The organism is Streptomyces sp. 840.1, from assembly GCF_003751445.1.
GTDB lineage: Bacteria > Actinomycetota > Actinomycetes > Streptomycetales > Streptomycetaceae > Streptomyces.
In genome coordinates, this window is record NZ_RJUU01000001.1 from 5,352,711 (window position 1) to 5,409,613 (window position 56,903).

Consider the following 56,903-nt stretch of genomic DNA (forward strand, 5'->3'; position numbering starts at 1 on the left):
GTGCCGGATCGTGGGCGCGGCTCCCCATCTCGTGAGCGTCGGTGACCGGGTCCGGCCCGTCGACGGTACGACCTCCGAGGCGGGTGAGGTGGTCCTCGAACTGTGCGACCCGCCCCTCACTGCAGGCTGGTACTGAGACGGCCCGGGGCCGGGCCGGGGGGCGGGAACACCGAATCCGCCCGCCGGCGCCGCGAACCCTGAGCCGGTGGCGCCGGCTCGAGCGCCGACCGCGTCATGGCGGCGTGCCGTGCCCGGGACGACGGCCGCGGTCAGCTCAACGGCGCGGGTACACCGCCACGCTGTACCTGTCGTCGTCCTCGCTCAGATAGACCGCCTCGTTCTTGAGGACCATCGTGGGGATCTCCGTACCGGACGGCTGCGCGCTGATCTTGCCGGTGCCGATGGCGACATCGACCGGCGCCGAGACGTCATCCCCGTCCGCAGTCACGGTGTGCCCGTAGGCGGTCCCGTCATCGCCGACGGAGGTGAGTACGACCCCCTTGTCGGTGCCCGTTGCGCCCAGGCAGATCCCCTCGGCCGTGGTGAGATCGAAGGCCAGTACTCCGTGAACGAGATAGCGATGGTCCGCCGAGAGGGCGGGGTCCACGTCCGTCGGACTGGATCCGCCCGCGCTGTCGCCGGCGGCGCAGGTCGCCGATGCCTTCACTTCCCCGGTGGACTTGTCGTGCACTGCCCACATGCGGGTGTCGCCGTCACTGCTGTGCGTCCCCTTCGCGGGCCAGCCGGCGATGATCCAGTCGTCGATCACTGTGAGGCTCTCCGACATCTCTCCGTACCCGCCCGGACCCTGGGCGCCCGGGGGGACATGGGAGGGGCTGTACCACGCTCCGGGGACCCAGAAATCGTTTCCGCCGCCCTGGATCAGCGGACCGCGCGAGGTGACGCCCGCGCTGGAGTTTCCGGGACCGCACAGCCTGCACGCCTTGGAGGAAGGGGACTTGCCCACATCGTCGGTGGAGTACGACGTGGTCTTCCCGTTCGTCACGTCTATGGCGGTCACCTCCTGGTGGTCGCCGAAATAGGCCAGCAGGGAGCCCTGGGCGGTCGGCAGATCGCTGCTTTCCCGGGCCGGGATGTCGACGGTGCGCGCCGGGGCCACGGCGCTGCCCGTGGCGTCTGCCGGATAGACCGCGGTGCGGACGGTCGGAGTTCCGTCGGACAGTGTGTCCTCGCCGGGATCTCCGCTGATGGAAAGGGCGACGTAATCCTTCCCGCCGGCCGTGACGATCTCCGGTCCGGGAAGCTCGCCGCGGACGGAATCGAACGGCCACCAGGGCGCTGTCGACCAGCGGACCCGGCCGGTGCCCAGGTCTTTGGCCGTCAGTACGTAGCCGTCCGATGCCTTGGTCACGGTCACCACCAGGCCGGCGTTGGGAGCGACGGCGACAGGGGACCGGGAACCGGCCGGTTGCGTCCACCCCTTGGTTCCGTCGAACGCCGATGGAACCGGCAGCCGGAGCCGGGTCGCTGCCGCGTCCGGTTTCCGGGACGGGGACGAGGACTGGGCGCCCGGAGGCTTGTCGGTCCCCGAGTCCCCGCCCCCGCAGGCGCCGAGCGCGCTCACTAACAGGATCAGGGACGCTGCTTTGACTGCCTCGCGCATCGTGATGCCCTTCGTCACGCAGTGGGAGGTTCAGCGTAGAGGTCGGACCCGGACAGGAAAGTGTGAAGCGCGGAGCCGACGGCCCGGGGCCCGGATTCCGGCCGGTCCTACCCCCTGGGGTGTGTGGCCGCGGCCGATCCGGCCGGACCACCGCCGGCCGGTCCCGCGATCCGTATGACGTGCTTTCCGCGTACGCCGCCGTCATCGAGGGCCCGGTGGGCGGCCGCCACCTCCGCCAGGGGGTGGACCGTGTCCACGACGGGGCGGATCCCGCCCTCCTCCGCGTACCGCGCCACCCGGGTGAGCAGCTCGGTGTGCGGGTTGCCGCTGAAGAAGCGCACCCGCCGGGAGCCGTGGACGGCCGAGGCCAGCAGGTAGGAGACGGAGGGGACGAGGCGGTCGATGTCGAAGGCCACGGCCACCATGCGTCCGCCCGGGGCCAGGAGGCGCCGGTAGGCGCGGTGCTGGGTACCGACGGTGTCCAGGACGACGTCGAAGGTGCCCAGTTCGGCAGGGCCGGTCGTCCGGTAGTCGAAGGCCTCGTCCGCGCCCAGCCCCCGCACGAAGTCGAGGTTCTTCGCGCCCGCGAGCGCGGTGACGTGGGCGCCGAGCACCTTGCCGAGCTGCACCGCGACGCTGCCGACCCCGCCGCTCCCGCCGCGCACCAGAAGCCGCTCGCCGCGCCCGAGGCCGGACTTGGCGGTCAGCGCGGTCAGGCTCGTGGTGCCTCCGGCCAGCAGGGAGACGCTTTCCTCGGGCGTCAGGTTCGCCGGGGCGGGCGAGATGTTCCGGGGCGGGACGGCGACGTACTCGGCCGCGCTGCCGAGGCGTCGCGGCAGCACACCCCACACCCGCTCACCCACCCGCACCCCGGACACCGACGGGCCCACCTCGGCGATCTCGCCCGCGAAGTCGATCCCGGTGCGCTGGGGGAACCGGCGCCCCGTCACGAGACGCACCTTCCCGGCCCGGCCGAACAGCTCACCGCCGTTGACCCCGACCGCGTGGACGCGGACCAGCACGTCGTCGGGCCGCACGTCCGGCACGGGAACCGTGCCCACGTACAGCACCTCCGGGGGGCCGAACCGGTCGTAGAGGGCCGCGCGCATCTCGTCCACGTATCTCGTCCTGCTCTGTCTCGGGAACCGTAAGCGGAATGGTGTTTCCGCTTCCTCCTACTCAAGCTAACAGCCTAAGTGGATGGCACCTTCCACTTACCGTAAAGTGAGAGACATGCCTGCTCAGCCCTCTCGGAAGCGCCCCGCCACAGCCGCTGAACCCCCCGCGTCCGCCGCCCCGGCCGGGCTGCGCGCCGACGCCCGGCACAACCGTGACCGCATTCTCGAAGCCGCCCGTGAGGCCTACGCGGCCCACGGCATCGACGTGCCCGTCACCACGATCGCCCGCCGGGCCGGCGTCGGCGTCGCCACCCTCTACCGGCGCTTCCCCACCCGCGCCGACCTCGTCGCGGAGGCCTTCTCCGAGCAGCTCGCCGTGTGCGTCGCGGCTCTCGACGACGCGCTGGGCGACCCCGACCCCTGGCACGGCTTCTGCACCCTCGTCGAGAAGGTGTGCGCGATGCAGGCCGAAGACCGGGGCTGCACCGCCGCGTTCCTCTCCCGGTTCTTTGACGCCGTCGACTTCGAGGGCCAACGCGCCCGCGCCGAGGAGGGCATCGCCCGGCTGGTACGGCGCGCCCAGGACTCGGGGCAGCTCCGCGCCGACTTCGACCCCAGCGACGTCACGCTCCTGCTGCTGGCGAACAACGGTGTCACCGGGGGCTCCCCGGCCGTGTCGGCGGCCGCGTCCCGGCGGCTCACCGGCTACCTGCTCCAGTCCTTCCGGGCCGAGCGCTCCGCGCCCCTCCCGCCGCCGGCCCCGCTGGAGTTGCGCCGCCTCCACCAGCTCCCGCCCGGATCGTGAGGCCTCCTCGTTCAGTGGGAGGTGCGGCCACTGCCCGGCGGCGGTGTCGGTGTGGCCCCGGCCCAACGCCTCCGTGAGCGCCCTGCGCGGGCCACGAGGGGGCGGGTGAACACGGGCTTACTGGCCCCGTACAGGTTCGTCGGCCATACTGCCCGCCGTGGAGCAGCGCATAGATCCGAACACTCAGCCCGCGTACGCCGCAGGGACAGACCCGGCGTACATCCCTGGTCTCACGGCCCCCCGAGCCACCGGAAAGGCGGACGACGAGGAGCCGGAGCGGACCGGGGAGCCCGCACCCGAGGACGCAGTGCCCCAGGGTGCCGCGCCCGACGATGCCGTAGCGGAGGCCGTGTCCGAGGACGCGGAACCCGACGGCGAGGCCGTCGCGGAGGCGGCGGACGACGAGGAGGACGAGGACGACGAGAAGGCGGACAAGGGCGAGGACAGCCCCTCGTTCGAGGTGAGCGACCGCCGCGGGTCGATCACCGCGGACCGTGAGGGCATCCGGTTCACGCTGGACGACCAGGAGGCCGACTTCCGCTGGGACGAGATCGGCGCGGTGGAGCTCAAGCCGGCGCGGTTCGGCCGCCGGTTCACGATCACCGTCCACATGTCGAGCATGCGGTGGTTCAACGCCGAGGTCGAGGCGGCGGCCAGGAGCAGCCTCAAGGAGTGGACGGAAGGCTTCGACGCGGTCCTGGACGCCTACTTCGAGGAGTCCTGACCCGCGGTTGACGCGGCCGTGCCGGCGCCGCTGTCCCCGTCTCTGCCGTTGCCTCTGTCCGGGGGCGGGCCGAGGAGCGCGCGGCGGATGTGCGGCCAGGCGGCCGCCCCCAGCGCCGCGTCGGCCGTCGGCGAGCCCCCGTACCGGAAGGCGGCCGACGCGGGCGCGGCGCTCTCGCCGGGCAGCCGGGGCCGGTGTCCCGCGTCGGCGCGGGTGACCAGCCGGACGGGGAGGCCGGCCGCCCGGCGCCGGGCGGCCAGCTCCTCGGCGTAGCGGAGCGAGGGCCACATCAGGTCGTCGCCGCCCGCGACCAGTACGAGTTCGGCGCCGGACCGCTCCACCGGGACGGCCGCGTCGGGGACCCGGTCCGGGCAGGCCCGCAGGCTCTGTTCGTACCAGCCGAGGACCGAGACCGGGGCGCCGGCCGGCTCGGAAGCGGTCCAGCCGGGGGCGTAGGGGACGAACGGCAGCGGCTGTCCCCGCCAGGTCCAGGAGGACCGGTGGGGCTCCGTCGAGCCGTCCCGGCCGGGGCCGATGTTCGCCCAGGTCAGTGAGGTGGGGGAGAGCGCCACCACCGCGTCGACGCGGGGTTCGGCGACCGACAGGTGCAGTGCGGCCTCGGCGCCCTTGGAGACCCCCAGTACACCGATGCGCCGGGCGCCCCCGGCGCGGAGCCGGTCGAGCGCGGACACGAAGGTCTCCAGGGGGACTTCACAGATTCCCGGTGGCTGACCGGGGCCGCCGAACCAGCGGATCGAGAGGGCGGCCATGCCCTCCCGCGCCAGCAGCCGGCACCGCTCCTCCTCGATCCGCCCGCTGGACCCGGAGAGCACGAGCACCCCGGCCTCGCTGCCTCGGGCGGGCACGGCACGGAAACCTGTCCAGGGATCCGCGCCGTGCCCGCCCGGGGCACGCACACTGCTCTCGACGATGTCCGCCACGGGCTCAGGCGTCGGCCAGCACCACGGAACGGGTCAGGTGGCGCGGGCTGTCCGGGTCGAGACCGCGGGCGGCGGCGCGGGCGATGGCCAGGCGCTGGACGCGGACGAGCTCGGCGAGCGGGTCCAGCCCGCTCTCCACCCAGCGGGCGCCGGTTCCCTCGACCTGCTCGCGCAGGCCGTCGGGGGCGGTGCCGAACATCCAGGTCGCGGTGCCGGTGGTGGCGATGCTGATGGGACCGTGGCGGTACTCCATCGCGGCGTACGCCTCCGTCCAGGACAGCGAGGCCTCCTTCATCTTCAGTGCGGCCTCGTTGGCGAGACCGGCCGTCCAGCCCCGGCCGAGGAAGGTGAACTGGGTGCAGTCCAGGAGTCCTTCGGGCAGCGGCTCGGCCAGCGCGGTCTCCGCGTCGCGGACCACGGCGTCGGTGTGCAGACCGAGGTGGGCGCGGAGCAGGGTCAGCAGCGTGGTCGCGAAGCGGGTCTGCACGACGGACTGCTCGTCCGCGAAGTCGAGCACGACGACCGCGTCCGCCGACGTCATCACCGGGGTCTGCGGGTCGGCGGTGATGGCCACCGTCGGGGTGACGCCGCGCAGCCGGTCGAGGAGTTCGAGCACCTCGGTCGTGGTGCCGGAGCGGGTGAGCGCCACGACCCGGTCGTAGCGGCGGCCGAACGGGAACTCCGAGGCGGCGAAGGCATCGGACTCGCCCTGGCCGGACTCCTCACGGAGCGAGGCGTATGCCTGAGCCATGTAGAACGAGGTGCCGCAGCCGACCACGGCGATGCGCTCACCCGTCGCGGGCAGTGCGGCCGCCTGGCTCTGCGCCAGATCTGCGGCGCGACGCCAGCAGTCCGGTTGACTGGCTGTCTCGATCTCGACAAATGACACTTTTGCACTCCGTACTGGTGATGGGATGCTCGTTAACGCACGATATACGGGACGTGCAAGCATTATCAAGCATTTTCCTTGCAGGCGACTTGACTCGCGAGGCCCTTGTGCGACGCTTGCGCGAGTCCGGTGATCGCGCCCAAGGGGATGGGTGTTCACGGCCGGACCTGTGAGGAGAGTGCACGTGTCCAGGGATTCCCGGTGGAACTCACTGCTGGAGCTCGTCGGTAAGCATGGCCGGGTGGACGTCGAGGACGCCGCGAAGGTGCTGGATGTCTCGGCCGCGACCATCCGCCGAGATCTGGACCAGCTCGCTGAGCAGCAACTGCTCACCCGTACGCGGGGCGGCGCGGTCGCCCACGGTGTCAGTTACGAGCTGGCGCTGCGCTACAAGACGGGGCGCAACGCCCCGGAGAAGCAGGCCATCGGCCGCGCCGTGGCCGAACTGGTCGCGGTCGGCGAAGTGGTGGGGCTGACCGGCGGCACCACCATCACCGAGGTGGCCCGCGCGCTCGCCGTGCGCTCCGACCTGGTGGGGGACGCCGCCGCGGGCGCGGCCGGCCAGCCGACCCTCACCGTGGTCACCAACGCACTCAACATCGCCAACGAGCTGGTGATCCGGCCGCAGATAAAGATCGTGGTGACCGGCGGGGTGGCCCGGCCGCAGTCGTACGAGCTGACGGGCCCGCTGGCCAGTGGCGTGCTGGGCGAGATCACGCTGGATGTCGCGGTGCTGGGTGTCAACGCCATCGACACCGAACGCGGCGCCTACGTCCACCACGAGGGCGAGGCCAGCATCAACCGGCTGCTCGCGCAGCAGGCCCAGCGGGTGGTGGTGGCGGCCGACTCCTCGAAGATCGGCAAGCGGGCCTTCGCCCGGGTCTTCGACCTCGGGATGATCGACTTCCTGGTCACCGACAAGGGGATCACGGCTGAGGTGACGGCCCGTTTCACCGAGGCCGGTGTCACGGTCATCGCTGTCTGAGGCGGTCCGTCCCGATCCGTCTGCTTCATCTGATGCGGTCGAACCTCCCCGTATCGTCCAAACCATCCGAACCTGCCTGAACCTGCCCGAACGGCGGGCCGTTCCACCCGAAGGGTGCGGCGGTCCGCCGTTCGGCGTGCTCTCGGCCCTGTCCCGGCGGTGTGCTGGAACATGCGCTTGATCGTGCATGATCGATCACAACAGTGCATCCAGTAACCGGTTCTGACGGTTCGGTAGCGATGCGGGCGGGCGCTTCGAGGTCACCTTGTGGCTCTTCTGTGCATATTTCGATCCCTGCGGTGTGCTGACGTGCTGCGTGTTGTGGTTTTTGGATGTCAATAGATGTTCGTTACCTCTGTGAAATGAACAACTCTTGCCATTCGGGTGCGCTGTCGTGAACTATGTGCCTGTCGCCGTGAAGGAGCTGCGGCCGCACCCCTCCCGGGACGCGGCCTGCCTCCACGTATGCGGGACGTTTTCTCGCTCCATCAGCCCTGGAGGTGCCTGTGACGATGGCAGATGTGCCGGTCACAGCAGCGCGGCAGTCCGTGCCGCAGCCCCGCGACCCGGACGGCGCCGACCTGCCCGCCGGGAAGAAGCGCAGGAAGAACCGAATACGCCAGCCGCTCCGGCACCGCCTGAAACGGGACAGGGCGCTCCTGCTCCTCTGCCTGCCGGGTGTGCTGTTCTTCGCGCTGTTCTTCTACCTGCCGCTCGCGGGCAACGTCATCGCCTTCCAGGACTACCAGCCGTTCCTGGGGTTCAAGGAGAGTCCGTTCGTCGGCCTCGCGAACTTCACCGCGCTGGTCGCCGAACCCGACTTCTGGAGCGCGGTCTCCAACACGCTCCAGATCACCGCGATCCAGCTGGTCCTGTACTTCCCCGCGCCGATCGCCCTGGCGCTGCTGCTCAACTCGCTCATCAGCGAGAAGATCAAGCGGTTCATCCAGACCGTGGTGTACCTCCCGCACTTCCTGTCCTGGGTCGTCGTGGTGGCCATGTTCAAGCAGGTGCTGGGCGGCGCGGGTTCGGTCACCACGCTGCTGATGGAGCACGGCGTCAACATCGGCAACGTGATGACGGACCCCGGCACCTTCAAGCTGCTCATCACCGCCCAGGCCATCTGGAAGGACACCGGCTGGGGCACGATCATCTTCCTGGCGTCCATCGCCTCGATCGACATGGCCCAGTACGAGTCCGCCGCGATGGACGGCGCCGGCTGGCTCCGCCGGATCTGGCACATCACCCTGCCGGGCATCCGGCCGGTGATCCTGATGCTGCTGATCCTGCGGCTCGGCGACATCCTCTCGGTCGGCTTCGAGCAGATCATCCTGCAGCGTGACGCCGTCGGCCCGGACGCCTCCGAGGTCATGGACACCTACGTCTACTTCCACGGAGTCGTGGACGGCGACTGGGGCATGAGCACCGCCGCCGGTCTGATGAAGGGCGTCATCGGATTCGCCCTCATCCTCGCCGCCAACAAGCTGGCCCACCGCTTCGGCGAGCAGGGAGTCTACCGATGAGTCAGCAGTCCGTCGCGACCCGGCTGCGCACCGCCAGGTTCGGCCCGAAGACCGGTGGGGGCCTGCGCGCCTCCAACGGCAGGCCGCCGTGGATGGAGCGCCCCCACTGGTACGGACAGGGTGCCAAGGGCCTGGCCCTGGCCGCCCTCACCGTGATCGTGCTCTACCCGTTCGTCCTCGCCATCGGCACCAGCCTGGCGGGCCGCGAGGAGCTGAACGCCAACGGCGGCTACGTACTTCTGCCGCACCACCCGACCCTGGAGGCCTACCGGGTCATCCTCTCCGGCGGGGTCGTCACGCAGGCCGCGCTGGTCTCCATCGGGATCACGCTGGTCGGCACCGCGCTCAGCCTGGCCTGCACGGTCATGATCGCGTACGGCACCTCGCGGCCGGGCACGGTCCTCGCCAAGCCGATCCTGCTGCTGGTGCTCGGGACCTTCCTCTTCGCCCCCGGCATCATCCCGACGTACCTGGCCGTCCAGCAGTTCAAGATGCTGGACACCTACGCCGCGCTGATCCTTCCGGTCCTGCTCAACGCGTTCAACATCGTGGTCGTCCGCTCCTTCTTCCAGAGCATCCCCGAGGAGCTGTACGACGCGGCGCGGATCGACGGCGCCGGTGAGATCACGGTCCTCTTCCGGATCGTCCTCCCGCTGTCCAAGGCGGTCCTCGCCGTGGTCGGACTCTTCTACGCGGTCGGGTACTGGAACAGCTTCTTCAACGCGGTGCTGTACCTCAACGACTCCAGCAAGTTCCCCATCCAGGTGATCCTGCGCAGTTACGTGCTCAACGGGCAGAGCATCAACGCGTCGGCCATGGGCGTCCACGCGGTGCCGCCGGCGACCTCCTTGCAGATGGCCGTGCTGATCATCGCCATCGTGCCCATCTTCTGTGTCTACCCCTTCCTGCAGAAGTTCTTCGTCAAGGGCGTCCTCACCGGGGCGATCAAGGGCTGATCCGCCCGTCCCCTGCATCGCCGCCACGCACTTCACACCCTCCAAGGAGCCCCATGTCCACCAACTTGTCCCGGCGCGGTTTCATGGGCGCCGCGGGAATCGCCGGCCTCACCGTGGCCGGGCTGTCGACCCTGAGCGCCTGCGGCAGCGGTGCCTCGGTCAGCAAGGGCGGTTCCAAGGCGTCGGCCAAGCTCAAGCTGCCGTCGTACGTGCCCGCGAAGACCGCCCCCGCCGACCTGGCGGGCAACGCGGCCGGGCTCGACGCCGCGTATCTGCGCTACCCCAAGGCCCTCACCAAGTCGGTGGCCAAGGCGCCCGGCGACGGCAGCCGCATCACGGCCCTCACCGAGACGTTCACCACCCCCGCACCGCCGCAGGGCAAGAACGCCTACTGGCAGGAGCTGAACAAGCGCCTCGGGGCCCGGTTCGACATGACGATCGTGGTGGACCAGGGCGTCGACGCCTACCTGCAGAAGTTCAACGCCATGATGGCCGGCGGCGACATACCCGACCTGGTGTGGTTCCCGCCGAACCAGGGCATCCAGCGCGTGCCCGAGCTGCTCGACGCCAAGTTCCACGACCTCACCCCGCACCTCTCGGGCGACGCGGTGAAGGACTACCCGAACCTGGCGAACCTGCCGACCACCTCCTGGAAGACCGCCGTGGTCAACGGCAAGATCCGCGGCGTCACCGTCGCCTACGGCTCCATGGGCCAGGTCTACGTCGTCAACCAGGACTTCTGGAAGCCGGTCGGCGGCGCCGAGTTCACCAGCGCCGAGGACTTCCTCGCCAAGGGCAAGGAGCTCGCGGACCCCAAGCGCAACAAGTACGTCCTGGAGCCGGCGTACGTGAACCACATCGGCCAGTTCGCCCAGTGGTTCGGCGCGCCCAGCGGCTGGCGGCTGGAGGGTGGAAAGCTGACCCACATGTACGAGACGGAGGAGTACCAGGAGGCCGTGGCGTTCGCCGTCAAGGTGGCCAAGGCCGGTCTCTTCTGGCCGGACCCCAACCTCTCCACCACGATGGAGAAGATGGCGCAGGGCTCGCTCGGCGCCTACGTGCAGTCCTTCCCCAGCTTCCTGGTGGACGCCAAGACGTACGACTTCCCGTTCGGCGTCATCGTGCCCTTCGCCGCCAAGTCCGGTGCGAAGCCGAGGTACAGCATGGGCTACGGCTCGGTCGGCTACACCGCCATCAGCAAGAAGGCCGATGACAAGCGCGTGAAGATGCTGCTGGGCGTCATGGACTACCTGGCCGCCCCGTTCGGTACCGAGGAGCGCCTCTTCCTCGACAACGGCATCGAGGGCAAGCACTTCACCCGTACGGCCAAGGGCGACATCAAGCTCACGCCCAAGGGGAGCTCGGAGGCCGTGACCACGGCCATGCCGCTGGCCTTCCTCGCCGCCGGACCCGAGTACATCTACCTGCCGGGCCAGCCCGAACTGGCCGGCCACATCCACGGCTGGCAGCAGGACCTCCTCAAGATCAGCCAGTCCAACCCGACGAGCGGACACTTCTCCGACACCTCCACCAGCAAGAGCCCCTCGCTCACCACCGCGATGAGCGACTGCCAGCTGGACATCGTCGCGGGCCGCAAGCCGGTCTCCGCGTTCAAGGAGCAGCTGGCGAAGTGGCGCTCCGGCGGCGGTGACAAGATGCGCGCCGAGTTCGAGGCCTCGCTCGCCGGCAAGTAGCCGAGGGCCGGGACGCCGGCCCTCATCCGCACCACCCGCATCACCCGTACAGACAGAGAAGGGACCCCCGTGTCAGACCTGCGACTCGGCGTCATCGGACTCGGCCTGCGCCGTTCCATCGCGATGTCCGCCCACCACCCCGGACAGGGTTCGGCGATCACCGCCGTCTGCGACCTCGACCCCGAGGTGCGCAGCCGCGAGGCCGAGCGCTTCGGTACGGACGTCGCGGTCGAGGACTACAAGCTGCTCCTCGGCCGGGACGACATCGACGCGGTCATCGTCGCGACGCCCGACGACACCCACGAGGCCATCGCGATCGACGCGCTGCGGGCCGGTAAGGCCGTCTTCGTCGAGAAGCCGCTCGGGATCACCGTCGAGAGCTGCGACAACGTCCTGCGCGCCGCGTACGAGACCGGGACCCGGCTCTACGTCGGCCACAACATGCGGCACATGGGCGTCGTGCGGCTGATGCGCGACATCATCGCCCGGGGCGACATCGGCGAGCCCAAGGCCGTCTGGGTGCGGCACTTCGTCGGCTACGGCGGCGACTACTACTTCAAGGACTGGCACGCCGACCGGACCCGGACCACGGGTCTGCTGCTCCAGAAGGCCGCGCACGACATCGACGTACTGCACTGGCTGGCCGGCGGCTACACCCGGCGCGTCAACGCGCTCGGCGACCTGCTGGTCTACGGCGACCTGCCGCGGCGCGAGCCGGACACCCCGCGTCCCGACAACTGGCTGCGCGAGTTCGACTGGCCGCCGACCGCCCGCAAGGACCTGCACCACATCGTGGACGTCGAGGACGTCTCCGTGATGAACATGCAGCTCGACAACGGCGTCGTCGCCGCCTACCAGCAGTGCCACTTCACCCCGGACTACTGGCGCAACTACACCGTCATCGGCACCGAGGGGCGGCTGGAGAACTTCGGTGACAGTCCCGGCGACGAGGTCAAGGTCTGGAACACCGGCCCCAGCGGCTACCGCGCCGACGCCGACATCACCTACCGGGTCCCGGAGGCGGGCGGCTCGCACGGCGGCGGGGACACCCGGATCATGGCGGAGTTCTGCCGGTTCGTGCGCGACGGAGGCGTCACCGACACCTCGCCGGTCGCCGCCCGGATGAGCGTCGCGGCCGGTGTGCTCGCGACGCGGTCGCTGCGTGAGGGCGGTGCGCCGTACGACGTGCCGGCGCTCGACCCCGGGCTGGTCGCGTACTTCGAACGCGGTCAGGTCCGCGCCTGAGGTCCTGACCGGCGGGTTTCCCCGGTCAGGAGGTGTGCGGGGGGCGCGCGGGAGGCGCACCGGGCCGGCACACGTGACGGCAATGGTCCCCGGGCCCCCGGCAGGCCGCTTCGAGCGGTCCTGCCGGGGGCTTTGTGGCGTCTGTTTTGAGTCATGCTCGGTGGGTAATCGGCCTCTTCCGGTTTGACGGGCGCTCACTGCGCAACGGCGAAGAGGCGAGGATCGCGCGGGGGATATTGACGAGAACATCCGGATAATCCCGTAAGGCGGGCGGCTCCGCTGCTCTCTTACGGTCACCGCCCGACTGTTCCGGACGAGGTGAAACAGCGATTTCAAGCCAGTTGAAGGTCGCGGTGTCCGATTTCGAACGCGCGACCGGAAACCGGTCGGCATAATCGCGTCCATGTCGATCACGGGTGGAGACGTCGTTGACCTGGGGCGGGGCCTGCACGCATGGCTCCCGCCGAAGCGGGGCTGGGGGCTGGCCAACTGCGGCCTTCTCGTCTCGCCCCGCGGCGCGCTCTGGATCGACACCCCGTACGACCCGGTACTCGCGGGGCAGTTCCTGGCCGAGAGCACGAAGCTGCTGCCCGCCGGTGTCTCCATCGACCGGGTGATCGTCACGCACGCCAACGGCGACCACTTCTGGGGCGCGGGCGTGCTCCCGGACGCGGAGATCATCGCGACCCGCGAGGCCCGGGAGCACATCCACTACGAGCCCACCCCCAAGCAGCAGCACGCGCTGGTCAACGGAGGCGACCCGGCCGGACCGCTCGGCGACTACCTCGGTCGCCACTTCGGCCTGTTCGACTGGTCGCAGACCGAACCGGTCAAGCCGACCACCTACTTCACCGGGGAGCTCGAACTGACCCTGGGGGAGTACCCCGTCCGGATCACCGCCCTGCCGCCCGCCCACACCGCCGGTGACCTGATGGTCCACCTGCCCGCCCAGAGCGCCGTGTTCAGCGGCGACATCATCTTCTCCTCGACACCCGGGCAGCCCGGCGACCACCCGATCCACTGGGCGGGCCCGCTGAGCAACGTGATCGCGGCCTGCGAACAGGTGCTGGCCACCGGTGCCGAGACCGTCGTGCCGGGCCACGGACCCGTCCTCGACCGGGCCGGGGTACGCGAACACATCGCCTATCTGGAGTACGTACGGGAACGGGCCCATACCCTCCACGCCGCCGGGGTGCCCGCGCCGGAAGCGGCCCGCCGGGTGATCGCCGAAGGCCGCTACCCCGGGCTCGGGCTCCCCGAGCGGCTGGTGGTGACGATCGGCAGCGAGTACCGGCAGCTGGACGGCTCCGAGATGCCGGGGGTCCTCCAGGTGATGACCGAGGTGGCCGTGCTGGCACGCGAAGTGGAACACGCCCGTGAACCCGCGGGCGCGGTGGAGTGAGCACCCGGCCCGCCGCACCGGCAGGGCCACCGCCCGCCGCAGTGGCCGGGCCGACCGTCCGGCACACAGGCCGGGCCGACCGTCCGGTTCCTCGCCGCCGCCCCGGCCGGAGAACCGGCCCGACGACAGAAACGCGGTAACGGCATGGGATGGATCGTGGCGGTGATCGCCGTCGTGGCCGCCGTGGCGGCGACGACGCGCTCGTACGGGTCCGCCCGCTCGGAACAGCTCGCCGTGGCCCACGCCGAGCTGACCGAACGGCAGCTCAAGGCCGCCGAGGCCCGTACCGCCGTGCTCGTCGACGAGATCAGGCAGCTCGCCCAGAAGCGGATACCGGCCGCCGCCGTCGCCCTCTCGCACCCCACCGCCCAGGTCCCCGGACTGCGCGAGGCCGCCGAGGTCGACGGCGAGGCCGCCCGGCTGCTCACCGAAGCCGTGCAGGCCGCCAGGACCGCCGTCATCGAGGAACGGCAGCGCGTCGACGCCGCAGCCCGCGCGGCGATGCGCGGCACCTCGGCCAAGATCCAGTCGCTGCTCAACCAGTCCCAGCAGCTGCTGCACGAACTCCAGCACGAGTACGACGACCCGCGCATCCTGCAACTGGACTTCCGCAACGAACTGGCCCTGCGCCGAACCCAGTCCACCGCCGTTCTCTGCGACGCCTGGCCCGGCCTCGCCCGGCAGAACTCCCCGCTCGTCGAGATCGTGCTCGGGGCCCAGTCCCGCGTCGCGGGCTACGAGCGGATCAAGGTGGCCAACCACCTGCGCGAGGAGCGGCTCGCGCTCGCGGCCAGGGCCGCCGAACCCCTCGCGATCGCCCTCGCCGAACTGCTCGCCAACGCCACCGCCTACTCGCACCCCGACACCGATGTGACGGTGACGCTCCAGCAGAGCGGCGGCCGGGGCGCGTTCCTGGTCGTCGACGACGCGGGCATCGGCATGGACGAGGACGCGCTCGACCGGGCACGCGCACTGCTGGCGGGCCGCACCGAGGTGCTGCTGACCGAGCTGGGCGACCCGCCCCAGACCGGCTTCGCGGTCGTCGGCCGGCTCGTGACGCAGTACGGCTTCCACTGCCACATCGAGGCCTCGCCGTTCGGCGGCATGCGGACCATCCTGCGCGTCCCCGCACATCTGCTGACCGTGCTGAAGGAGGACCGGACGCTCTCCGCCCTGGCCCCGACGCCCGTGTCCGGGCACGCCGCCCCGGCCGAGGAGCCCGCCCCGGCCACCTCCGCCGCGCCCGCCGCCCCCGCCGCCCCCGCCGCCCCCGTGCAGGAACCCCCGCAGACCGCCCCCGCCGAGGCCCCGGCCGGCCTGCCCAGCAGGCGCCGGCGCTCACCCCGGGCGGTCGCGGCCCAAGCCCAGGTCCCCGCCCCGGCCGCCGGACAGGTGCCCCGTACACCGGAGCAGGCGGAGTCTTCCTGGGCGGCCCTCCAGCAGGGCACCCTCAACGGCAGGAGCGTCGCCGGGCGGGCCCCCGCACCGGATTCGGACGGCCACGACCACCTGGGCGACCAGGACGACCAAGGAGACGACGAGACGTGAGCGCCCCCAGCCCCACCACCGGTGACCTCGCATGGGTGCTGACCCCGCTGCTGGAGCTGCCCGGAGTCCAGCATGCCGTGGTCGCCACCGGTGACGGCCTCATCGAGGGCGCCTCACCCGGTCTCGACCGGGCGTCCGGCGAACGGGTCGCCGCGATGACGGCCACGCTGCACGCCGCCGCGCGCGCCTTCACCACGGCGTTCACCGACGCGGAGGGCCCGAAACTGGCCCAGACGGTCGTCGAATCCGATCTGGGCTTCGCCGTCGTCGTACCGGCGGGGAACAACACCACGCTCGCCCTGTTCGCCGAACCCGGCGCCAAACTCGGTGACATCGCCTACCAGATGCAGGTCCAGGTGACCGCGCTGACCCGGGCGATGCACGCACCGGCCCGCCAACCGGACACCGCCACCCGGCCATGAGCTCCGGACCGGGACGCCGTCTGATCCCCGCCTACCTGGTCACCGGCGGCCGGTCCCGGCCCGCCGGCCCGGCGCTCGACCGGCTCGCCGTGCTCGTACGCACCGACACGGCCCCGCCCCCCGGGACCGGCTCGGAACAGCGCAGCCTGTGCGAACTGCTGGAACCCGGCGCCCTCACCGTCGTCGAGTGCGCGGCCCACCTGGACCTGCCGGTCAGCGCCACCGTATTCCTGGCCACGGACCTCGCGGCCGCCGGACTTCTGCTCACCCGACCGCCGATACCCAGTGCCGGGGAGATCGACCGGTCGCTCGTCGAGAGGCTGCTCGTTGGACTCCGCTCCCTCCACTGACCGGAGCGGCGTCGGCTATTTGCCGGCCGCCGCCCGGACCCTGATGAAGCTCGTCGTCACGGGTCCCTTCGGCGTGGGCAAGACAACCCTGATCCGTACGCTCTCGGAAATAGCCACCCTCCATACGGAGGAGGCGATGACCCAGTCCAGCACCCTGCTCGACGACACCGCCGGGCTCCCCGACAAGACCACCACCACGGTCGCCATCGACTTCGGACGGCTCACCGTCCTGGACGACCTGGTGCTCTACATGTTCGGCACACCCGGCCAGGAGCGGTTCCTGCCGCTGTGGGAGGACATCGCGCGCGGCGCGCTGGGCGCACTCGTCCTGGTGGACACCCGGCGGCTCGGTGACTCCTTCGCCGTCATGGACATGGTGGAGGAACAGGGTCTTCCGTACGCCGTCGCCGTCAACCGCTTCCCCGACGCGCCCGCCCACAGCGACGACGTCCTGCGCAAGCACCTCGACCTCGCCCCCGGGACCCCGCTCATCCAGTGCGACGCGCGGGAGCGCCGCGGCAGCATCGACGCCCTGATCGCGCTGGCCGAACACGTGCTGACCCGCCTGCCGCGACCCGAGGACCCGTCATGACCCCGTACGCACCGCCGCCCCAGCCCCTCGCGCTGTACGGTCCCGACTTCGCGGCCGACCCGCACGGCCACTACCGCAGGCTGCGCGAACACGGCCCGCTGACACCGGTCCGCATCGCCCCCGGCGTCGAGGCGATGCTGGTCACGGACTACCAGGCGGCCGTCGACCTGCTGCGCGACACCCACACCTTCAGCAAGGACCCCCGCGACTGGCAGGCGACGATTCCGCCGGACTCGCCGGTGCTGCCCGTGCTCGGCCACCGTCCCACCGCCCTGTTCAGCGACGGCGACGCGCACGCCCGCTACCGCGACGCCATCAACGACAGCCTCGCGCTGATCGAACCGCACATCCTGCGGGCGGAGGTGGCCAGGGCCGCCCAGCAGCTCATCGGGGAGTTCGCCGCCACCGGCACCGGCGACCTCATCGCCCAGTACGCCAGGCGGCTCCCGCTGCACGTCTTCGTCACCTGGTTCGGCGTCGACCCCGAGGACGGCGAACGGATCGTCGACGGCATCGGCGGCATGATGAACTCGGCGCAGGGCGCCGCCGCCGCGTACGCCGACTTCGTCGATGTCGTCACCCGGCTCGTCGCCGACCGGCGCGCCCGCCCGCGCCGCGATCTGACGTCGTACCTGCTCACGCATCCGGCCCGCCTCGACGACGACGAGACGGTACGTCAGATCACCCTGGTGATGAGCGCGGGCCACGACCCCACGACCAACCTGATCGGCAACTCCATCCTGCACATGCTCACCGACGAGCGGTACGCGGGCTCGCTGCACGGAGGAGCGATGACCGCGCACGAGGCGATCAACGAGGTCCTGTGGCAGGAACCGCCGCTGGCCAACCTGGCCGCGCACTACCCGCGCCGGGACACCGAGTTCCACGGGGTACGGCTGCGCGCCGGACAGCTGGTCCTGGTCTCGTTCGGCGCCGCCAACACCCAGTCCGCGACGCTCACGCCGCAGGAAGGCGGCCGTTCCGGGGCCAGCGCCCACCTCGCCTGGTCGGCGGGCCCGCACCGGTGCCCCGCGAAGCAGCCCGCGCTGCTCATCGCGATGACCGCGATCGAGCAGTTCACCAGCCAGCTGTGCGACGCCGAACTCGCCGTTCCGGTGAACGAACTGCTCTGGCGGCCCGGCCCGTTCCACCGGGCCCTGGCCCACCTCCCGGTGCGTTTCACACCGCTCGACACGACGCCCGCCACCGGCCCGGACGAGGGCTCCGCTGCCTTCACCGGCGGCACTCCGAAGGTGTCGATCGGGTCCTGAGCCGTGTCGCTGGTAGGCCGAACGGGTGAGGGGCGAGAGAATTGCCCGATGAACAGTGAGCGCAGCCGGCGCAACGCCGACCGATGTACAGACGGAGTGGTCCGGTGAGCAGGTACGACAGGTATGACGTCACCGACGAGCAGTGGGAGGGACTGGCCCAGGTCGTACCCCTGCGCAGCCGCAACGAGTGGCCCTCCAGGGTGGACCACCGGACGGTCCAGGAGGAGCGGGAGAGCGCCGAGCAGCGGCGCATGGTGGTGTTGCGGGTCCAGGTCTTCGCGGACGCGCGCGAGGTGGCTGAGTACCTGGTCGGGCAGGTTCCGGTGCTGCTCGACCTGACCGGCGCCGAGCCCGATGTGGCCAAGCGGATCCTCGACTTCACCAGCGGTGTCGTCTTCGGTCTCGGCAGCGGTATGCACCGGGTGGACCGGAACGTCTTCCTGCTGTCACCGATCGGCATGGAGGTCGAGGGTGTGACGGCGGCGGGCGTGCCGGGCGCCTGAAGTGTGTTGCGGGTTACCCCGGTGTGCGGCACGGCATGCGGGCGGGGGAGGCCGTTACTTCGATTGAAGGATGACCGGTCCGGCGGAACGGTTCGCCGGGGAGCCGGGTGCATACGGTCCTTGGCATGACCGCACCCGGCCTCCGCGCCGATCCAGCCTGCACCGATCCGCCCCGCGTCGGCCCTCCCCGCACCGATCTTCCCCGCACCGGTCCATTGGAGCCGTCCGGCTCCGATTCCGGCCGGTGGTCGAAGCGTTGTGCCGGTCCGGTCGTGACCGAGCTGCGGCTCTCCGCGTTCGCGGCACACCGGGGCACGGTCGTACCGCTGGCCCCGCTCACCCTTCTCACCGGCCCCTCGGGCAGTGGTGCGTCGAGTGTGCTGCGGGCTTACGAGGCGCTGTCCCGGCTGGCGGCGGGGGCGTCGCTCGACGAGGTCTTCCCCGATCCGGCGGGGTGCGTCCCCGAGGGGGCCGCGGCCGACGGGCAGCGGCGGCGCGGGTTCCGGATCGGGTGCACGGCGGACGGTCCGGCCGGCCCGGTCAGGCTCGAACTCGCCGTCCAGGCAGAGCCCACCTTGCGGATCGTCGGCGAGCGGCTTACCCGGGCCGGGGAGACCCTGTTCAGCACCGCGCTGCGCGATCCGGGCCGGCCGACGCTCCAGGCGGCCTGGCAGACCGCGGACGAGCTCCCGGTGACGCGCGAACGGCTGCCGGACGACCGGCTGGGCACGGCGCTGCTGCCGCTTCGGGTCGCGGGCCGGACCCCGGGCCAGCTGCAGGTGCTGGCCGCCGCCGAACAACTGGTGGTGGCGCTGCGCCCGGCGTTCGGCTGCGAGCCGCTGCCGCATCGGATGCGGACCCCGGTGCCACCGAGCGGGAGCCGGCTGCGCCGCGACTGCGGGAACCTCGCGGCAGTGCTGCACGCCGCGCACAACGGGCACGGGGGCGGGGGTGCGAGCGGGCAGGGACCCGGGGGCGGTTACGCGGGCGGGTACGTGTCCGGGCGGCGGCATGCCCGGCTGGTCGCGCTGGCGGACGCCGGATGCGCGCGCCCCGTGACCGGGGTCGGTGTCGAGCGGCTCGCGGACGGGCTGGTCCGCGCGCTCGTGGCCCGGGGCGACGGGCCCGGCACCCCGCTGGAGCGGCTCGGTGACGGCGAACTGCGGTACCTGGCACTGGCCGTCGCCCTGCTGATGGGCCCGGGGGCGGATCCGGCGGACGCCGTGTCCGAGGTGCCCTCGGCCCTGCAGACCCGCACTCTGCTGGCCGACGGGTTCGACCGGGACCTGGACGGGCGCCAGACGCGGGAGCTGCTGGCCGAGGCCGCGTCGACGGTGGCCGCGGGCCGGGTCCGGCTGCTGGGCACGGTGACGGAGGCGGGTGCCGCACGGGCCCGCGTGACGGCCGGAGCGGCAGTGGTAGACCTGGGACCGTGACAGAACTCGACGTACCCGACCTGCAACGACGGCTCGCCGCATTCGCGGCCGCACGCGACTGGGAGCAGTACCACACCCCGAAGAACCTGGCGTCGGCGCTGAGCGTCGAGGCGTCCGAACTCATGGAGATCTTCCAGTGGCTGACGCCGGAGCAGTCGGCCCGTGTGATGGACGAACCCGGTTCCGCGCACCGGGTGTCGGACGAGGTCGCCGACGTCCTCGCGTATCTGCTGCAGTTCTGCGCGGTGCTGGACATCGACCCGCTCGCGGCGCTGGCGGCCAAGATTGAGCGGAATGAGGCGCGCTTCCCGGCCACGAAGGGTGCTGATACAGCCGATCGTCACTCTTCGGAGTGATCGACTTATTCACAGTCGACCAGGTGTCCACAGATTTCCGAAATCCTCTGGCCTTTCGGTACCACCACCCTCACTGTGGGTAATGGAAGAGGTGAGCGGGTTTCCGTACCGAACGGGGGCAACACATGGAAGCGGAGCGGTTGGTAGCGGTCATCAGGCAGGCTCTGGCCCGGAGCAGGGGCACGCCGGACATCATCGCCGAGGCCTGGCAGGCCCAGGCCCTGGCGCAGGCGGTCGGGAGCCGGCTGGCGGCGAGCGGCCCCAAGGAGTTACGGGGCGAGGCGGGAGGCCTCAGCGAGATCGGCGGAAGAAGCAACGGGACACTTGACCATCCGGCGGCGCGGGCGGGGGTGGCGAGGGCGGCGCAGCTCTCCGAAGTGGCCGACCCCCGCGCCGCGCTGACGGGACTGGGCACGCTGCTGGGGGAAGTGGGGATAGCGCTGGTCGGGGTGGCGTGCGAGACCGATGAGCAGAGCCTGTACTGGCAGTGCATGGAGGCGATCGACGCCGCCGACGAGTCGACGGACCGGGTCCACGGAATGCTCCGGCTCCTCGACGAACGGGACCGGGAGCGCAGGCAGGATCTGGAGCGCAGCAGGGAGCGGGACGGCCCCCACGGCGTGCTCCACGGACCGGCGGGACCGGCCGCCGGCCGGCCCTGAGGGCTCGGGCCCGTCCGGCGGACCACGCCCGGGATGCCACGGACACCGCAGCGGCGAAAAGGGCGGGAGAGGGACGGGCGGTGTCCGGGGGTGCAGGATGGATGCATGGATCTTCGAATCTTCACCGAGCCCCAGCAAGGGGCGAGCTACGACACCCTGCTCACCGTCGCCAAGGCGACCGAGGACCTCGGCTTCGACGCCTTCTACCGCTCCGACCACTATCTGCGCATGGGAGGGGGCGACGGGCTCCCCGGCCCGACGGACGCCTGGATCACGCTGGCCGGGCTGGCGCGCGAGACCAAGCGGATCCGCCTCGGCACGCTGATGACGGCAGGCACGTTCCGGCTTCCCGGCGTGCTCGCCATCCAGGTGGCACAGGTCGACCAGATGTCCGGCGGCCGCGTCGAACTGGGCCTGGGCGCGGGCTGGTTCGAGGACGAGCACAAGGCGTACGGCATCCCGTTCCCGCAGGAGAAGTTCGGCCGGCTGGAGGAGCAGCTGGCGATCATCACCGGGCTGTGGTCGACCGAGGTCGGCAAGACGTTCAGCTACGACGGCACCCACTACCAGCTCACCGACTCACCTGCCCTGCCCAAGCCGGCGCAGGCCAAGGTGCCGGTCCTGATCGGCGGGCACGGGGCCAAGCGCACACCGAGGCTGGCCGCCAAGTACGCGGATGAGTTCAACATCCCGTTCGCCTCCCTGGAGGACAGCGAGAAGCAGTTCGGCCGGGTCAGGGAAGCGGCCGAGGCGGCGGGCCGGGGGCCGGACGACCTGGTGTACTCCAACGCGCTGGTGGTCTGTGTCGGCAAGGACGACGCCGAGGTGGCCCGCCGCGCCGCCGTCATCGGGCGGGACGTGGCGGAGCTCAAGGCGAACGGGCTGGCGGGCTCGCCCGCCGAAGTGGTCGACAAGATCGGCCGATTCGGGGCCATCGGGGCTTCCCGGATCTACCTCCAGGTGCTGGATCTCGACGACCTGGCGCACCTGGAACTGATTTCGTCGCAGGTTCAGTCCCAGCTCAGCTGAGACCGGGAGAGGAGTATCCGTGCGTCCCGCCCGTGACCCCGGCCGGAGCGCCCGCACCCCGGGCAGTGTCAGCCGGCCCTCCGGCCGGCCGTTCGCCGCAGCGCCGTCCCGGCCCCTCGCGGCCGCCCTCGCGACGGGTCCGGTCCTGCTGGACGGCGGCCTCTCCAGCCAACTGGAGGCGCAGGGCTGCGATCTGTCCGACGCGCTGTGGTCCGCCCGGCTGCTCGCCGACGGGCCGGAGCAGATCGAGCGGGCTCACTCGGCCTATGTGCGGGCGGGTGCGCAGGTGCTCATCACCGCCAGTTATCAGGCGAGCTTCGAAGGGTTCGGGCGGCGCGGGGCAGGGCGGGCGGAGGCGGCCGCGCTGTTCGCCCGCAGTGTGGAGCTGGCCCGCCGGTCGGCCGGTTCGGTGGAACGGGACGTGTGGGTCGCCGCCTCCGTCGGCCCGTACGGGGCGGTGACGGCGGACGGCGCCGAGTACCGGGGCCGGTACGGGCTCTCGGTCCGGGAGCTGGAGCGCTTCCACCGCCCCCGGATCGAGGCGCTGGCCGCCGCGGAGCCCGACGCCCTGGCGCTGGAGACGGTGCCGGACACCGTCGAGGCGGAGGCGCTGCTGCGGGTCGCGGAGGAGTCCGGGCTGCCGGTCTGGCTCTCCTACACCGTGGCGCGGGGCGAGACCAGGGCGGGACAGCCGCTGGAGGAGGCGTTCGGCCTCGCCGCGGGGTTCGAACGGGTGGTGGCGGTCGGGGTGAACTGCTGCGACCCGGCCGACGCGGACACGGCGGTGCGGACGGCCGCCGAGGTGACCGGGAAGCCGGTCGTCGTCTACCCGAACAGCGGGGAACGCTGGGACGCGGGGAGACGGGCATGGGCCGGCGGCGCCACGTTCGATCCCGTCCGGGTCCTGGCCTGGCGGGAGTCGGGGGCCCGGCTGGTCGGAGGCTGCTGCCGGGTCGGCCCGGCGACCATCGCGGAGCTGGCGGCGCTGCTGGGGACACCGGCGGGCAACCACGTGGAAGGAGGGACGGAGGATCCGGAGGCGGACTGAAAATGCCTGGTGAGAGGGGAAGGAACGAGTCCATACTCGGATGTGTGTTCCTGACGATCAGTACCACCGGCACCCCGGAGCGTCCCGCCACCGATCTCGGATTCCTGCTGCACAAGCATCCCGAGAAGGCGCAGACGTATTCCACCTCCCACGGCACCGCGCACGTCTTCTACCCCGAGGCGTCGGCGGAGCGTTGCACTGCGGCGCTGCTGCTGGAGGTGGATCCCGTGGCGCTGGTGCGGCGGGGCAAGGGCCGGGGCGGCGCCCCCGACGCGGCACTCGCCCAGTACGTCAACGACCGCCCGTACGCGGCCTCCTCGCTGCTGTCCGTCGCGATGAGCACCGTCTTCAAGTCCGCGCTGAGCGGCGCCTGCCGGGCGATGCCCGAGCGGGCCGAGGAGACGCTGCCGCTGCGGATCGAAGTGCCCGCCCTGCCGGCCCGTGGTGGTGCCGAGCTGGTGCGCAAGCTCTTCGGTCCGCTCGGCTGGTCGCGGGTGGACGCGGTAGCCGTACCGCTGGACGAGCAGTTCCCCGAGTGGGGGGACTCCCGGTACGTACGGCTCGTGCTGGAGGGCGAGTTGCGGCTGGCCGACGCGTTGCGTCAGCTGTACGTCCTGCTGCCGGTGCTCGACGACGCGAAGCACTACTGGGTGTCGCCGGACGAGGTGGACAAGCTGCTGCGCGCCGGTGAGGGCTGGCTGGCCGGTCACCCCGAGCAGAAGCTGATCACCAGCCGCTACCTGGCCCGCCGCTGGGGGCTGACCAGGCAGGCGATGGAGCGGCTGGAGCTGGTCCGGCTCGCGGAGTCGGACGACCTGGACGTCGAGAGCATCGACAACGCGGTCGACGAGACGGCCGACACCGAGGAGCGGCCGGTGCCGCTCGCGGAGCAGCGGCGAGCGGCGATCCTGGCCGCGCTGACCGGCGCCGGAGCGAGCCGGGTGCTCGACCTGGGCTGCGGGCAGGGCCAGTTGGTGCAGGCGCTGCTGAAGGACGTGCGGTTCACGGAGATCGTCGGGGTCGACGTCTCGATGCGCGCCCTCACCGTCGCCTCGCGCCGGCTGAAGCTGGACCGGATGGGGGAGCGGCAGGCCGCCCGCGTGACGCTCCAGCAGGGCTCGCTCACGTACACCGACAAGCGGCTCAAGGGGTACGACGCGGCGGTGCTCAGCGAAGTCATCGAGCACCTCGACCTGCCGAGGCTGCCCGCGCTGGAGTACGCGGTGTTCGGTTCGGCCCGGCCCCGCACCGTCCTGGTGACCACGCCGAACGTCGAGTACAACGTCCGCTGGGAGACGCTCCCGGCCGGGCATGTCCGGCACGGTGACCACCGCTTCGAATGGACCCGGGCCGAGTTCCGGGACTGGGCGGGCGAGGTGGCCCGTCGGCACGGGTACGGGGTGGAGTTCGTGCCCGTCGGACCCGAGGACCCGGAGGTGGGTCCGCCCACCCAGATGGCCGTGTTCACCATGACCGCGGCCGACGAGACCGAGAAGGAGGCGAAGGCAGCATGAGCGGGACGGACGACAGCAGCAGAAGCAGTTCCGGCGACAACGCCGGCACCGGTTCCAGTTCTGGCACCGCGTGCGGCACCGGCGACGGGGCCGCACGCGTCCTGCCGGTGACCGACCTCTCCCTCGTGGTCCTCATCGGGGCGAGCGGCTCGGGCAAGTCCACCTTCGCCCAACGGCACTTCAGACCGACCGAGATCATCTCCTCGGACTTCTGCCGGGGCCTCGTCGCCGACGACGAGAACGACCAGAGCGCGAGCCGGGACGCCTTCGACGTCCTGCACTACATCGCGGGCAAGCGGCTGGCCGCCGGGCGGCTGACCGTCGTCGACGCCACCAACGTCCAGCCCGAGAGCCGCCGCCAGCTGGTGAAGCTGGCCCGGGAACACGACGTGCTGCCCATCGCGATCGTGCTGGACCTGCCCGAGGAGGTCTGCCAGGCGCGCAACGCCGCCCGCCCCGACCGGGCCGGCATGGGCCGCCACGTCGTCCAGCGCCACCTCCGCGAGCTGCGCCGCTCGCTGCGCGGCCTTGAGCGCGAGGGCTTCCGCAAGGTCCACATCCTGCGCACCGAGGAGGAGGCCGGGCACGCCGAAGTGGTGCGGGAGCGCCGCTACAACGACCTCCGTCATCTCACCGGCCCCTTCGACATCATCGGCGACATCCACGGCTGCAGCTCCGAGCTGGAGACCCTGCTCGGCAAGCTCGGCTACGCGGACGGGGCGCACCCCGGGGGGCGTACCGCGGTCTTCGTCGGCGACCTCGTCGACCGGGGCCCCGACAGCCCCGGCGTGCTGCGCCGCGTGATGTCGATGGTGTCCGACGGCAACGCGCTCTGCGTGCCCGGCAACCACGAGAACAAGCTCGGCCGCTACCTCAAGGGCCGCAAGGTCCAGCAGACCCACGGGCTCGCGGAGACCATCGAGCAGTTGGAGCGGGAGGACGCCGGGGACCCGCAGTTCCGCGAGCGGGTCCGGGAGTTCATCGACGGGCTCGTCAGCCACTACGTACTGGACGGAGGCAACCTCGTCGTCTGCCACGCCGGGCTGCCCGAGAAGTACCACGGCCGCACCTCCGGACGGGTCCGCTCGCACGCGCTGTACGGCGAGACCACCGGCGAGACCGACGAGTTCGGCCTGCCGGTGCGCTACCCGTGGGCCGAGGACTACCGGGGCCGGGCCGCGGTCGTCTACGGCCACACGCCCGTGCCCACCACCTCCTGGATCAACAACACCATCTGCCTGGACACCGGCGCTGTCTTCGGCGGGAAGATGACCGCGCTGCGCTGGCCGGAGCGCGAGCTCGTCGACGTACCGGCCGAGCAGGTCTGGTACGAGCCGGTGAAGCCGCTGGCCACCGAGGCGCCGGGCGGCCGGGAGGGCCGGCCGCTGGACCTCGACGACGTGCGGGGCCGGCGGATCGTGGAGACCCGGCACCTGGGCCGCGTCTCGGTCCGCGAGGAGAACGCGGCGGCCGCGCTCGAGGTCATGAGCCGGTTCGCCGTCGACCCCCGGCTGCTGGCCTACCTGCCGCCGACCATGGCGCCGACGGCGACCTCGAAGGAGGAGGGGTATCTGGAACACCCGGCCGAGGCGTTCGCGCAGTACCGGGCGGACGGCGTGGCGAAGGTCGTGTGCGAGGAGAAGCACATGGGCTCCCGGGCCGTGGCCCTCGTCTGCCGTGACGCGGACGTGGCACGCGAGCGCTTCGGGACCGGCGTCGCGGGCGAGGGCGGCCCGACGGGCGCCCTGCACACCCGCACCGGACGCCCGTTCCTCGACGACGCGGGCCTGACCGAGGTGGTCCTGGGCCGGCTGCGCGCCGCCGTCACCGCCGCCGGGCTGTGGGAGGAGTGGGACACCGACTGGGTGCTGCTCGACGCCGAACTGATGCCCTGGTCCCTCAAGGCGGCCGGACTGCTCCGCTCGCAGTACGCGGCGGTCGGCGCCGCCTCGGGCGCCGTCTTCCCCGCGGCCGAGGCCGCCCTCGCGGCGGCGGCGGAGCGCGGCATCGACGTCGGCACGCTCGCCGGCCGGCAGCACGGCCGGGCACGGGACGCCGCGGCGTTCACCGAGGCCTACCGCCGTTACTGCTGGAGCACCGAGGGGCTGGAGGGGGTGCGGCTTGCACCGTTCCAGATCCTCGCGGTGCAGGGCCGCTCGCTCACCACCGTCCCCCACGACGAGCAGCTGGCCTGGCTGGACCGGCTGGTGGAGCACGACCCCAGCGGGCTGCTCCAGGTCACCCGGCGGCTCGTCGTCGACACCGCCGACGAGGCCTCGGTCCGCTCCGGCATCGACTGGTGGCTGGAGATGACCGGGCGCGGCGGCGAGGGCATGGTGGTCAAGCCGCTCGGCGCGTTCGCCAGGGACGCCAAGGGGCGCCTGGTCCAGCCGGGCATCAAGGTGCGCGGCCGGGAGTACCTGCGGATCATCTACGGACCCGAGTACACCCGCCCGGAGAACCTGGAGCGGCTGCGCGGCCGGTTCCTCGGCCACAAGCGCTCGCTCGCCCTGCGCGAGTACGCCCTGGGCCTCGAAGCCCTGGACCGGCTGGCCGGCGGTGAGCCGCTGTGGCGGGTGCACGAGGCGGTGTTCGCGGTGCTGGCGCTGGAGTCGGAGCCGGTGGACCCCCGGCTGTAGTACGGGTCACGCAAGAACCGGCAGGCGATTCGCCGGGTGAACGGCGCTCCGCGCGGTGAGGATGAGGGCATGGGATTCCATGTCGACTCCGAGGCCGGGCGGCTGCGCCGCGTCATTCTGCACCGCCCCGATCTGGAACTGAAACGGCTCACCCCGAGCAACAAGGACGCACTGCTGTTCGACGACGTGCTCTGGGTGCGCCGGGCCCGCCAGGAGCACGACGGGTTCGCGGACGTGCTGCGTGACCGGGGCGTTGAGGTGCACCTCTTCGGTGATCTGCTCCGCGAGTCGTTGGAGATCCCGGCGGCCCGGCGGCTGGTGCTGGACCGGGTCTTCGAGGAGAAGGAGTACGGCCCGCTGGCCACCGAACACCTGCGGGCCGCCTTCGAGGAGCTGTCCGCCACCGAACTCTGCGAGGCGCTGGTCGGCGGGATGACCAAACGGGAGTTCCTGGAGCGGTACCGCGAACCGACCTCGGTCCGCTTCCACGTGATGGATCTGGACGACTTCCTGCTCGGACCGCTGCCGAACCACCTCTTCACCCGCGACACCTCGGCGTGGATCTACGACGGGGTCTCCATCAACGCCATGCGCTGGCCGGCCCGGCAGCGCGAGACCGTCCACTTCGAGGCGATCTACGGGCACCACCCGCTCTTCACCGGCCCCGACGCGGGGGCCTTCCACCACTGGTCGCAGGGGCAGGACGACTACCCCTCCACCATCGAGGGCGGCGACGTCCTGGTCATCGGGCGGGGCGCCGTCCTCATCGGGATGAGCGAGCGCACCACCCCGCAGGCCGTGGAGATGCTGGCCCGCGGACTCTTCGACGCCGGGTCCGCCCGGACGATCGTGGCGCTGGACATGCCCAAGAGCCGGGCCTTCATGCACCTGGACACGGTGATGACGATGGTCGACGGGGACACCTTCTCCAAGTACGCGGGCCTGGGCATGCTCCGCTCGTACACCATCGAGCCGGGGGACGGCCCGCGTGACCTCAAGGTCACCGACCATCCGCCCGAGCACATGCACCGTGCCATCGCGGCGGCGCTGGGGCTGGACTCGATCCGGGTCCTCACCGCCACCCAGGACGTGCACGCCGCCGAGCGCGAACAGTGGGACGACGGCTGCAACGTGCTGGCCGTCGAACCGGGCGTCGTCGTCGCCTATGAGCGCAACGCCACCACCAACACCCATCTGCGCAAGGAGGGGATCGAGGTCATCGAGATCCGCGGCAGCGAACTGGGCCGGGGCCGGGGCGGGCCCCGCTGCATGAGCTGCCCGGTGGTCCGCGATCCGGTGTAGCCGGGCGCCCGGTGCGGGCGGAAGGGGGCCCGGACGCCCTGTATAGCGATGCATTGCATCGTATAGACTTCCAGGGTTACCGTATGCGTCCCCCCGCCCGACCCAGGAGCAGTCACCATGGCCATAGACCTCGCAGGCCGCCACTTCATCAAGGAGCTGGACTTCACGGCCGAGGAGTTCCGCGGCCTGATCGACCTGGCCGCGGAGCTGAAGGCCGCGAAGAAGGCGGGGGCCGAGGTGCAGCGGCTGCGCGGCCGGAACATCGCGCTGATCTTCGAGAAGACCTCGACCCGGACCCGGTGCGCGTTCGAGGTGGCGGCCGCCGACCAGGGCGCGTCCACCACGTACCTCGATCCATCCGGCTCCCAGATGGGGCACAAGGAGTCGGTGAAGGACACCGCGCGCGTCCTGGGCCGGATGTTCGACGGGATCGAGTACCGGGGCGACAGCCAGGCGGCCATCGAGGAGCTGGCCGCGTACGGCGGGGTGCCGGTCTTCAACGGGCTCTCCGACGACTGGCACCCCACCCAGATGCTCGCCGACTACCTCACCATGACCGAGCACAGCACGAAGCCGCTGGAGCGGATCGCCTTCGCCTACCTCGGTGACGCCCGGTTCAACATGGGCAACTCCTACCTGGTGACCGGCGCCCTGCTGGGCATGGACGTGCGGATCGTCGCGCCGAAGGCCTACTGGCCCGCCGACGGGATCGTCGCGGAGGCCCGCAGGCTCGCCGAGGGCAGCGGGGCGACCGTCACGCTCACCGAGGACATCGCCGAGGGCGTGCGCGGCGCCGACTTCGTCGCCACCGACGTCTGGGTCTCGATGGGGGAGCCCAAGGAGGTCTGGGACGAGCGCATCGCCGCCCTCGCGCCGTACGCCGTCACCATGGACGTCCTGCGGGCCAGTGGCAACGCCGACGTGAAGTTCCTGCACTGCCTCCCGGCCTACCACGACCTCGGCACCAAGGTGGGGCGCGAGATCCACGCCCGGCACGGTCTGACCGAGCTGGAGGTCAGCGACGAGGTCTTCGAGTCCGCCCACTCGGTCGTCTTCGACGAGGCGGAGAACCGGATGCACACGATCAAGGCGGTGCTGGTCGCGACGCTGGCCGCGCACTGACAAGGACATACCGCATGTTCATGCGCTCAATTGGGTGAACATGCGCATGGGTACCTATCATGGTCCCCATTGGTGGGGTTCGAGCTCGCACGCTCGAACCCCATTTTCGTGCGCCCCACCGGCCCCCACGCCCCCGGACGTACCGCCCCCCCACACGCGCCACCAGAGATGAGACCAGCCCCGTGAGCCCCCTGCGCCTGCCCGGCCCGCCGTACCGCGTCAAGGACCCCCACCAGCTCATCGCGGAGTCGGGAGCCGACCTGGAAGGGCACGGCCTCAAGCGCACCATGGGCCTCTTCCAGCTCGTCTGCTTCGGAGTCGGCGCCGTCGTCGGCACCGGCATCTTCGTCGGCCTGTCCGACAGCGTGGCCGAGGCCGGCCCGGCCGTCGTGCTGTCCTTCGTGCTCGCCGCGATCACCTGCATCTTCACCGCGCTGTCCTTCGCCGAGCTGGGCAGCGCGATCCCGGTGTCCGGCAGCTCGTACTCCTTCGCCTACGCCACCCTCGGCGAACGCGTCGCGTTCCTCGTCGGCTGGTGCCTGCTCCTGGAGTACGGCGTGTCCGTCTCCGCCGTGGCGGTGGGCTGGAGCCAGTACGTGAACGAGCTGCTCGACAGCCTCTTCGGGTGGCAGCTGCCCGCCGCGCTCTCCTCGGGACCCGGCGACGGCGGAGTGATCAACCTGCCCGCGGTCGTCGTGGTCATGATGGCCGCCACCCTGCTGGTGCGGGGCATCCGGGAGAGCGCCGGGGCCACGGCCGCGATGGCGGTCCTCAAGATCACCGTCCTGGTGATGTTCTGCGCCATCGCCTTCACCGCCTTCGAGCACGGCAACCTCACCCCGTTCGCGGCCCACGGCGCGGGCGGCGTCACCGCAGGGGCGTCGCTGGCGTTCTTCTCGTACATCGGGTTCGACGCCATCACCACCGCGGGCGAGGAGGTCAAGAACCCCCGGCGCAACATCCCGGTCGCCATCATGATCTGCATCGGCCTGGTCACGCTGCTCTACTGCGCGGTCGCCCTCGCCGCCATCGGGGCCCTCGGCCCGGACGCCGTATCCGACAAGCCGGCCGCGCTCTCGCTGATCGTCGACCAGGTCACCGGCTCGACGCTCGGCGGCGGGATCATCGCCTTCGGGGCGATCGTCGCCATCGCCTCGGTCGTCCTCGCGGTGATGTACGGGCAGACCCGCATCCTCATGTCGATGTCGCGCGACGGTCTGGTCCCCCGGGTCTTCGAACGGGTCTCGCCGCGCACCTCGACGCCGGTCGCCAACACCTGGATCGTGGCCACCGTCTTCGCCGTCCCGGCCGCCTTCTCGTCACTCGACGTGGTGGTGAACCTGACGACCATCGGCACGCTGGCCACCATGGTCGCGGTCAACCTCGCGGTGATCGTGCTGCGCCGCCGCAACCCCGAGGTGCGCGGCGCCTTCCGGATCCCGCTCCACCCCGTCGGCCCGCTGCTCGGCGTCGGCTTCTGCGTCTACCTCATGTACGGGACCGGCTGGACGACCTGGGTCCAGTTCGCGGTGTTCCTCGCGGCCGGCGCGGTGCTGTACGCCTGCTACGGCCGGAGCCGTTCCCGGCTGGCCGGCCGGACCGCGCTCCCTGATCGGGCCTGATCCGGACGGAAGGCCCTAGAGCATGCGTGCCAGACGCCGCCGGGCAGACGGGACTTTCAAAGCACGCCCTAGTCCACCGGTCCGGCCTGCGACGGCAGGGTGAACCACACCGCCTTGCCCTGTTCCGTGGCGCGGTGACCGCAGGACGAGCTCAGGGTGCGGATCAGCAGCAGGCCCCGGCCGTGCTCCTGCCAGGGGTCCGGCTCGCTGCCCGGCCCGGGGCGGGAGAGATCGCCCGGGGGTGCGGGGTCGCGGTCGTGCACCTCCACCTGGCAGCCGGTCGGCAGCAGCTCCACCACCAGCTCGACGGGCTCCACCCCAAGGGTGTGCTCCACCGCGTTGGCGACCAGCTCCGCGGTGAGCAGTTCGGCGGTGTCGGTGTCCGCCGGGGCCTCCAGGTCCGCCAGCGCCGTGCGGATCAGGGCGCGCGCGATCGGCACGGCCGCAGCCGTGTGCGGCAGCGCGATCCGCCAGGAGGCGGGGGCGGGGACATCGGGCGGCACGGCGGGGGGTTCCATTCGGAGTCGAGACGTTCCTGGAACGCATTGCTTCTTGGTTCAACCGTACGAAGCATCGCGGCTCGGACAAGGGGCTGTCGACCGGTACGAAGGGGGACTTTCGTCACTACGGTCCCCGTGCTCCGTGTACCGACGGTCTCACGCTCCGCACACCATCTATCGCGTACTCGTGACGGGAGTCACGCACGAGTGATAAATTCGGTGCAAGCAGCAGCCCGACGGCTGAAGGGGACCACCCTCCATGAGCCCGTTTCCCAGCTCCGCGGCACCCACGGAGAACTGGCGCCATCTCCGGGTCACGACGCGCGACGGGGTCGCCACCGTCACCCTCGCCCGCCCCGAGAAGCTCAACGCGCTGACGTTCGGCGCCTACGCGGATCTGCGCGACCTGCTGGCCGAGCTGTCCAGGGAGCGTTCCGTACGGGCCCTGGTGCTGGCCGGTGAGGGGCGCGGCTTCTGCTCCGGCGGCGATGTGGACGAGATCATCGGCGCCACCCTCGCGATGGACACCGCCCGGATCCTGGAGTTCAACCGGATGACCGGCCAGGTGGTGCGGGCCCTGCGCGAATGCCCGTTCCCCGTGATCGCGGCCGTGCACGGCGTCGCCGCGGGCGCGGGCGCCGTCCTCGCGCTGGCCGCCGACTTCCGGATCGCCGACCCGTCGGCCCGGTTCGCCTTCCTGTTCACCCGGGTCGGGCTCTCCGGAGGCGACATGGGCGCCGCCTACCTGCTGCCCCGGGTGGTCGGCCTGGGCCACGCCACCAGGCTGCTGATGCTCGGCGAACCCGTGCGCGCCCCCGAGGCGGAACGCATCGGACTGATCAGCGAACTGACCGAGGAGGGCCGCGCCGACGAACGGGCCGCAGAGCTGGCACGCCGCCTCGCGGACGGCCCCGCGCTCGCCCTCGCCCAGACGAAGGCACTGCTCACCGCCGAACTCGACATGCCGCTGGCCGCCGCCGTCGAGATGGACGCCGCCACCCAGGCACTCCTGATGCACGGCGAGGACTACGCCGAGTTCCACGCCGCCTTCACCGAGAAGCGGCCGCCGAAGTGGCAGGGCCGGTGACAGCCGCCGCCAACGCAGACCACGCGGGCCCGCACCGCATCGCCGTCATCGGCGGCGGCCCCGGCGGGCTCTACGCCGCGGCGCTGCTCAAGCGCCTGGACCCGGAGCGCGAGATCACCCTCTGGGAGCGCAACGCCCCCGAGGACACCTTCGGCTTCGGCGTCGTCCTCTCCGACGAGACGCTGGGCGGCATCGAGCACGCCGACCCCACCGTCCACCGCGCGCTGCAGAAGGAGTTCGTCCGGTGGGACGACATCGACATCGTCCACCGGGGCCACACCCAGACCTCCGGCGGTCACGGCTTCGCCGCGCTCGGCCGCCGCCGCCTCCTGGAGATCCTGCACGAACGCTGCGCCTCCCTCGGGGTGCGCCTCCGCTTCCGCACGCAGGCGCCGCCCGCCGCCGAGCTCGCCGCCTCCCACGACCTGGTGATCGCCGCCGACGGAGTCCACAGCGCCACCCGCGAGGCACACGCCGACCGCTTCGGCCCCCGCGTCAGCGACCACCGATGCCGCTACATCTGGCTCGCCGCCGACTTCGCCCTGGACGCCTTCCGCTTCGAGACGGCCGAGACCGCGTACGGCGTGATGCAACTGCACGGCTACCCCTTCTCGCCGGACGCCTCCACCGTCATCGTGGAGATGCGCGAAGAGGTCTGGCGGGCCGCCGGATTCGACACCTGCGACGTGGCCGAGTCGACCCGGCACTGCGCCGCGATCTTCGCCGGCGCGCTCGGCGGCCGGCCGCTGCGCTCCAACAACTCCTCCTGGCTCACCTTCAGCACCGTCGTCAACGCCCACTGGTCGCACGGCAACATGGTCCTCATCGGCGACGCGGCCCACACCGCGCACTTCTCGATCGGCTCCGGCACCAAACTCGCCGTCGAGGACGCCCTCGCGCTCGCCGCCTGCATCGAGGAGCAGCCCACCCTGCCCGCGGCCCTCGCCGCGTACGAGAGCGAACGCCGCCCCGTCGTCGAATCGACCCAGCGCGCCGCAGCCGCCAGCCTGCGCTGGTTCGAGGAGCTGGGCACGTACGTCGACCAGCCGCCCCGCCAGTTCGCGTTCAACCTCCTCACCCGCAGCCGCCGCGTCACCCACGACAACCTGCGGCTGCGCGACAGCGGATTCACCGCCGCCGTCGAGGAGGAGTTCGGCTGCCCGCCCGGCACTCCACCGATGTTCACCCCGCTGCGGCTGCGCGGACTCGAACTGCGCAACCGCGTCGTCGTGTCGCCCATGGACATGTACTCGGCAACCGACGGGGTCCCCGGCGACTTCCACCTCGTCCACCTGGGGGCGAGGGCGCTCGGCGGCGCGGGGCTCGTCATGACGGAGATGGTCTGCGTGAGCCCCCAGGGCCGCATCACCCCCGGCTGCACCGGCCTCTACAACGATGAACAGGCCGCCGCCTGGACCCGGATCACCGACTTCGTGCACACCGGATCGCCCGGCACCGCCATCGGCCTCCAGCTCGGTCACTCCGGCCGCAAGGGCTCCACCAGACTCATGTGGGACGGCATCGACCAGCCGCTCGACACGGACAACTGGCCCCTCGTCGCGGCCTCCCCGATCCCGTACGCCCCAGGGGTCAACCAGGTCCCGCACGCCCTGGACCGGGCCGGGCTCGACGCAGTGCGCGGGCAGTTCGCGGACGCTGCCCGCCGCGCCGACGCCTGCGGATTCGACCTCCTCGAACTCCACTGCGCCCACGGCTACCTGCTCTCCGGCTTCCTCTCCCCGCTCACCAACCGGCGCACCGACGCCTACGGCGGACCGCTGGAGAACCGGCTCCGTTTCCCGCTGGAGGTCTTCGACACGGTCCGGGAGCTGTGGCCCGACGACCGTCCGATGACCGTCCGGATCTCCGCCACGGACTGGGCCGAGGGCGGCACGACGGCCGAGGACGCCGTGGAGACCGCCCGCGCGTTCGTCGCGCACGGGGCCGACGCCATCGACGTCTCCACCGGCCAGGTCGTCCCCGGCGAACAGCCCGAGTACGGGCGCTCCTATCAGACCCCGTACGCCGACCGGATCCGCAACACGCTGTGCGTGCCCGTCGTCGCGGTGGGCGCGATCTCCTCCTGGGACGACGTCAACTCCCTGCTGCTGGCGGGCCGGGCCGACCTCTGCGCCCTCGCCCGCCCCCACCTGTACGACCCGCACTGGACGCTGCACGCGGCGGCCGAGCAGGGCTACGCGGGGCCCGGCGCGCCCTGGCCGCTCCCGTACCGCGCGGGCAGCCGCACCCCGCCGGCCGGCCGCACCGACGCACCGAAGCCGCGGCTCACCCTGGGCTGAGCGGCAGGCACGCGTGGCAGCGGCAGGGACCGGGGTGCGGGGCGGCGTGGTATTCGCGCCGCTCGTGGCGTGCGACCCGGTCCAGCAGCTCGGCCAGCGTTTCGGCCTCCGCCCGCGTCCGGGACCGGGTGCCGCACCGCCTCAGCACCGCCGGGGAGTACACCAACTGGCTCCGGAAGGTGTGCAGATGGCGGGTCGCGGTGTCGATGGTGATCCAGTGACCGGTGTGCCGGCCGTGGCCCACCGCGGTCAGCTGCTCGTTGGCCACCCCGGGGTAGGTGCCGATGACGTAGACCTTCGCCCCACCCCGGAACGCCTTCGTACCGGGGCGCAGCTCCTGCCCCAGCTCCCCGTACCGACGCCACAGCACCACGTTCGCCGCGACCAGCCAGACCGGCTCGGGGGCCTCAGTCACCGTCGGCCACCGCGCTGATGAGCAGCCTGTCGCAGACCGCCCGGTAGCCGATCCGGGTGTAGACACCGTTGCTGGTCGGGTTCGCCAGGTCCGTGAAGAGCAGCACCTCGTCCGCGCCCGCCTCCCGGGCCGCGCGGCTGACCTCCGCGGTCACCGCCGCCGCATAGCCCCGGCCGCGGTGCTCGGGCGGGGTGTAGACGGGAGCGACGCGCGCCGTGCCCGCGAGTTGCAGCGAGATGCCCGCCATCGACACGGGGACACCCTCGTTCTCCCAGAGCGTCAGCCGGCCTTCCGCCGTCCGCTCGTCGACCGCCCGCCCATGACGTTCGCCGTGCCCGGCCGGCCCACCGATGTCGCCGGCGAACGCGGCGTACCAACGCAGCAGCAGGGCCCGGTCCGAGGGAGTCGCGGGCCTCGCCCGGCCGCCGGGAGCGGGTGACGGCGCAGTGAGCTCGCCCAGCCGGTACAGCCGCTGTTCCTCGTCGACGCGGTGTCCGGGCCAGTGGTCCGCCACCGCCAGGGCCGTGGCCCGGTCCGCGTTGACGTGAGTGAACCGGCGGGCCGCCATCAAGGAGGCCACGGCCTCAGGGGCGAGCGCGTTCAACGTCGCCGGGTACGGCGGCGTCTGGAGCACGGTGCCCGCCACCTCGCCGTCGGCACCGCGCCACCAGCCCATCACCGGATCGCCCTCGCCATAGGCGTGCGGGCCGTGGCGGCGCAGGGCCGCCGTGACGGTGAGCACGACAGTGTTCTCGGCCGGCCGAGCGGCCAGCGAGGGGCCGGCCGCGTCGAGGAAGACGTCGACATCGTCGGTGAAGGTCCATGTCATGCACCCGCATACTGCCGTGCGGACCGCCGTCGGGGCACCCGGTTTATCCGCGGACGAACGCCGCCCCCGCGTCCCGCAGCCGCTCGTGCAGCTGACCGAAGACCTCCGCCGACCTGTCGCCGGGCCACTCCCCGGGCAGCAGCTCGCGCGGAAGTCCCGGGTCCGCGTACGGCACCTGGCGCCAGGAGTCCAGCGCGGTCAGGTAGTCCCGGTAGGCGAGTTCTGGATCGGCCGAGGCGTCGCCCCGCTCCTCCCAGGCCCGCAGCACGGGCTCGTGGCGCTCCAGGAAGGCGTGGTGGAGCCGGGCGACGGCCGCCAGGTCCCACCAGCGCGCCACCGAGTCGCCGGTGGCGGTGAAGCCCAGGTGGTCGCCTCGGAACAGGTCGACGTACGGGGCGAGTCCGAGGCGCTCCAGGGTGTGCCGGGTCTCGTCGTAGAGCCCCGCCGGGGCGATCCAGACGCCGGGGGCGGCCGTGCCGAAGCCGAGCCGGGCCAGCCGCGAGCGCAGCAGGTGCCGCTTGTTGCGCTCGGCCTCCGGCACGGAGAACACCGCGAGCACCCAGCCGTCGTCGAGCCGGGGGGCCGGGTGCCGGTAGATGCGCCGGTCGCCGTCGTCGAGCAGCTGGCGGGCGTCGGCGGACAGCGCGTACCCGGCGGCCCCGTCCGCCGTCCGGGCCGCGACGAGCAGCCCGCGCCGCTTCAGCCGGGAGACCGAGGACCGTACGGCCGGGGCCTCCACGCCGACGGCGCCGAGCAGCCGGATCAGTCCGGCGACCGGCAGCGGTGCATCGCCGGGGGTCCGGCCGTAGGCGCCGTAGAGGGTGACGATCAGCGAGCGGGGAGCGTGCGGTTCGGCCATGTGATCATTCTCGGCCCGGGGCGGCGGGGCCGGTACCCGGATCCTCCGTACGCAGCCGGAACCGTTGCAGTTTGCCCGTCGCGGTACGGGGGAGTGCGGGCAGGAACGTGATGAGGCGGGGGCATTTGTGCGGGGCCAGCTCCGTCTTCATGAAGGCGCGCAGCCCGTCGGCCGAGAGCGTGGAGCCCTCCCGCAGCACCACGTACGCCGCCACGATCCGGCCGCGCAGCTCGTCCTCGCGGCCCACCACCGCGGCCTCCGCCACCTCCGGGTGGCGCAGCAGGGCATCCTCGACCTCGGGGCCCGCGATGTTGTACCCGGAGGAGATGATCATGTCGTCGGCGCGGGCCACGTACCGGAAGTAGCCGTCGGCGTCGCGCACATAGGTGTCGCCGGTCAGGTTCCAGCCGTGCCGTACGTAGTCCCGCTGCCGTTCGTCGGCGAGGTAGCGGCAGCCGACCGGCCCGCGCACGGCCAGCAGCCCCGGCTCGCCGTCCGGGACCTCCACGCCGTCGCGGTCCACCACCCGGGCCTGCCAGCCGGGAACCGGGACGCCCGTGGTGCCGGGGCGGATCGCGTCGTCGGCGGCGGAGACGAAGATGTGCAGCAGCTCGGTGGCGCCGATGCCGTTGATGATGCGCAGACCGGTCCGCTCGTGCCAGGCCCGCCAGGTGTCGGCGGGCAGGTTCTCGCCCGCCGACACGCAGCGGCGCAGCGCGGAGAGGTCGTGGCCGTCGATCCCGTCGAGCATCACCCGGTACGCGGTGGGCGCGGTGAACAGCACCGAGACGCGGTGCGCGGCGAGGGCGGGCAGCAGCTGCTTGGGCCCGGCCTGTTCCAGCAGCAGCGCCGAGGCGCCGGCCCGCAGCGGGAAGACCACCAGCCCGCCGAGCCCGAAGGTGAAGCCGAGCGGCGGGCTGCCGGCGAACACGTCGTCGGGCACCGGCCGCAGCACGTGCCGCGAGAAGGTGTCGGCGATGGCGAGGACATCGCGGTGCAGGTGCATGCAGCCCTTGGGGCGGCCGGTGGTGCCGGAGGTGAACGCGATCAGCGCCACATCGTCCGCCGCCGTGTCCACGGCCTTGTAGGGGCCCGGTCTGGCGGCGGCCATGGCCAGCAGGTCGTCCGGGGCGTCTCCGCCGTAGGAGGTGATCCGCAGCCCCGGCACCCGCGCCTTCGCCAGGTCCTCGACCGAGCGGACGTCGCACAGGGCGTGGCTGATCCGGGCGATGGAGCAGATCGTGGCGAGTTCGGCGGCCCGCTGCTGGGCCAGTACGGTGACTGCGATCGCGCCGGCCTTCAGGACCGCCAGCCAGCAGGCGGCGAGATGGGGAGTGGTCGGGCCGCGCAGCAGCACCCGGTTGCCGGGGACGACTCCCAGGTCCGAGGTGAGGACATGGGCGATCCGGTCGACCCGGTCGAGCAGCTCCCCGTAGCTCAGCACCGCGCCGTCCGCCGTACGGAAGGCAGCGCGGCCGGGTCCGAAGCGCTCCGCCGTGCGGTCCAGGAGTTCGGCGGCGCAGTTCAGCCGGTCCGGATAGTGCAGCTCGGGCAGGTCGAAGACCAGCTCGGGCCACTGGTCGGCGGGTGGCAGGTGTTCTCTGGCAAAACTGTCGATGTGCGCTGAGGTCTTCGGGTCCATAACGGATCGCCCCCTTGTCGCCTCTGGAGCGTATCGTTTGGGTGACGGTAGTCAACGGTCCGCGATAAAACTGGTCACGAGGCAAGGCGCGAAACCACCGCACCGCGTAGAACTCCCGACGGGACTCCGACAAGAGAGGCGCCGGTATGACGGCATTCTCGCTCGATCCGGCCCAGACCGCCTGGTGCGAGGAACTGCGCACCCTCGCCGATCAGCGGCTGCGCCCGCTCGCGGAGAAGGGCGAGCCCGGTCACGTCAACCGGCCGCTGGTCGCCGCCCTCGGCGAGTTCGGGCTGCTGGGCCGGCTGCTGGACTCCGGCGCCCTGGACCTCTGTCTGCTGCGCGAGTCCCTCGCCCGGGGCTGCACGGAGGCCGAGACCGCCCTCGCGCTCCAGGGCCTGGGCACGTACCCCGTGGTCCAGGCGGGCACGACGGCCCAGCGCGAGCGCTGGCTGCCCGAGGTCCGCGCGGGCCGCGCCGTCGCCGCGTTCGCGCTCAGCGAGCCGGGGGCCGGGTCGGACGCGGCGGCCCTGGCGCTCGAAGCCGCGCCCGCACCGGACGGCTGGCGGCTGACCGGCGAGAAGTGCTGGATCTCCAACGCCCCCGAGGCCGACTTCTACACCGTGTTCGCCCGCACGGCACGGGACGCCGGAGCCCGCGGCGTCACCGCGTTCCTGGTCCCGGCCGACCGCCCGGGGCTGACCGGCAGCGCCCTGGACATGCTCTCGCCGCACCCGATCGGCGCCCTCGCGTTCGACGACGTGCCGGTCACCGCGGACGACGTGCTGGGCGAACCGGACCGGGGCTTCCGGGTCGCCATGAACACCCTCAACCTGTTCCGGCCGAGCGTGGGGGCCTTCGCCGTCGGCATGGCCCGCGCCGCGCTCGACGCCACTGTCGCGCACACCGGGGAGCGCACCGCGTTCGGCGGCCCGCTGAAGGAACTGCAGTCCGTCGCCCACCAGGTCGCCGAGATGGCCACCCGCACCGAGGCGGCCCGGCTGCTGGTGTACGCGGCGGCCGCCGCGTACGACGCGGGGGAGCCGGGCGTCCCGCGCCGTGCCGCCATGGCGAAGCTGTTCGCGACCGAGACCGCGCAGTATGTCGTGGACACCGCCGTCCAGCTGCACGGCGCCCGCGCCCTGCGCCGGGGCCATCTGCTCGAACACCTCTACCGGGAGGTCCGTGCCCCGCGGATCTACGAGGGCGCCAGTGAGGTGCAGCGCACGATCATCGCCAAGGAGCTGTACGCCAACCGGGAGCCGTCCGCATGAGCCCGATCCACCGCATCAACCCCGTCGAACTCTCGCCGCCCGCAGGCTTCTCGCACGCGGTCACCGCCACCGGGAGCCAACTGGTCTTCCTGGCCGGGCAGACCGCGCTCGACCAGCGGGGCGACATCGTCGGGGCCACCCTGCCCGAGCAGTTCGCCACCGCGCTCACCAATCTGCTCGCCGCCCTGCGCGCCGCGGGCGGCGCCCCGGCGGACCTGGCCCGGGTCACGGTCTACGCCACCGACGTGGCCGACTACCGGGCGAACGCCGCCGAACTGGGCCGGATCTGGCGGCGGCTGGCCGGCCGCGACTACCCCGCGATGGCGGTGATCGGGGCGGCCCGGCTCTGGGACGAGCAGGCGCTCGTCGAGATCGACGGCGTCGCGGTGCTGCCCTGAGGCCGTGTGCCACGAGAGCGCGAACGCCCCGCAAGGGCCCGGGAAGCCGGGGCCGTGCGGGGCGCGCTCTCAGGTACGCGGCGGCCGGCGCGTGATCAGTACGGCTTCACCAGTACGTGGGCCGCACCCGGGATGCCGACCTTCAGCAGCTCGTCCTCCTCGGGAGTCGTCTCGCCGCCGGTCTCCTGCTTGAGCACGGCACGCGACATCGCCTGCACCCACATGGCGCGGGGACGGCGGCGGTCCTCCCAGGCGTCGAGCGCGGCCGCGACGTCCGGCTCGGCGTCCAGCGACTCGGCGAGCACCAGCGCGTCCTCCACGGCCATCGCCGCACCCTGCGCGATGTGCGGGGTGCTCGCGTGCGCGGCGTCGCCGGCCAGCACGACCCGGCCGACGTGCCACGGCTCCTCGACGGTCACCTGGGAGATCCGCGAGTACACCACGTCCTCGGGACCGGTGACCGAGGCGAGTGCCTCCGCGACCGGGCCGGAGAACATCGGGAGGCGCTCCTTGAGCTGCTCGTGGGCCCTTTCCGGGTCGGGCCGGAAGTCCTCGGACTCCGGGAACACCGTGCCCAGGTACATCAGTTCTTCCGTGATCGGGGTGAGCAGCGCCTTGGCCGCCTGGCCCGCGGTGCTCATCACGACGCCCTTGACCCGCTCCTGGCGGGGCATGGTGACCCGCCAGTTGGCGAACCCGGTGTACTGGGGGGCGTACCGCTCGCCGTACAGCCGGGTGCGCAGCGGCGAGCCGATGCCGTCGAAGCCGACGACCAGGTCCCAGCGGCCGGCCGAGCCGTCGGACAGGGTGACGTCGACGCCCTCGCCGTCGTCCGCGAGCTCCGCGATCGTGGTGCCGAAGCGGATGGTGGCGCCGGCCGCCGCGGCGGCGTTGCCGAGCACCTGGGCCAGTGCGGGGCGGGGTATGCCGTTGTTGGAGGGCGCGTCGTCCATCCGGGGCTGCGGGATCTCGGCCAGGGTGTTCCCGGCCGGGTCCGCGATGGTCAGGACCTCCCACTCGAAGCCCGCCTTCAGGCAGTCGTCGAGCACCCCGATCTCGCGCATGACGTGGAGGGCGTTGGACGGCTGGATGATGCCGACGCCGAGTGCGTCGAGCTCGTCGCGGAGCTCGATGACCTCGACGGTGTGGCCGCGCCGTGCCAGGGCGGTGGCGAGCGTCAGCCCGCCGATGCCGCCGCCGTGTACCAGGACGCGCAGGGGTGTTGCCATATCGGAGCTCTCCAGAGGGGAAGTCAGCGGGGATCAGCGGGTGCCGGGCGGGGCTCCGCGGAGACGTCAGCCGGCCGCGACGGGCAGGCTCATCAGGTGTTCGACCAGGGCCAGCAGCACGTCCCGGCCGAACGGCCGGTCACGCACGTCACCGACGAGCAGCGGGACATGGGGGTCGAGGTCGAGCGCGGCCCGTACCTCTTGCGCCGTCCGGGTGTTGTGGCCGTGGAAGCAGTTGATCGCCACCACGAACGGGATGTCGCGGCTCTCGAAGAAGTCGATCGAGGCGAAACTGGTCTCCAGCCGGCGGGTGTCGGCGATCACGACGCCACCGAGCGCGCCGTTCACCAGGTCGTTCCACATGAACCAGAAGCGCTCCTGGCCCGGTGTGCCGAAGAGGTAGACGACCAGCTCGGGACTGACCGTGATCCGGCCGAAGTCCAGCGCCACGGTGGTCGTGTCCTTCTGGCCGACACCGGCCAGGTCGTCGACACCGATGCTGGCCTTGGTCAGGTACTCCTCGGTACGCAGGGGCGCCACCTCGCTGACGGCCCCCACCAGGGTGGTCTTGCCGACGCCGAAGCCGCCGGCGATCAGTATCTTGACTGCGGCCGGGGCCGCCTGACTGCTTGTCATCTTTACTCAGAGTCTCCGGAGTCCGTCACGAACAGCGGCCAGCACACCCATGTCCGCACCGCCGGCCGCCCGTGCCACCGAGAGCGGGGCGCGGGCGAGCAGCAGGCCGTGCGACACCAGGTCCGCCAGCAGGATCTTGGTCACCGAGACCGGGAGGTCGAGGTCGGCCGAGACCTCCGCGACGGCCGCGGGGCGCAGACAGCGTTCCAGGATCATCCGGTGTTCCGGCTGGAGCCGGCCGGGCCGGGCCGCCGCGCCGTGTTCGTCCCGCGGGTCGTGCGCGGTCGTCAGCACGGTGATGAGGGTGAAGTCGTCCCGCTCGGGAGCGGTCCGGCCGCGGGTGATGGTGTACGGGCGCACCATGGTGCCCGCTCCGTCCTCCTCCTCGTCCTCCCAGTGCGGGCTCACGCGCGGGGCCCGTCCCCGGCGCCGAAGGCGTTGAACTCACCGCGCACCGGCGTGCTGAGCTTCTGGCCGACCTGCTGGACGAGGTTGTGCATGGCCAGCGACATGATCTCGGCGTCCACCTCCTGGGAGGCCACGACGGCCAGGTGCGTGCCCTGGGCGGCCGAGATGATGAAGAGCCACAGGTCCGACAGTTCGACGATCACCTGGTGCACGCCGCCGCCGTTGAAGAGCTGCCCGACGCCCCGGGCGAGGCTCTGCTGGCCGGTGCAGATGGCGGCCAGCCGCTCCGCGTCGGCGCGCTCGACGGTGCGCGAATGGCTCACCACCAGGCCGTCGTCGGAGAGCAGCACGGCGTTCAGGGTCTCGGCCACCGAGTCCACGAGACCGTCGAGCAGCCAGTCGAGGTCCTGATGAGTGGCGGTTGTGCGTGTCATGACCGTTCTTCTCTCGTGGGGAGGTGGGCGGGCGGGTCGGGCTCCGTCGGCGATTCATCGGTCGCGCGGGCGGCCCTGGACCGGCGCTGGAAGGCCCCGATCGCGGCTCCGGCCCTGCGCGGAGCCGGCCGCAGGAGCGGGTTCTCCTCCCAGCTCGGCGGCTTCGGCGCGGCGGGAGCGGCGGCCGGATCGATCCGCAGTTCGTCCGCGAGGCTGGCCTGCCGTACCCGGCGCGGCAACGGCGGTTCCGCGGCCGGCGCGGTGGGAAGGGCGGGCCGGCCGGTCCCGTCGCCGGCGGTTATGGCGTCGGCGGACGGCGGGGCCGGATGGTCGGGCTCGGCCACCGGCAGCCGTCCGGGGCGCCCGGCGGCCGGTGCGGGCTGCCGGGGACCGGGTACCGGGAATCCGTGCGGGTCCTCGGCGACGCCCGCCGGATACGTGTCCGGGTACGGCGCTTGCGGAGACATGTACGGCTCCTGCGGCGTCGGGTAAGGCTGTTGCGGCACCGGGTACTGGCCCTCCGCCTTCATGTACGGCTGCTCGGCCGGGGCGTACGGCTCCCCGGGGGAGCCGCCGTACGGGGACTCCGGCCGGGCGGAGCCGTACGGAGACGTCCCGGGTACGGCGGTGCCGAACGGCGGGTGCGGGTGCTCGCGGCCGTCGAACGAGCCGTCGAAGCCGTTCGCAGCGCCGTCGAACGAGTCGTTCGCAGAGCCGTCCGGCGAGCCGACGAACGGGTCGTCGGGAGAGCCGTCCGGCGAGCCGCCGAGCGAGCTGTCCGACGAACGGTTCGACGCGTTGTCGAAGGCGGCGTCGAACGGTGCGCCCGAGGCGTGCAGCGCGGTGACCCCGGCCAGGGCCTGGCCGCGGCCCCGGGTGGGCAGCGCCTCCGCGTCACCGGTCGCGGCGGGCACCGGCTGACCGGCCGTCGCGGGGGCCGGGACGCCCACCGGTCCGGTGCGCGGTTCGTCGACCGTCAGCGCGTCCGGGACGAGCACGACGACGCGCGTTCCGCCGAAGGCCGAGGGACGGAACTCCACCCGCAGGCCGTGCTGGTCGGCGAGGCGCGCGATCACGTAGAGGCCCAGCCGGATGTCGTCGGAGTGGGCCAGCACGTCCATTCTGGGCGGACGGCTCATCAGCTCGTTGGCATCGGCGAGCTGTTGCTCGTCCATGCCGAGGCCGCGGTCCTCGACCTCGATGGCCAGACCCCGGCTCACCCGGGCCGCCCTGACCTCGACGGGGCTCGGCGGCCTGGAGAAGCTGAGGGCGTTCTCGATCAGCTCGGCGAGTACGTGGGAGACCGGCCCGACGGCCCGCTCCGCGAGCCACGGGGCGCCGTCCAGATCCAGCACCACGCGCCGGTAGTCCTGCACCTCGCCCTGGGCGGAGCGCATGACGTCCAGCAGCGGCACGGGCTTGCGCCAGCGCCGGTGCGGGGAGCCGCCGGCGAGGATCACCAGGTTCTCCTCGTAGCGACGGAGGCGGGCGGTGAGGTGGTCGAGGTCGAAGAGGCCGTCCAGCACCTCGGGGTCCTCGTGCTTGCGCTCCAGCTCGTCCAGCTTCTTCAGCTGCTGGCCGATCAACTGCTGGGTGCGGCGCGCGATGCGCTGCAGCAGCCGCTCGAATCCGCGGTGCTGGTCGGCCTGCCTGACCGCCGCCTGCACGGCACTGGTGCGGGCCAGGTTGAGCGCGTTGCCCAGCTGAGTCAGCTCGTCGGACTTTCCGCTCCCGAGGTCCGGCGCGATGGCACGGGCCTCGGCCTCGACATCGATGCGCTCGCCCTTGCCGAGGCGGTCGACCACATCGGGCAGCGTCCGCTCCAGCTCCTCGGCGCGCTCCTGGAGCCCGCCGATACGCCTGCGCAGGTTACGGGTGAGCCGCCAGGTGATCCAGATGACCGCGATGACCGCGAGGAGACCGATCACGGTGGTCAGGACGACCCTGATCAGCAGCGAGATGACGCTGTCCTTGCCCTTCTCGACCACCATCGCGGTGCGGTGCTCCATCAGCTTCTTCAGCTGGGGCGTCAGATCGTCCATCGCGTCGCGCCAGGTCTTCTCCCCGGCGCCGAGGCTGACGAATCCGGCGCTGTCCGGGTCGGCGGGGCGCAGCACCTCCGTCTCCACCTGGGTCTTGGTCTTCCAGGCGGGACCGGCGGCGATCTCGTCCCACATGGCCTTCTCGTCCGGCGGAAGGTAGGGAGCGACCTTGGAGGTGTACTGGAACAGCTGCGCGGAGACGGCCTGCCGGACCTCCTGGAGGTCCGCCGTGCTCAGCTTGCCCTCGGGCCAGCCCCGGGCCAGCAGGGCATCCGTGCGGGAGATCATCTCCTTGGCCCAGAACAGTTCGACCAGCGGCTGCGAGAGCGTGGTGATCTCGCCGTTGTCCACATGGCTCAGCGCGGTGAACAGCTGCAGGTCGACCGTGATCAGGTCCGTGTAGTAGCGGTACACGGCCTTCTGCTGGTCACCGTCGCCCTCGTCGACGAGGGTCCGCTGGGCGGGGAGTTGGGTGATCGCCTGACGGGCCTGGGCGACCGCCTCGCGAACCTCGCCGGGTGCGTCGCCGGTGTCGATGTCGGAGAGGGTCTGGAAGCTGGTGATCGCTTCGTCGGTCAGCCTGCGCTGCTTGCGCAGGGCGGCGGTCGCTCCTCCGCCGCGGGCCAGGGCCTCGGCGCTCAGCCGGCGCTCCTCCTGCAGGTTGTAGTACACGATGTTGGACGGCTGGCCGGCCTTTTGGGCCAACTGGCCCTGGGCTGCCTGGGTTTGGAAGTCGAGCAGAGTCTGACCACTGGTGACGGCCCAGAGGGCGGCCAGTGCGACACCGGGGACGATGGCCAGTACGAGCAGGGCTGTCCGCAGCGACATGGTGGTCGAGTCACTCCGCCGAGACGCGCGCGTGCGCAGGGCATGCTCCTTGGCGATGATGCCAGCCTCACGACTGGTCAAATCCGTTTAGAACTGAGACAGATAGATACTAGTCACATTGTAAAAATGAAAAGTAGGCGACCTCACATGTGCAACACCGAACATGCACACGGTCATCATCACTGCGTGGAGCCGCCATCTCCGTATGGAGCCGCCGCGACCGATCTGACTGTTCCCGGGTGGGCGCGGCGCGCCGTACGGGTGAAGCCGGTTCGGGGATATATCTGTATTTAGTGCCCTTTGCCCGTTCTGCAACACCCTGCGGCGGACTGCCCCGCGGAGCCGTATGACCGCGCTCATCGTCTGCCACTTCGTCCTGGCCGCCTGCGCCCACCCGCTGGTCCGGCGACTGGGCACGCGCGCGTTCGTCGTACTCGCCCTGCCGCCCGCCGCCACCACCTGCTGGGCCCTCGCCCAGTGGGACACCGCGGCCTCCGGCGCCTCGGTGACCTGGTCGTGGGACTGGATCCCGGCCTACGACGTCTCCCTCGGCCTGCGCCTGGACGCGCTGGCCGAACTGATGGTGCTGCTCGCGGCCGGTGTCGGCACGCTCGTCCTGCTGTACTGCGCCTCGTACTTCACCGACGACACCCCGCAACTGGCGGGATTCGCCGGGAACCTGCTCGCCTTCGCCGGGGCGATGCTCGCCCTCGTCCTCACCGACGACCTGATCTCGCTCTATGTGTTCTGGGAGCTGACCACGGTCTTCTCCTACCTGCTGATCGGATACAACAGCGAGCACCGGCACAGCCGCCGGTCCGCCCTCCAGGCACTCACCGTCACCACCTTCGGCGGCCTCGCCATGCTGGTCGGCTTCCTGATCATCGGTCAGGCCGCAGGCACCTACCGGATCTCCGCGATCCTCGACGACCCGCCCCGCACGAGCGTCTCGGTCTCGGTGGCCGTCGTGCTCATCCTGTGCGGAGCGCTGTCCAAGTCCGCGATCTGGCCGTTCAGCCTCTGGCTCCCGAACGCCATGGCCGCGCCCACCCCCGTCAGCGCCTATCTGCACGCCGCCGCCATGGTCAAGGCCGGCGTCTACCTGGTCGCCCGCCTCGCACCCGGGTTCGCCGACGTGCCCGTGTGGCGGCCCGTCGTGATGGTCCTGGGCGCCGCGACCATGCTCCTCGGCGGCTGGCGGGCGCTGCGGCTCAACGACCTCAAGCTCGTCCTCGCCTACGGCACCGTCAGCCAGCTCGGCTTCCTCACGCTGCTCGCCGGGATCGGCAACCGCGACGCGGCGCTGGCCGCCGCCGTGATGATCCTCGGCCACGCCCTGTTCAAAGCGCCGCTGTTCCTGGTCACCGGCATCGTGGACCACGCGGCCGGCACCCGGGACCTGCGCAGACTCTCCGGCGTCGGGCGGGCGCTGCCACACGTCTGCGCCGTCGCCGTGATCGCCGCCGCGTCCATGGCCGCGCTGCCCCCACTGCTCGGCTTCGCCGCGAAGGAGGCGGCCTTCGAGGCACTGCTGCACGGCGACACCGCCGACCGCTGGGCGCTGGGCATCACCGTCGCCGGATCGATGCTGACCGTCGCCTACACCGTCCGGTTCGTCTGGGGGGCCTTCCTGCGCAAGCCCGGAGTCGCCGACACCCCCGTCCACCGGGTCGGCTGGGTCTTCCTCGCCCCGCCCGCGCTGCTCGCCGGCTGCGGCCTCGTCCTCGGGCCCGGCGTCGGGTGGACCGACCACCTGCTGAGCGCCTACGCCGACACCTTTCCGGCCCCCGCGCACCCGTACCACCTCGCGCTCTGGCACGGATTCGGCACCGCGCTGCTGCTCTCGGCCGTCGCCGTGGCCGGCGGCGCCGCGCTGTTCGCATGGCGCGGCGAGGTCACCCGGCTCTCCCGCCGGATCGCCTGGCCGACCGCCGACAACGTCTTCGGCCACCTGCTGCTCGGCCTGGAGCGGCTCTCCCTCCAGATCACCGGGTTCGTCCAGCGCGGCTCGCTCTCCGTCTACCTCGCCACCACGCTGCTCGTGATGCTCGGTGGGCAGCTGGCCGTGCTCGCCACGGACCGGCCCTGGCGGGGCGCGGCCGCGCCCAGGCTCTGGGACGCACCGCTGCAGGGGGCGGTCGCCGTGCTGACCTGTGCGGCGGCCCTGCTCTGTCTGACCGTCAGGCGCCGCATGAAGGCCGTGGTGCTCGCCGGACTCACCGGATACGGGACCGCGTTGCTCTTCGTCGTCCAGGGCGGACCGGACCTGGCGCTCACGCAGTTCTGCGTGGAGACCGTGTCGATGATCGTGTTCGTGCTGGTGCTGCGCCGGATGCCGGTGCACTTCCAGGAGTCGGTCAGCAGCTGGCGCCGAGCCGTGCGCATTCCGGTGGCGCTGGCGGCGGCCGCCACCCTGAGCGTGGTGGTGTGGGTCGCGGCGGCCGCGCGCACCGCGAAACCGGCGGGCGCCGCCATGGTCGAGGAGACCGCGCACCACGGCCTCAAGGACGTGGTGGCCACCATCCTGGTCGACCTGCGGGCCTGGGACACGATGGGGGAGTCCGCCGTGCTCGCCGCCGCCGCGATCGGTGTGACGAGCCTGATCTATCTGCACCGGCGCGCCGAGGGGGCCGCGGCGCCCCCGGAACGGCAGGGGCACACCGCCTGGTCGGTGGCCGCGACCCCGCTGACGGGGCTGCCGCACGGCGACGAGGGGGCGCCGGAGCGCGGCTGGCTGGCGGCCGGCGCCACGCTCGCGCCCGAGCACCGCTCCGTCGTCTTCGAGGTGGTGGCCCGGCTGCTGTTCCACCCGATCCTGGTGCTCTCGGTCTACCTGCTGTTCTGCGCCGAGAACATGCCGGGCGGCGGATTCGTCGGCGGGCTGGTCGCCGGAGTCGCCCTGATCACCCGCTATCTCGCGGGCGGCCGCTTCGAACTCGCCGAGGCGGCTCCGCTGCAGCCGGGACTCTTCACCGGCCTCGGCCTGTTCCTCTCCACCGGAGTCGCCCTCCTGGGCCTCGCCGACGGAACGGTCCTGCACGCCTGGACCCATTACGGGCGGCTGCCACTGATCGGCGAGTACCACTTCGGTACGCCGGTGATCTTCGACTTCGGGGTGTATCTCCTGGTGCTGGGCGTGGTGCTGGACATCGTGCGGGCCCTCGGCGCCAAGATCGACCGGCAGATCGAGCGGGCCGCCGCGGAACAGGCGGCCTCGGCACGGTCCGGACCGGCGCCGGACGCAGGAGGCGCTGCCTCATGACCGTCAGCGCCTCCCTCCTCGCCACCGCCGCGGTCCTGTGCGCGGTCGGCGGCATCCTCATGCTCACCCGGCCGCTCACCCGCATCCTGCTGGGCGCGGTGATCGCGGGCAACGGCATCAACCTGCTCGTGCTGTCCGCCACCGGAACGGCCGGCCGCGAACCCCTGCTCTACGGCGTCGCGCTGAGCCAGGTCACCGACCCGCTGCCCCAGGCCATCGCCCTCACCGCCATCGTCATCACGCTCGCCACCACCGCTTTCCTCCTGGCCATGGCCTACCGCAGCCACCAGCTGACCGGCACGGACGAGGTCCACGACGACCTGGAGGACCGGCGCATCGTGCTGCGCGCCGAGGTGCTGGGGGAGCGCGACGAACTGCGTGAGCAGTACCGGGCCGAGTCGGACCGCAGCGACGAGGAACGCCGCCGCTACCGCGCGGAGCGCCGCCGGCTGAGAGCCAGACTGCGCGCCGACCGCGCCCTTCAGGCCCGCGGCCGGGATGCGACCGGGGACCTGTGGCACGACGTCCTGGGCGCGGACCCGGAGCACTACGCGGCAGCCGGCGAAGAGGCGAACCCCGACGACGAGCCCCCCGCCCCCGCCCCCGAGACACCCGAGACGCCCGAGACCCCCGACCCCATGCCCGACGACCCGAACCGAGGAGACACCGGGTGAACGCACTCGTCCCGCTGCCGGTGCTGCTGCCGCTCTGCGCCACCGGCCTGAGCCTCGCCTTCGGCACCCGGCTCAAGCAGTTCCAGCGCTTCATCAGCGTCGCCGTGCTCACCGCCGTACTCGGCCTCTCGGTCACCCTGATGATCGAGGCGGACATCGAGGGACCGCTCACCGTCCACCTCGGCGACTTCGCCCCGCCGCTCGGCATCACCCTGGTCGCGGACCGGCTCTCCGGGCTGATGCTGACGGTCTCGTCCGCCGTCACCCTCTGCGTCCTCGTCTACTCCCTCGGCCAGGGCATGGCCGACCGGGACGAGGAGACACCCGTGGCGGTCTTCCACCCCGCCTACCTGATCCTGGTCGCCGGGGTCTCCTGCACGTTCCTCGCCGGTGACCTGGTCAACCTCTACGTCGGCTTCGAGATCATGCTGGTCGCCAGCTTCGTGCTGCTCACCCTCGGCGGCACCGGCCCCCGGATCCGCGCCGGGTCCACCTACGTGATCATCTCGCTGTTCTCCTCCATGCTCTTCCTCACCGCCATCGCGATGACGTACGCGGCCACCGGCACCGCCAACTTCGCCCAGCTGGCCGGACGCCTGGCCGCACTCCCGCTGGGCGTCCAGACCCTGATCCAGGCGATGCTGCTGACCGTCTTCGCCATCAAGGCCGCCGTCTTCCCGCTCGCCGCCTGGCTCCCCGACTCCTACCCGACCGCCCCCGCCCCGGTCACCGCGGTCTTCGCCGGGCTGCTCACCAAGGTCGGCGTCTACTGCATGCTGCGCACCGAGACCCTGCTCTTCCCCGGCAACCGGCTCGGGGACCTGCTGATGGCGGCGGCCCTCGCCTCGATGGTCGTCGGCATCCTGGGCGCCGTCGCCCAGACCGACCTGAAGCGGCTGCTCTCCTTCACCCTCATCAGCCACATCGGCTACATGGTCTTCGGCATCGGACTCGCCACCCGCGAGGCGTACGGCGGTGCCATCGTCTACGTCGTCCACCACATCACCGTGCAGACCACGCTCTTCCTGGTGGCCGGGCTGATCGAACGGCGCGGCGGCACCACCGAACTCACCCGGCTCGGCGGACTCGCCAGAGCCGCGCCGCTGCTGGCCGTCCTCTTCTTCGTACCCGCGATGAACCTGGCCGGCATCCCGCCGCTCTCCGGGTTCATCGGCAAGCTCGGACTCATGCGCGCCGGTGTCGCGGACGGGGGTGTCTGGGCCTGGATCCTCGTCATCGGATCCACGGCGACCAGCCTGCTCACGCTGTACGTGATGGCCAAGGTGTGGAACCTGGCGTTCTGGCGGGCCGCTCCCCCCGGACAGGCACTGGACGGCACGGTCCTGGAGTCCGACGAGGAGGACGACAGCGACGCCGACGAGGGCCCGGACCGGATGCCCGGCACCGGCGACGAAGGGGTACGGACCCGCCACCAGCCGGCCGGGCGCGCGGTGGCGGCCACCCTGCACGGACACGCCGTCACCACCACCACGAAGCTGCCGCGCCCGATGACCTGGGCCACCGCCGCGACGGTCGCGCTCGGCCTCGCCTTCACCGTGTTCGCCGGGCCGCTGACCTCGTTCACCGACCGCTCGGCCGCCGAACTCCTCGCGCGGTCCCCCTACATCGAGGCGGTGCTCGGACGGTGAGACGACTGATCAGGTTCTCCTACCGGAACAAGGACCTGCCGCCGTTCAGCTGCGAGTTCCGCGGCCGCCGCCGGCGCGTGCTCGACCTGCCGCTGATCGCCTGGCTCACCGTCATCTGGGTCCTGCTCTGGTCCAGCCTGCACTGGGCCAACGTGCTGACCGGGGTGGTGGTCGCGGTCGCGGTCTGCCTGGCGTTCCCGCTCCCGCAGGTCGACCTCGGACTCCGGCTGCACCCCTGGGGCATCCTGCGGCTGGCCGCCTTCCTGCTCTACGACATGTACACCTCCGGCGTACGGGTCACCCGGCAGATCTTCGCCGACCATCCGCACCGGGCCGCCGTGATCGCCGTACCCCTGCGCTGCCGCTCGGACCTGATGCTCACGGCTACCGCCGTCGCGATGTCCAACGTGCCCGGCGGATCGGTCGTCGAGGTGCGCCGCGCCACGGCCACCGTCTTCCTGCACGTCCTGGACGCGGACCGCCCCGCCGAACTGGACGCGGCCCGGCGCTCGGTGTGGCGTATGGAGGAGCTGACCGTCCGGGCCTTCGGCACCCGCGACGAGATCGCCCGCGTCGCCGGACCGCCACCAGGGACGCCGCACACCGGCGAACTGCCGGGAGAACAGGGGGAGGACGCGTGAGTGTTCCGGAAGCCGTGGACCGGGGGCTGATCATCGCGGCCGTCGTCGTGATCGTCATCGCCGGGGCGGGCCTGCTGACCCGCATCTGGCGCGGCCCCTCCATGCTGGACCGGGCGATCTCGCTGGACGTCTGCGCCGCCCTGATCATCGCCGGGCTCGGCGCCAAGTCGGCCTTCGCCCGCGACCCGTTCTACTTCCCGATCATGCTGGTGCTGGCCTTCCTCGGCTTCACCGGCTCGGTCGGCATCGCGCGCTTCATCGCCGTACGCGACCGGCCCCCGGGCCGCCCGCGCGCGGACGGCCCCAAGAAGCCCGACAGGGAGACACCTTGAGCGTCTGGCTCCAGATCACCGACACGGCCGGCGCGGTCCTGGTCCTGTTCGGCGCGGCCATCTGCCTGCTGGGCGTGATCGGCATGCTGAAGCTGCCGGACGTCCTGTCCCGCAGCCACGCGGCGACCAAACCCCAGTCCCTGGGCATGCTGATCGTGCTGGCCGGCGTCGCGCTGCGGCTGCGCAGCGGCATGGACCTGGCGACCCTGGCGCTGATCGGCTTCTTCCAGCTGATGACCGGCCCGGTCGCCGCGCACCTGGTCGCGCGCTCCGCGTACCGGACCGGTCAGATCGACCACGGTGAGCTGCTCTTCGACGAACTGGACGAGCAGCTCACGGAGGAGAGCCGGTGACCTGAGCCGAGGACTCCCGGCCCGTGCCGGTGAGAATGGAGGCCATGAACCATCTGCTGCACCTGGACCGCACACTCGACGAACTGGACCCACCCCGCTGGACGTTCCCTGCCGCTGACGCGACCCATCTGGTGCGCACAGTCCACGAGTTGCGGCGTGTGCGCCTGGGGGAACTCGGTCCGGCGGATCTGCGCACCCTCGTTGCGCAGCAGGTGGCACTGCCCTACGTGCTTCCACTCGCGGTGCGCCGGCTGCTCGACGAGCCGCTGATCGACGCCTGCTTCTACGAGGGCGACCTGCTGCTCACTGTCGTCGGCGCCCCTGCCGCCGACTGGGCCCTGTTGCCGGACCTGAGGGCGAGGCTGTGTGCTGTGGTTACCGCGCTGCCCGAGGCAGCCGTCGCAGGCCTGCCGCGCGGCGGGGCCGAGGAGCTGGGCCACTTCGTCGCCCGCCGCGAACCGCTTCGCTGACCGCAGGTCCGGCGGACCTGCTTGTCCGGATCGGTCCCGTCAGCACTCCTGGCGGCCCGCCGGGTGTCGGCGCGTTGGCCTCACCGGCTGCCGGATTTGCTGTGGAGCGTGGGTGGGAGTCGTGAGGGTTCGCGCGAGGTTCCCGGGATCCGGTGACGGGGGCGGAAGGCTCGGAGGGATCGTCCGGCGCTCCCGAACGGGTCCGTGGCGCCGGCCTATGCGATGGGAGACCGATCAACGATGCTCACTCCGGTACGCAGCAGAGTGCGGACGGCCGCGCTCGCGCTCTCGGCCGTCGCGGCTCTCGTCGTCGGCACGACCGCCACGACCGGCGCGGCAGCGGCGCCCCTTCCCACCCCGGCTGCCACGAAGCAGGAACCGACCTCGGTGGCGTATGTCGAGGTGAACAACAACAGCATGCTCAACGTCGGCAAGTACACCCTCGCCGACGGCGGCAACGTCTTCGACGTCGCCGTGATCTTCGCGGCGAACATCAACTACGACACGGGCACGAAGGCGGCGTATCTGCACTTCAACGAGAACGTGCAGCGCGTCCTCGACAACGCTGCCACGGAGATACGGCCGTTGCAGGAGAAGGGCATCAAGGTCGTCCTCTCGGTGCTCGGCAACCACGAGGGCGCGGGCTTCGCGAACCTCCCGAACCAGCAGGCGGCTTCGGCGTTCGCGACGGAACTCTCGGACACCGTGGCCGAGTACGGCCTCGACGGCATCGATTTCGACGACGAGTACGCCGACTACGGCAACAACGGCACCGGCCAGCCCAACGACAGCTCGTTCGTGCAGCTGGTGACGGCGCTGCGCTCGAACATGCCGGACAAGATCATCAGCCTCTACAACATCGGCCCGGCCGCCTCGCGGCTCTCCTACGACGGCGTGGACGTCTCGTCCGAGTTCGACTACGCCTGGAACCCCTACTACGGCAGCTGGCAGGTCCCCGGCATCGCGCTGCCCAAGTCGAAGCTGTCCCCGGCGGCGGTCGAGATCGGGGGCACCTCGCAGGGTACGGCCGCCGATCTCGCCCGCCGTACCGTCAGTGAGGGGTACGGCGTCTACCTGACGTACAACCTCGACGGCGCCGACCGCAGTGCCGACGTCTCCGCGTTCACCAGAGAGCTGTACGGCAGTGACGCCCTCTACACGCCGTAGGGATACAGCCCGTACCGGTCGGGGCCGGGTCAGTACTCCTGGCGCATCGCGCTGCGGCCCGCGGCGGACAGCAGGCAGCCGATCGTGATCCCGACGGCGAGATACAGCGCCGCCGAGCCCGCCATGGCGGCCGGCGGCGCGGACGTGGTGAACGGCAGCAGCACCATGACGGCGGTGGCGAGAGTGACGATCCAGGCGAAGAAGGTGCCCGGCTGGGGCGTGGCCAGGATCAGCAGGTGCAGCAGGGCGGTCGCCACCAGAGCGCTCAGGGCGGCCCCGGCGGCCAGTACCCCCGTCGACGCGTCACCCATCGCCCCGTCACCCTCCGGGGCGAAGACCGCGACCCCCAGCACCCCGCGGATCAGCAGCAGCCCCACGACCGCGGTGAGCGCGGCCACGACGGCGGTCATCGCGCCGCCCGCCCACAGCCGTGCGGCGTCGACGCGGGGACGCGCCGGCTCCGGCGGCGCCTGACCGGCCTGCTGCGCCTGCCACTCGTAGCCGTTCTGTGGGTCCACGACCGGACATCTCCCCTCGGTTGACCGAACCCCGATCGTGGAACGGCCTGCCGGGCGCGGCGACCGGGCGCGGTCCGGACGGGTGATGCCCGGCCGCGACGGTCACCGGCGGCGCGGCCCCCCGTCCCGCGCCGCCGGCGTTCTCCCGGTCACCGCGCTCGCGCTCAGGGGGTGTTGTTGGCCAGCGCCAGCAGCCTCGCACCGGTGCCGCTGAAGCGGTCGCGGTCCACGGCGCCGGAGATGCCGCCCACCGAGCCGGAGTCGGTGTACTGCCAGAACGTCCAGTACGGGAAGCCCGCCGGGATGGAGGGGCTGGAGGCGCTCGTCCAGTGAGCCACGAACAGGGGGCTCTTGGCGGACATGCCGGTCCAGCTGCCGGTGCAGGTGTTCCACCAGCTCGCGCTGGTGTAGATCACCGCGTCCCGGCCGGTCTTCGCCTTGTACGTGTTGTAGAAGTCGAGGATCCAGGTACGCATCGCCGCGGTGGACTTGCTGGAGCAGCCGCCTTCGAGGTCGAGCATGCCGGGCAGCGTCAGGTTGTCCCTCGACCAGGCCCCGCCGTGGGCCACGAAGTAGTTGGCCTGCGCCGCACCGGTGGAGAGGTTCGGCCGCGCGAAGTGGTACGCGCCCCGGATCACCTTGGCGTTGTAGGCGTTCAGGTAGTTGGCGTTGAAGGCGGTGTCCCGGTACGTCGTCGACTCGGTGGCCTTGATGTAGGCGAACTGGATCCCGGCCGCCTTCACCGAGGACCAGTTGATCGACCCCTGGTAGTGCGAGACGTCGATCCCCGGCACCGTGGCGGCCAGCTGCGCCGAGGCTCCGTCGGCGTCGAGCCGGAGCTCCCGGGCGTCCGGCTTGAAGGACTTGCCGTCCTCGGTGTAGCCGACGCCCATGTAGCCGTCACCGAGGGGGATGGCGCTGCCGGCAGGCGCCGGCTGGGCCGAGGCCGGGACCGCGGACATCATCGGGGCGAGGGCCACGCCCATGGCGAGCGCGGCGGCCGCCACGAGTCTGCGACGTACGGACCGGGGACTGTGGGTTCGGGATAACAACGGATGCCTCCTGGCGCGTCGAGTGGGGTAGGACGGTGTCGAGAGGTGCCCGCCGGCCGTGCGGTCTACCCGCGTAGCCGGCGGTTCGTCGTAAGTGCGATGCGGGTGCCCTGGGGGAGGCGCGGTGGGAGTGCGGCGCACAGAGGGTTCTTGATGTGAACGTGTCATGAGTGACGCATGGGCGGGCCCGCGGTGTAAAGGGGATACGGGTTCCGGCTATGGTCCAGACCAGTGTGGGAGGGGTGGAGCTGCGGGAACGGCTCCGTGCCCGCCAAAGGTTTCCGGAAATGAAAACTGCCCCGGGCCCGAGGGGCGGGGCAGCGGCCGGACGGGGGGCGGGCGCCGCCGCACGCGATGGGTGCGGCGGCACGCGCCGGAAGGGTCCGAACGGCATGATCCAAACGAGAGGCCCTAGATGTCCCGGAAGATCTCGATCTGTGCGCCCACCGAGTTCAGCCGCTCCGCCAGCTCCTCGTAACCTCGGTTGATCACGTACACGTTGCGCAGTACGGAGGTGCCCTCGGCCGCCATCATTGCGAGCAGCACCACCACCGCCGGTCGCAGCGCGGGCGGGCACATCAT

54 protein-coding genes (2 of these 54 cut by a window edge) are annotated in these 56,903 nt (G+C 71.7%); 37 read left to right on the top strand and 17 right to left on the bottom strand.

Features of this window, described 5'->3' with window-relative positions; genetic code table 11:
• On the top strand, window positions 1-136 hold the final stretch of the coding sequence (locus EDD93_RS24530) for a Zn-ribbon domain-containing OB-fold protein (protein ID WP_123527201.1). Its footprint begins 275 nt before the window's first position; only the last 136 of its 411 coding nucleotides appear in the window; its start codon lies off the left edge, out of view; it ends in the stop codon at window positions 134-136.
• Between the two features lie 138 nt (window positions 137-274).
• Here EDD93_RS24530 and EDD93_RS24535 read toward each other — a convergent pair whose 3' ends face one another.
• Window positions 275-1,372 (bottom strand): hypothetical protein, encoded by a 1,098-nt coding sequence (locus EDD93_RS24535; protein WP_148083902.1) that lies wholly within the window; start codon window positions 1,370-1,372, stop codon window positions 275-277.
• 359 nt (window positions 1,373-1,731) lie between these two features.
• A complete protein-coding gene (locus EDD93_RS24540) occupies window positions 1,732-2,733 on the bottom strand; it encodes an NAD(P)-dependent alcohol dehydrogenase (protein WP_123527959.1) in 1,002 nt (333 codons plus the stop codon).
• Window positions 2,734-2,857: 124 nt separating this feature from the next.
• Between EDD93_RS24540 and EDD93_RS24545 the strand changes: the two genes are divergently transcribed.
• Entirely contained in the window at window positions 2,858-3,547 is a 690-nt protein-coding gene (locus tag EDD93_RS24545; RefSeq protein WP_123527203.1) for a TetR/AcrR family transcriptional regulator, read from the top strand.
• Between the two features lie 157 nt (window positions 3,548-3,704).
• Window positions 3,705-4,271: a hypothetical protein gene (locus tag EDD93_RS24550; protein WP_123527204.1), complete on the top strand. Its 567-nt coding sequence runs from the start codon at window positions 3,705-3,707 to the stop codon at window positions 4,269-4,271.
• On the opposite strand, the gene EDD93_RS24555 is transcribed toward EDD93_RS24550, so the two are convergent.
• A complete protein-coding gene (locus EDD93_RS24555) occupies window positions 4,253-5,212 on the bottom strand; it encodes an acyl-CoA thioester hydrolase/BAAT C-terminal domain-containing protein (RefSeq protein ID WP_260255847.1) in 960 nt (319 codons plus the stop codon). The two genes, EDD93_RS24550 and EDD93_RS24555, sit on opposite strands and share 19 nt — an antisense overlap.
• A 4-nt stretch (window positions 5,213-5,216) precedes the next feature.
• Complete coding sequence (locus tag EDD93_RS24560; RefSeq protein ID WP_123527205.1) at window positions 5,217-6,101, bottom strand: SIS domain-containing protein; 885 nt, start codon at window positions 6,099-6,101, stop codon at window positions 5,217-5,219.
• A 184-nt stretch (window positions 6,102-6,285) separates the two neighbouring features.
• Here EDD93_RS24560 and EDD93_RS24565 point away from each other — a divergent pair, with 184 nt between their 5' ends.
• The 22 genes from EDD93_RS24565 (at window position 6,286) to EDD93_RS24670 (ending at window position 31,322) form a co-directional block, all read left to right on the top strand.
• A complete protein-coding gene (locus tag EDD93_RS24565) occupies window positions 6,286-7,086 on the top strand; it encodes a DeoR/GlpR family DNA-binding transcription regulator (protein ID WP_123527206.1) in 801 nt (266 codons plus the stop codon).
• A gap of 512 nt (window positions 7,087-7,598) precedes the next feature.
• On the top strand, window positions 7,599-8,609 hold the full coding sequence (locus tag EDD93_RS24570) for a sugar ABC transporter permease (protein WP_398904756.1): 1,011 nt from the start codon (window positions 7,599-7,601) through the stop codon (window positions 8,607-8,609).
• Window positions 8,606-9,565, top strand: a complete 960-nt coding sequence (locus tag EDD93_RS24575) for a carbohydrate ABC transporter permease (RefSeq protein WP_123527207.1) — start codon at window positions 8,606-8,608, stop codon at window positions 9,563-9,565. The genes EDD93_RS24570 and EDD93_RS24575 overlap by 4 nt, the downstream gene beginning before the upstream one ends.
• A gap of 53 nt (window positions 9,566-9,618) precedes the next feature.
• Window positions 9,619-11,259 (top strand): extracellular solute-binding protein, encoded by a 1,641-nt coding sequence (locus EDD93_RS24580; protein WP_123527208.1) that lies wholly within the window; start codon window positions 9,619-9,621, stop codon window positions 11,257-11,259.
• 69 nt (window positions 11,260-11,328) lie between these two features.
• Complete coding sequence (locus EDD93_RS24585) at window positions 11,329-12,504, top strand: Gfo/Idh/MocA family protein (protein ID WP_123527209.1); 1,176 nt, start codon at window positions 11,329-11,331, stop codon at window positions 12,502-12,504.
• 403 nt (window positions 12,505-12,907) lie between these two features.
• Window positions 12,908-13,906, top strand: coding sequence for an MBL fold metallo-hydrolase (locus tag EDD93_RS24590; protein ID WP_123527210.1), 999 nt, complete (start codon window positions 12,908-12,910; stop codon window positions 13,904-13,906).
• Window positions 13,907-14,050: 144 nt separating this feature from the next.
• Window positions 14,051-15,454, top strand: a complete 1,404-nt coding sequence (locus EDD93_RS24595; protein WP_123527211.1) for an ATP-binding protein — start codon at window positions 14,051-14,053, stop codon at window positions 15,452-15,454.
• On the top strand, window positions 15,451-15,876 hold the full coding sequence (locus EDD93_RS24600) for a roadblock/LC7 domain-containing protein (RefSeq protein WP_123527212.1): 426 nt from the start codon (window positions 15,451-15,453) through the stop codon (window positions 15,874-15,876). The genes EDD93_RS24595 and EDD93_RS24600 overlap by 4 nt, the downstream gene beginning before the upstream one ends.
• On the top strand, window positions 15,873-16,226 hold the full coding sequence (locus tag EDD93_RS24605; RefSeq protein WP_123527213.1) for a DUF742 domain-containing protein: 354 nt from the start codon (window positions 15,873-15,875) through the stop codon (window positions 16,224-16,226). Before EDD93_RS24600 ends, EDD93_RS24605 begins: the two co-directional genes overlap by 4 nt.
• Entirely contained in the window at window positions 16,204-16,818 is a 615-nt protein-coding gene (locus tag EDD93_RS24610; RefSeq protein WP_123527214.1) for an ATP/GTP-binding protein, read from the top strand. The genes EDD93_RS24605 and EDD93_RS24610 overlap by 23 nt, the downstream gene beginning before the upstream one ends.
• Window positions 16,815-18,089: a cytochrome P450 gene (locus EDD93_RS24615; RefSeq protein ID WP_260255848.1), complete on the top strand. Its 1,275-nt coding sequence runs from the start codon at window positions 16,815-16,817 to the stop codon at window positions 18,087-18,089. The genes EDD93_RS24610 and EDD93_RS24615 overlap by 4 nt, the downstream gene beginning before the upstream one ends.
• An 83-nt stretch (window positions 18,090-18,172) precedes the next feature.
• A complete protein-coding gene (locus EDD93_RS24620) occupies window positions 18,173-18,592 on the top strand; it encodes a cell division protein SepF (protein WP_185092430.1) in 420 nt (139 codons plus the stop codon).
• Between the two features lie 125 nt (window positions 18,593-18,717).
• Window positions 18,718-20,028 carry an ATP-binding protein gene (locus EDD93_RS24625; RefSeq protein ID WP_260255849.1) on the top strand — a complete coding sequence of 437 codons (1,311 nt, stop codon included), beginning with the start codon at window positions 18,718-18,720 and terminating at the stop codon, window positions 20,026-20,028.
• Complete coding sequence (locus EDD93_RS24630; RefSeq protein WP_123527217.1) at window positions 20,025-20,384, top strand: nucleotide pyrophosphohydrolase; 360 nt, start codon at window positions 20,025-20,027, stop codon at window positions 20,382-20,384. Before EDD93_RS24625 ends, EDD93_RS24630 begins: the two co-directional genes overlap by 4 nt.
• 125 nt (window positions 20,385-20,509) lie before the next feature.
• Window positions 20,510-21,046, top strand: a complete 537-nt coding sequence (locus EDD93_RS24635) for a DUF6099 family protein (RefSeq protein WP_123527218.1) — start codon at window positions 20,510-20,512, stop codon at window positions 21,044-21,046.
• Window positions 21,047-21,151: 105 nt separating this feature from the next.
• Window positions 21,152-22,075 (top strand): LLM class F420-dependent oxidoreductase, encoded by a 924-nt coding sequence (locus EDD93_RS24640; RefSeq protein WP_123527219.1) that lies wholly within the window; start codon window positions 21,152-21,154, stop codon window positions 22,073-22,075.
• 145 nt (window positions 22,076-22,220) lie between these two features.
• Complete coding sequence (mmuM, locus tag EDD93_RS24645) at window positions 22,221-23,123, top strand: homocysteine S-methyltransferase (RefSeq protein ID WP_260255950.1); 903 nt, start codon at window positions 22,221-22,223, stop codon at window positions 23,121-23,123.
• Between the two features lie 44 nt (window positions 23,124-23,167).
• Complete coding sequence (locus EDD93_RS24650) at window positions 23,168-24,637, top strand: 3' terminal RNA ribose 2'-O-methyltransferase Hen1 (protein ID WP_123527221.1); 1,470 nt, start codon at window positions 23,168-23,170, stop codon at window positions 24,635-24,637.
• On the top strand, window positions 24,634-27,276 hold the full coding sequence (locus EDD93_RS24655; protein ID WP_260255850.1) for a polynucleotide kinase-phosphatase: 2,643 nt from the start codon (window positions 24,634-24,636) through the stop codon (window positions 27,274-27,276). The genes EDD93_RS24650 and EDD93_RS24655 overlap by 4 nt, the downstream gene beginning before the upstream one ends.
• A 69-nt stretch (window positions 27,277-27,345) precedes the next feature.
• Window positions 27,346-28,578 (top strand): arginine deiminase, encoded by a 1,233-nt coding sequence (locus EDD93_RS24660; protein ID WP_123527222.1) that lies wholly within the window; start codon window positions 27,346-27,348, stop codon window positions 28,576-28,578.
• A 117-nt stretch (window positions 28,579-28,695) separates the two neighbouring features.
• Window positions 28,696-29,700, top strand: coding sequence for an ornithine carbamoyltransferase (argF, locus tag EDD93_RS24665; RefSeq protein ID WP_123527223.1), 1,005 nt, complete (start codon window positions 28,696-28,698; stop codon window positions 29,698-29,700).
• Between the two features lie 182 nt (window positions 29,701-29,882).
• Entirely contained in the window at window positions 29,883-31,322 is a 1,440-nt protein-coding gene (locus EDD93_RS24670; RefSeq protein ID WP_123527224.1) for an amino acid permease, read from the top strand.
• Between the two features lie 68 nt (window positions 31,323-31,390).
• Here the strand turns inward: EDD93_RS24670 and EDD93_RS24675 are convergent, their stop codons facing one another.
• Window positions 31,391-31,825: an ATP-binding protein gene (locus EDD93_RS24675; RefSeq protein WP_123527963.1), complete on the bottom strand. Its 435-nt coding sequence runs from the start codon at window positions 31,823-31,825 to the stop codon at window positions 31,391-31,393.
• Window positions 31,826-32,081: 256 nt separating this feature from the next.
• On the opposite strand from EDD93_RS24675, the gene EDD93_RS24680 reads away from it, so the two are divergent.
• Together EDD93_RS24680 and EDD93_RS24685 are read left to right on the top strand one after the other, a co-directional pair.
• A complete protein-coding gene (locus EDD93_RS24680; protein ID WP_123527225.1) occupies window positions 32,082-32,909 on the top strand; it encodes an enoyl-CoA hydratase family protein in 828 nt (275 codons plus the stop codon).
• On the top strand, window positions 32,906-35,209 hold the full coding sequence (locus EDD93_RS24685) for a bifunctional salicylyl-CoA 5-hydroxylase/oxidoreductase (RefSeq protein WP_123527964.1): 2,304 nt from the start codon (window positions 32,906-32,908) through the stop codon (window positions 35,207-35,209). The genes EDD93_RS24680 and EDD93_RS24685 overlap by 4 nt, the downstream gene beginning before the upstream one ends.
• Here the strand turns inward: EDD93_RS24685 and EDD93_RS24690 are convergent.
• The 4 genes from EDD93_RS24690 to EDD93_RS24705 are packed head-to-tail and all read right to left on the bottom strand — an operon-like array spanning window position 35,196 to window position 38,954.
• Window positions 35,196-35,624: a hypothetical protein gene (locus tag EDD93_RS24690; protein WP_123527226.1), complete on the bottom strand. Its 429-nt coding sequence runs from the start codon at window positions 35,622-35,624 to the stop codon at window positions 35,196-35,198. The genes EDD93_RS24685 and EDD93_RS24690 overlap by 14 nt on opposite strands.
• Window positions 35,617-36,453: a GNAT family N-acetyltransferase gene (locus EDD93_RS24695; protein ID WP_123527227.1), complete on the bottom strand. Its 837-nt coding sequence runs from the start codon at window positions 36,451-36,453 to the stop codon at window positions 35,617-35,619. Before EDD93_RS24695 ends, EDD93_RS24690 begins: the two co-directional genes overlap by 8 nt.
• Before the next feature lie 43 nt (window positions 36,454-36,496).
• The gene (locus tag EDD93_RS24700; RefSeq protein ID WP_123527228.1) at window positions 36,497-37,312 is read right to left on the bottom strand and encodes a PaaX family transcriptional regulator C-terminal domain-containing protein; all 816 of its coding nucleotides are present in this window, start codon (window positions 37,310-37,312) and stop codon (window positions 36,497-36,499) included.
• 4 nt (window positions 37,313-37,316) lie between these two features.
• The gene (locus EDD93_RS24705; protein ID WP_123527229.1) at window positions 37,317-38,954 is read right to left on the bottom strand and encodes an AMP-binding protein; all 1,638 of its coding nucleotides are present in this window, start codon (window positions 38,952-38,954) and stop codon (window positions 37,317-37,319) included.
• Between the two features lie 146 nt (window positions 38,955-39,100).
• Here EDD93_RS24705 and EDD93_RS24710 point away from each other — a divergent pair, with 146 nt between their 5' ends.
• Both EDD93_RS24710 and EDD93_RS24715 read left to right on the top strand, forming a co-directional pair.
• Window positions 39,101-40,228 carry an acyl-CoA dehydrogenase family protein gene (locus EDD93_RS24710; protein WP_123527230.1) on the top strand — a complete coding sequence of 376 codons (1,128 nt, stop codon included), beginning with the start codon at window positions 39,101-39,103 and terminating at the stop codon, window positions 40,226-40,228.
• Window positions 40,225-40,626 (top strand): RidA family protein, encoded by a 402-nt coding sequence (locus tag EDD93_RS24715; protein WP_123527231.1) that lies wholly within the window; start codon window positions 40,225-40,227, stop codon window positions 40,624-40,626. Before EDD93_RS24710 ends, EDD93_RS24715 begins: the two co-directional genes overlap by 4 nt.
• 95 nt (window positions 40,627-40,721) lie before the next feature.
• Here the strand turns inward: EDD93_RS24715 and EDD93_RS24720 are convergent, their stop codons facing one another.
• The 5 genes from EDD93_RS24720 to EDD93_RS24740 form a co-directional block, all read right to left on the bottom strand.
• Entirely contained in the window at window positions 40,722-41,855 is a 1,134-nt protein-coding gene (locus tag EDD93_RS24720; protein WP_123527232.1) for an FAD-dependent monooxygenase, read from the bottom strand.
• Window positions 41,856-41,921: 66 nt separating this feature from the next.
• Window positions 41,922-42,491, bottom strand: a complete 570-nt coding sequence (locus EDD93_RS24725; RefSeq protein WP_123527233.1) for an ATP/GTP-binding protein — start codon at window positions 42,489-42,491, stop codon at window positions 41,922-41,924.
• Window positions 42,492-42,497: 6 nt separating this feature from the next.
• The gene (locus tag EDD93_RS24730) at window positions 42,498-42,899 is read right to left on the bottom strand and encodes a DUF742 domain-containing protein (protein ID WP_398904776.1); all 402 of its coding nucleotides are present in this window, start codon (window positions 42,897-42,899) and stop codon (window positions 42,498-42,500) included.
• Window positions 42,896-43,333 carry a roadblock/LC7 domain-containing protein gene (locus EDD93_RS24735; RefSeq protein WP_123527234.1) on the bottom strand — a complete coding sequence of 146 codons (438 nt, stop codon included), beginning with the start codon at window positions 43,331-43,333 and terminating at the stop codon, window positions 42,896-42,898. Before EDD93_RS24735 ends, EDD93_RS24730 begins: the two co-directional genes overlap by 4 nt.
• Window positions 43,330-46,203, bottom strand: coding sequence for a sensor histidine kinase (locus EDD93_RS24740; protein WP_123527235.1), 2,874 nt, complete (start codon window positions 46,201-46,203; stop codon window positions 43,330-43,332). Before EDD93_RS24740 ends, EDD93_RS24735 begins: the two co-directional genes overlap by 4 nt.
• A gap of 346 nt (window positions 46,204-46,549) precedes the next feature.
• Here EDD93_RS24740 and EDD93_RS24745 point away from each other — a divergent pair, with 346 nt between their 5' ends.
• The 8 genes from EDD93_RS24745 (at window position 46,550) to EDD93_RS24780 (ending at window position 54,751) form a co-directional block, all read left to right on the top strand.
• Window positions 46,550-49,465, top strand: coding sequence for a Na+/H+ antiporter subunit A (locus EDD93_RS24745; RefSeq protein ID WP_123527236.1), 2,916 nt, complete (start codon window positions 46,550-46,552; stop codon window positions 49,463-49,465).
• A complete protein-coding gene (locus EDD93_RS24750; protein ID WP_260255851.1) occupies window positions 49,462-50,139 on the top strand; it encodes a Na(+)/H(+) antiporter subunit C in 678 nt (225 codons plus the stop codon). The genes EDD93_RS24745 and EDD93_RS24750 overlap by 4 nt, the downstream gene beginning before the upstream one ends.
• Complete coding sequence (locus EDD93_RS24755; protein ID WP_123527237.1) at window positions 50,136-51,788, top strand: Na+/H+ antiporter subunit D; 1,653 nt, start codon at window positions 50,136-50,138, stop codon at window positions 51,786-51,788. The genes EDD93_RS24750 and EDD93_RS24755 overlap by 4 nt, the downstream gene beginning before the upstream one ends.
• Window positions 51,785-52,429: a Na+/H+ antiporter subunit E gene (locus EDD93_RS24760; protein ID WP_123527238.1), complete on the top strand. Its 645-nt coding sequence runs from the start codon at window positions 51,785-51,787 to the stop codon at window positions 52,427-52,429. Before EDD93_RS24755 ends, EDD93_RS24760 begins: the two co-directional genes overlap by 4 nt.
• Window positions 52,426-52,761 (top strand): monovalent cation/H+ antiporter complex subunit F, encoded by a 336-nt coding sequence (locus tag EDD93_RS24765; protein WP_123527239.1) that lies wholly within the window; start codon window positions 52,426-52,428, stop codon window positions 52,759-52,761. Before EDD93_RS24760 ends, EDD93_RS24765 begins: the two co-directional genes overlap by 4 nt.
• Window positions 52,758-53,114 carry a monovalent cation/H(+) antiporter subunit G gene (mnhG, locus tag EDD93_RS24770; protein ID WP_123527240.1) on the top strand — a complete coding sequence of 119 codons (357 nt, stop codon included), beginning with the start codon at window positions 52,758-52,760 and terminating at the stop codon, window positions 53,112-53,114. The genes EDD93_RS24765 and mnhG overlap by 4 nt, the downstream gene beginning before the upstream one ends.
• Window positions 53,115-53,158: 44 nt before the next feature.
• Window positions 53,159-53,584, top strand: a complete 426-nt coding sequence (locus EDD93_RS24775; RefSeq protein ID WP_123527241.1) for a contact-dependent growth inhibition system immunity protein — start codon at window positions 53,159-53,161, stop codon at window positions 53,582-53,584.
• 240 nt (window positions 53,585-53,824) lie between these two features.
• Window positions 53,825-54,751, top strand: coding sequence for an endo-beta-N-acetylglucosaminidase H (locus EDD93_RS24780; RefSeq protein WP_123527242.1), 927 nt, complete (start codon window positions 53,825-53,827; stop codon window positions 54,749-54,751).
• Window positions 54,752-54,780: 29 nt separating this feature from the next.
• Here the strand turns inward: EDD93_RS24780 and EDD93_RS24785 are convergent, their stop codons facing one another.
• From EDD93_RS24785 to EDD93_RS24795, 3 genes are all read right to left on the bottom strand, one after another.
• Window positions 54,781-55,269, bottom strand: coding sequence for a DUF6069 family protein (locus tag EDD93_RS24785; protein ID WP_221217333.1), 489 nt, complete (start codon window positions 55,267-55,269; stop codon window positions 54,781-54,783).
• Between the two features lie 164 nt (window positions 55,270-55,433).
• Window positions 55,434-56,255 (bottom strand): GH25 family lysozyme, encoded by an 822-nt coding sequence (locus tag EDD93_RS24790; RefSeq protein ID WP_398905140.1) that lies wholly within the window; start codon window positions 56,253-56,255, stop codon window positions 55,434-55,436.
• A 477-nt stretch (window positions 56,256-56,732) separates the two neighbouring features.
• Window positions 56,733-56,903, bottom strand: partial view of a UDP-N-acetylglucosamine 1-carboxyvinyltransferase gene (locus EDD93_RS24795; RefSeq protein ID WP_123527244.1) — the end only. 1,359 nt of this gene lie beyond the right edge of the window; the window shows 171 of its 1,530 coding nt (coding positions 1,360-1,530); the start codon falls outside the window, past its right edge; the stop codon is at window positions 56,733-56,735.

What these genes read in the sequence shown, in the direction of transcription:
- EDD93_RS24720 (WP_123527232.1), bottom strand. Translation starts at nt 41,855, where the DNA reads ATGGCAACACCCCTGCGCGTCCTGGTACACGGCGGCGGCATCGGCGGG.
- EDD93_RS24605 (WP_123527213.1), top strand. Translation starts at nt 15,873, where the DNA reads ATGAGCTCCGGACCGGGACGCCGTCTGATCCCCGCCTACCTGGTCACC.
- EDD93_RS24780 (WP_123527242.1), top strand. Translation starts at nt 53,825, where the DNA reads ATGCTCACTCCGGTACGCAGCAGAGTGCGGACGGCCGCGCTCGCGCTC.
- EDD93_RS24750 (WP_260255851.1), top strand. Translation starts at nt 49,462, where the DNA reads ATGACCGTCAGCGCCTCCCTCCTCGCCACCGCCGCGGTCCTGTGCGCG.
- EDD93_RS24790 (WP_398905140.1), bottom strand. Translation starts at nt 56,255, where the DNA reads ATGGGCGTGGCCCTCGCCCCGATGATGTCCGCGGTCCCGGCCTCGGCC.
- EDD93_RS24740 (WP_123527235.1), bottom strand. Translation starts at nt 46,203, where the DNA reads ATGTCGCTGCGGACAGCCCTGCTCGTACTGGCCATCGTCCCCGGTGTC.
- EDD93_RS24545 (WP_123527203.1), top strand. Translation starts at nt 2,858, where the DNA reads ATGCCTGCTCAGCCCTCTCGGAAGCGCCCCGCCACAGCCGCTGAACCC.
- EDD93_RS24640 (WP_123527219.1), top strand. Translation starts at nt 21,152, where the DNA reads ATGGATCTTCGAATCTTCACCGAGCCCCAGCAAGGGGCGAGCTACGAC.
- EDD93_RS24745 (WP_123527236.1), top strand. Translation starts at nt 46,550, where the DNA reads ATGACCGCGCTCATCGTCTGCCACTTCGTCCTGGCCGCCTGCGCCCAC.
- EDD93_RS24575 (WP_123527207.1), top strand. Translation starts at nt 8,606, where the DNA reads ATGAGTCAGCAGTCCGTCGCGACCCGGCTGCGCACCGCCAGGTTCGGC.
- EDD93_RS24715 (WP_123527231.1), top strand. Translation starts at nt 40,225, where the DNA reads ATGAGCCCGATCCACCGCATCAACCCCGTCGAACTCTCGCCGCCCGCA.
- EDD93_RS24590 (WP_123527210.1), top strand. Translation starts at nt 12,908, where the DNA reads ATGTCGATCACGGGTGGAGACGTCGTTGACCTGGGGCGGGGCCTGCAC.
- EDD93_RS24775 (WP_123527241.1), top strand. Translation starts at nt 53,159, where the DNA reads ATGAACCATCTGCTGCACCTGGACCGCACACTCGACGAACTGGACCCA.
- EDD93_RS24580 (WP_123527208.1), top strand. Translation starts at nt 9,619, where the DNA reads ATGTCCACCAACTTGTCCCGGCGCGGTTTCATGGGCGCCGCGGGAATC.
- EDD93_RS24705 (WP_123527229.1), bottom strand. Translation starts at nt 38,954, where the DNA reads ATGGACCCGAAGACCTCAGCGCACATCGACAGTTTTGCCAGAGAACAC.
- EDD93_RS24620 (WP_185092430.1), top strand. Translation starts at nt 18,173, where the DNA reads ATGTACAGACGGAGTGGTCCGGTGAGCAGGTACGACAGGTATGACGTC.
- EDD93_RS24595 (WP_123527211.1), top strand. Translation starts at nt 14,051, where the DNA reads ATGGGATGGATCGTGGCGGTGATCGCCGTCGTGGCCGCCGTGGCGGCG.
- EDD93_RS24540 (WP_123527959.1), bottom strand. Translation starts at nt 2,733, where the DNA reads ATGCGCGCGGCCCTCTACGACCGGTTCGGCCCCCCGGAGGTGCTGTAC.
- EDD93_RS24660 (WP_123527222.1), top strand. Translation starts at nt 27,346, where the DNA reads ATGGGATTCCATGTCGACTCCGAGGCCGGGCGGCTGCGCCGCGTCATT.
- EDD93_RS24735 (WP_123527234.1), bottom strand. Translation starts at nt 43,333, where the DNA reads ATGACACGCACAACCGCCACTCATCAGGACCTCGACTGGCTGCTCGAC.
- argF (WP_123527223.1), top strand. Translation starts at nt 28,696, where the DNA reads ATGGCCATAGACCTCGCAGGCCGCCACTTCATCAAGGAGCTGGACTTC.
- EDD93_RS24635 (WP_123527218.1), top strand. Translation starts at nt 20,510, where the DNA reads ATGGAAGCGGAGCGGTTGGTAGCGGTCATCAGGCAGGCTCTGGCCCGG.
- EDD93_RS24680 (WP_123527225.1), top strand. Translation starts at nt 32,082, where the DNA reads ATGAGCCCGTTTCCCAGCTCCGCGGCACCCACGGAGAACTGGCGCCAT.
- EDD93_RS24710 (WP_123527230.1), top strand. Translation starts at nt 39,101, where the DNA reads ATGACGGCATTCTCGCTCGATCCGGCCCAGACCGCCTGGTGCGAGGAA.
- EDD93_RS24615 (WP_260255848.1), top strand. Translation starts at nt 16,815, where the DNA reads ATGACCCCGTACGCACCGCCGCCCCAGCCCCTCGCGCTGTACGGTCCC.
- EDD93_RS24695 (WP_123527227.1), bottom strand. Translation starts at nt 36,453, where the DNA reads ATGACATGGACCTTCACCGACGATGTCGACGTCTTCCTCGACGCGGCC.
- EDD93_RS24570 (WP_398904756.1), top strand. Translation starts at nt 7,599, where the DNA reads ATGGCAGATGTGCCGGTCACAGCAGCGCGGCAGTCCGTGCCGCAGCCC.
- EDD93_RS24725 (WP_123527233.1), bottom strand. Translation starts at nt 42,491, where the DNA reads ATGACAAGCAGTCAGGCGGCCCCGGCCGCAGTCAAGATACTGATCGCC.
- EDD93_RS24655 (WP_260255850.1), top strand. Translation starts at nt 24,634, where the DNA reads ATGAGCGGGACGGACGACAGCAGCAGAAGCAGTTCCGGCGACAACGCC.
- EDD93_RS24700 (WP_123527228.1), bottom strand. Translation starts at nt 37,312, where the DNA reads ATGGCCGAACCGCACGCTCCCCGCTCGCTGATCGTCACCCTCTACGGC.
- EDD93_RS24625 (WP_260255849.1), top strand. Translation starts at nt 18,718, where the DNA reads ATGACCGCACCCGGCCTCCGCGCCGATCCAGCCTGCACCGATCCGCCC.